The 50,245-nt window shown below is 72.0% G+C and carries 48 protein-coding genes (1 of these 48 only partly in view); 24 read left to right on the top strand and 24 right to left on the bottom strand.

Going from position 1 to position 50,245, the window contains the following annotated elements; genetic code table 11:
• Positions 1-488, bottom strand: the 5' portion of a protein-coding gene (locus ACLJN9_RS17455) for an inositol monophosphatase family protein (RefSeq protein WP_410812419.1). 334 nt of this gene lie to the left of the window's left edge; 488 of the gene's 822 nt are visible here — the first part of the coding sequence; its start codon is at positions 486-488; its stop codon lies off the left edge, out of view.
• Between the two features lie 290 nt (positions 489-778).
• Between ACLJN9_RS17455 and ACLJN9_RS17460 the strand changes: the two genes are divergently transcribed.
• Together ACLJN9_RS17460 and ACLJN9_RS17465 are read left to right on the top strand one after the other, a co-directional pair.
• The gene (locus ACLJN9_RS17460) at positions 779-2,377 is read left to right on the top strand and encodes an RNA polymerase sigma factor (RefSeq protein ID WP_410812420.1); all 1,599 of its coding nucleotides are present in this window, start codon (positions 779-781) and stop codon (positions 2,375-2,377) included.
• A 245-nt stretch (positions 2,378-2,622) separates the two neighbouring features.
• A complete protein-coding gene (locus ACLJN9_RS17465; protein WP_410812421.1) occupies positions 2,623-2,856 on the top strand; it encodes a hypothetical protein in 234 nt (77 codons plus the stop codon).
• A gap of 194 nt (positions 2,857-3,050) precedes the next feature.
• Here ACLJN9_RS17465 and ACLJN9_RS17470 read toward each other — a convergent pair whose 3' ends face one another.
• The 3 genes from ACLJN9_RS17470 to ACLJN9_RS17480 form a co-directional block, all read right to left on the bottom strand.
• A complete protein-coding gene (locus tag ACLJN9_RS17470; RefSeq protein WP_410812422.1) occupies positions 3,051-4,784 on the bottom strand; it encodes a DEAD/DEAH box helicase in 1,734 nt (577 codons plus the stop codon).
• Positions 4,785-4,983: 199 nt separating this feature from the next.
• Positions 4,984-5,646, bottom strand: coding sequence for a trimeric intracellular cation channel family protein (locus ACLJN9_RS17475; RefSeq protein WP_410812423.1), 663 nt, complete (start codon positions 5,644-5,646; stop codon positions 4,984-4,986).
• A 40-nt stretch (positions 5,647-5,686) separates the two neighbouring features.
• On the bottom strand, positions 5,687-5,905 hold the full coding sequence (locus ACLJN9_RS17480; protein WP_088946800.1) for a DUF3039 domain-containing protein: 219 nt from the start codon (positions 5,903-5,905) through the stop codon (positions 5,687-5,689).
• An 89-nt stretch (positions 5,906-5,994) separates the two neighbouring features.
• Between ACLJN9_RS17480 and ACLJN9_RS17485 the strand changes: the two genes are divergently transcribed.
• Together ACLJN9_RS17485 and ACLJN9_RS17490 are read left to right on the top strand one after the other, a co-directional pair.
• The gene (locus tag ACLJN9_RS17485) at positions 5,995-6,930 is read left to right on the top strand and encodes a pseudouridine-5'-phosphate glycosidase (protein WP_410812424.1); all 936 of its coding nucleotides are present in this window, start codon (positions 5,995-5,997) and stop codon (positions 6,928-6,930) included.
• Positions 6,927-7,826, top strand: a complete 900-nt coding sequence (locus ACLJN9_RS17490) for a carbohydrate kinase family protein (RefSeq protein ID WP_410812425.1) — start codon at positions 6,927-6,929, stop codon at positions 7,824-7,826. Before ACLJN9_RS17485 ends, ACLJN9_RS17490 begins: the two co-directional genes overlap by 4 nt.
• Positions 7,827-7,853: 27 nt before the next feature.
• Here the strand turns inward: ACLJN9_RS17490 and ACLJN9_RS17495 are convergent, their stop codons facing one another.
• Positions 7,854-8,213 carry a DUF3099 domain-containing protein gene (locus ACLJN9_RS17495; RefSeq protein WP_410812426.1) on the bottom strand — a complete coding sequence of 120 codons (360 nt, stop codon included), beginning with the start codon at positions 8,211-8,213 and terminating at the stop codon, positions 7,854-7,856.
• Between the two features lie 104 nt (positions 8,214-8,317).
• On the opposite strand from ACLJN9_RS17495, the gene ACLJN9_RS17500 reads away from it, so the two are divergent.
• Both ACLJN9_RS17500 and ACLJN9_RS17505 read left to right on the top strand, forming a co-directional pair.
• Entirely contained in the window at positions 8,318-8,605 is a 288-nt protein-coding gene (locus tag ACLJN9_RS17500) for a hypothetical protein (protein ID WP_410812427.1), read from the top strand.
• Between the two features lie 13 nt (positions 8,606-8,618).
• A complete protein-coding gene (locus tag ACLJN9_RS17505) occupies positions 8,619-8,930 on the top strand; it encodes a hypothetical protein (protein ID WP_410812495.1) in 312 nt (103 codons plus the stop codon).
• Positions 8,931-8,940: 10 nt separating this feature from the next.
• Here the strand turns inward: ACLJN9_RS17505 and ACLJN9_RS17510 are convergent, their stop codons facing one another.
• Complete coding sequence (locus tag ACLJN9_RS17510) at positions 8,941-9,525, bottom strand: HhH-GPD-type base excision DNA repair protein (protein WP_410812496.1); 585 nt, start codon at positions 9,523-9,525, stop codon at positions 8,941-8,943.
• Positions 9,526-9,673: 148 nt separating this feature from the next.
• Here ACLJN9_RS17510 and ACLJN9_RS17515 point away from each other — a divergent pair, with 148 nt between their 5' ends.
• Genes ACLJN9_RS17515 through dtd form a run of 3 tightly spaced genes read left to right on the top strand, consistent with a single transcriptional unit; the run spans position 9,674 to position 11,717 of the window.
• Positions 9,674-11,158 carry a methyltransferase gene (locus ACLJN9_RS17515; RefSeq protein WP_410812428.1) on the top strand — a complete coding sequence of 495 codons (1,485 nt, stop codon included), beginning with the start codon at positions 9,674-9,676 and terminating at the stop codon, positions 11,156-11,158.
• Entirely contained in the window at positions 11,155-11,295 is a 141-nt protein-coding gene (locus tag ACLJN9_RS17520) for a hypothetical protein (RefSeq protein WP_410812429.1), read from the top strand. Before ACLJN9_RS17515 ends, ACLJN9_RS17520 begins: the two co-directional genes overlap by 4 nt.
• Entirely contained in the window at positions 11,295-11,717 is a 423-nt protein-coding gene (dtd, locus tag ACLJN9_RS17525) for a D-aminoacyl-tRNA deacylase (RefSeq protein ID WP_410812430.1), read from the top strand. The genes ACLJN9_RS17520 and dtd overlap by 1 nt, the downstream gene beginning before the upstream one ends.
• A gap of 109 nt (positions 11,718-11,826) precedes the next feature.
• On the opposite strand, the gene ACLJN9_RS17530 is transcribed toward dtd, so the two are convergent.
• Positions 11,827-12,615 (bottom strand): sporulation protein, encoded by a 789-nt coding sequence (locus ACLJN9_RS17530; protein WP_410812497.1) that lies wholly within the window; start codon positions 12,613-12,615, stop codon positions 11,827-11,829.
• A gap of 229 nt (positions 12,616-12,844) precedes the next feature.
• Between ACLJN9_RS17530 and sigB the strand changes: the two genes are divergently transcribed.
• Positions 12,845-13,861 (top strand): RNA polymerase sigma factor SigB, encoded by a 1,017-nt coding sequence (gene sigB / locus ACLJN9_RS17535; RefSeq protein WP_410812431.1) that lies wholly within the window; start codon positions 12,845-12,847, stop codon positions 13,859-13,861.
• Positions 13,862-13,926: 65 nt separating this feature from the next.
• Here the strand turns inward: sigB and ACLJN9_RS17540 are convergent, their stop codons facing one another.
• The 3 genes from ACLJN9_RS17540 to ACLJN9_RS17550 are packed head-to-tail and all read right to left on the bottom strand — an operon-like array spanning position 13,927 to position 18,594.
• On the bottom strand, positions 13,927-16,482 hold the full coding sequence (locus tag ACLJN9_RS17540) for a GNAT family N-acetyltransferase (RefSeq protein WP_410812432.1): 2,556 nt from the start codon (positions 16,480-16,482) through the stop codon (positions 13,927-13,929).
• A gap of 21 nt (positions 16,483-16,503) precedes the next feature.
• Positions 16,504-17,685, bottom strand: a complete 1,182-nt coding sequence (locus ACLJN9_RS17545) for an acetoin utilization protein AcuC (RefSeq protein WP_410812433.1) — start codon at positions 17,683-17,685, stop codon at positions 16,504-16,506.
• 48 nt (positions 17,686-17,733) lie between these two features.
• The gene (locus ACLJN9_RS17550) at positions 17,734-18,594 is read right to left on the bottom strand and encodes a sulfurtransferase (RefSeq protein WP_410812434.1); all 861 of its coding nucleotides are present in this window, start codon (positions 18,592-18,594) and stop codon (positions 17,734-17,736) included.
• Positions 18,595-18,694: 100 nt separating this feature from the next.
• On the opposite strand from ACLJN9_RS17550, the gene ACLJN9_RS17555 reads away from it, so the two are divergent.
• Positions 18,695-19,384 (top strand): metal-dependent transcriptional regulator, encoded by a 690-nt coding sequence (locus tag ACLJN9_RS17555; protein WP_410812435.1) that lies wholly within the window; start codon positions 18,695-18,697, stop codon positions 19,382-19,384.
• A gap of 22 nt (positions 19,385-19,406) precedes the next feature.
• Here the strand turns inward: ACLJN9_RS17555 and ACLJN9_RS17560 are convergent, their stop codons facing one another.
• The 3 genes from ACLJN9_RS17560 to ACLJN9_RS17570 form a co-directional block, all read right to left on the bottom strand.
• Entirely contained in the window at positions 19,407-19,955 is a 549-nt protein-coding gene (locus ACLJN9_RS17560) for a hypothetical protein (protein ID WP_410812436.1), read from the bottom strand.
• 123 nt (positions 19,956-20,078) lie between these two features.
• Positions 20,079-20,333 (bottom strand): DUF5522 domain-containing protein, encoded by a 255-nt coding sequence (locus ACLJN9_RS17565; protein ID WP_410812437.1) that lies wholly within the window; start codon positions 20,331-20,333, stop codon positions 20,079-20,081.
• 42 nt (positions 20,334-20,375) lie between these two features.
• Positions 20,376-21,365, bottom strand: coding sequence for an asparaginase (locus ACLJN9_RS17570; RefSeq protein ID WP_410812438.1), 990 nt, complete (start codon positions 21,363-21,365; stop codon positions 20,376-20,378).
• A gap of 214 nt (positions 21,366-21,579) precedes the next feature.
• Between ACLJN9_RS17570 and ACLJN9_RS17575 the strand changes: the two genes are divergently transcribed.
• From ACLJN9_RS17575 to ACLJN9_RS17590, 4 genes are read left to right on the top strand one after another with little or no spacing between them, the layout of a single operon-like run.
• Positions 21,580-22,851: an MFS transporter gene (locus ACLJN9_RS17575; RefSeq protein ID WP_410812439.1), complete on the top strand. Its 1,272-nt coding sequence runs from the start codon at positions 21,580-21,582 to the stop codon at positions 22,849-22,851.
• Positions 22,852-22,903: 52 nt separating this feature from the next.
• Positions 22,904-23,467 carry a dihydrofolate reductase family protein gene (locus ACLJN9_RS17580; protein ID WP_410812440.1) on the top strand — a complete coding sequence of 188 codons (564 nt, stop codon included), beginning with the start codon at positions 22,904-22,906 and terminating at the stop codon, positions 23,465-23,467.
• Between the two features lie 49 nt (positions 23,468-23,516).
• Positions 23,517-24,380, top strand: coding sequence for an alpha/beta fold hydrolase (locus ACLJN9_RS17585; protein ID WP_410812441.1), 864 nt, complete (start codon positions 23,517-23,519; stop codon positions 24,378-24,380).
• A gap of 33 nt (positions 24,381-24,413) precedes the next feature.
• Positions 24,414-25,355 (top strand): MerR family transcriptional regulator, encoded by a 942-nt coding sequence (locus ACLJN9_RS17590; RefSeq protein ID WP_410812442.1) that lies wholly within the window; start codon positions 24,414-24,416, stop codon positions 25,353-25,355.
• Positions 25,356-25,369: 14 nt separating this feature from the next.
• Here ACLJN9_RS17590 and ACLJN9_RS17595 read toward each other — a convergent pair whose 3' ends face one another.
• Entirely contained in the window at positions 25,370-26,326 is a 957-nt protein-coding gene (locus ACLJN9_RS17595) for a DUF2332 domain-containing protein (protein WP_410812443.1), read from the bottom strand.
• 139 nt (positions 26,327-26,465) lie between these two features.
• Here ACLJN9_RS17595 and ACLJN9_RS17600 point away from each other — a divergent pair, with 139 nt between their 5' ends.
• Complete coding sequence (locus ACLJN9_RS17600; protein WP_410812444.1) at positions 26,466-27,578, top strand: FAD-dependent monooxygenase; 1,113 nt, start codon at positions 26,466-26,468, stop codon at positions 27,576-27,578.
• A 273-nt stretch (positions 27,579-27,851) separates the two neighbouring features.
• Here ACLJN9_RS17600 and ACLJN9_RS17605 read toward each other — a convergent pair whose 3' ends face one another.
• Together ACLJN9_RS17605 and nrdR are read right to left on the bottom strand one after the other, a co-directional pair.
• Positions 27,852-30,770, bottom strand: a complete 2,919-nt coding sequence (locus ACLJN9_RS17605) for a vitamin B12-dependent ribonucleotide reductase (RefSeq protein WP_410812445.1) — start codon at positions 30,768-30,770, stop codon at positions 27,852-27,854.
• 62 nt (positions 30,771-30,832) lie between these two features.
• A complete protein-coding gene (gene nrdR, locus ACLJN9_RS17610; RefSeq protein ID WP_410812446.1) occupies positions 30,833-31,336 on the bottom strand; it encodes a transcriptional regulator NrdR in 504 nt (167 codons plus the stop codon).
• 582 nt (positions 31,337-31,918) lie between these two features.
• Here nrdR and lexA point away from each other — a divergent pair.
• Entirely contained in the window at positions 31,919-32,704 is a 786-nt protein-coding gene (gene lexA / locus ACLJN9_RS17615; RefSeq protein WP_252416575.1) for a transcriptional repressor LexA, read from the top strand.
• A gap of 97 nt (positions 32,705-32,801) precedes the next feature.
• Here lexA and ACLJN9_RS17620 read toward each other — a convergent pair whose 3' ends face one another.
• Complete coding sequence (locus ACLJN9_RS17620; RefSeq protein ID WP_410812447.1) at positions 32,802-34,487, bottom strand: hypothetical protein; 1,686 nt, start codon at positions 34,485-34,487, stop codon at positions 32,802-32,804.
• Between the two features lie 50 nt (positions 34,488-34,537).
• Positions 34,538-35,992: a GTPase HflX gene (gene hflX, locus ACLJN9_RS17625; RefSeq protein ID WP_410812448.1), complete on the bottom strand. Its 1,455-nt coding sequence runs from the start codon at positions 35,990-35,992 to the stop codon at positions 34,538-34,540.
• A gap of 183 nt (positions 35,993-36,175) precedes the next feature.
• Between hflX and ACLJN9_RS17630 the strand changes: the two genes are divergently transcribed.
• Positions 36,176-37,642 carry an NAD-dependent malic enzyme gene (locus tag ACLJN9_RS17630; protein ID WP_410812449.1) on the top strand — a complete coding sequence of 489 codons (1,467 nt, stop codon included), beginning with the start codon at positions 36,176-36,178 and terminating at the stop codon, positions 37,640-37,642.
• A 157-nt stretch (positions 37,643-37,799) separates the two neighbouring features.
• Here ACLJN9_RS17630 and dapF read toward each other — a convergent pair whose 3' ends face one another.
• Genes dapF through ACLJN9_RS17645 form a run of 3 tightly spaced genes read right to left on the bottom strand, consistent with a single transcriptional unit; the run spans position 37,800 to position 40,337 of the window.
• Complete coding sequence (dapF, locus tag ACLJN9_RS17635; protein ID WP_410812450.1) at positions 37,800-38,636, bottom strand: diaminopimelate epimerase; 837 nt, start codon at positions 38,634-38,636, stop codon at positions 37,800-37,802.
• Between the two features lie 7 nt (positions 38,637-38,643).
• Positions 38,644-39,546, bottom strand: coding sequence for a tRNA (adenosine(37)-N6)-dimethylallyltransferase MiaA (gene miaA / locus ACLJN9_RS17640; RefSeq protein ID WP_410812498.1), 903 nt, complete (start codon positions 39,544-39,546; stop codon positions 38,644-38,646).
• A gap of 26 nt (positions 39,547-39,572) precedes the next feature.
• Positions 39,573-40,337: a class III extradiol dioxygenase subunit B-like domain-containing protein gene (locus ACLJN9_RS17645; protein WP_410812451.1), complete on the bottom strand. Its 765-nt coding sequence runs from the start codon at positions 40,335-40,337 to the stop codon at positions 39,573-39,575.
• A gap of 150 nt (positions 40,338-40,487) precedes the next feature.
• Here ACLJN9_RS17645 and ACLJN9_RS17650 point away from each other — a divergent pair, with 150 nt between their 5' ends.
• Positions 40,488-41,696 carry a DUF349 domain-containing protein gene (locus tag ACLJN9_RS17650; RefSeq protein WP_410812452.1) on the top strand — a complete coding sequence of 403 codons (1,209 nt, stop codon included), beginning with the start codon at positions 40,488-40,490 and terminating at the stop codon, positions 41,694-41,696.
• A 480-nt stretch (positions 41,697-42,176) separates the two neighbouring features.
• A complete protein-coding gene (locus ACLJN9_RS17655; RefSeq protein WP_410812453.1) occupies positions 42,177-43,766 on the top strand; it encodes a cellulase family glycosylhydrolase in 1,590 nt (529 codons plus the stop codon).
• 45 nt (positions 43,767-43,811) lie between these two features.
• On the opposite strand, the gene miaB is transcribed toward ACLJN9_RS17655, so the two are convergent.
• Positions 43,812-45,311, bottom strand: coding sequence for a tRNA (N6-isopentenyl adenosine(37)-C2)-methylthiotransferase MiaB (gene miaB, locus ACLJN9_RS17660; RefSeq protein WP_410812455.1), 1,500 nt, complete (start codon positions 45,309-45,311; stop codon positions 43,812-43,814).
• Between the two features lie 54 nt (positions 45,312-45,365).
• Between miaB and ACLJN9_RS17665 the strand changes: the two genes are divergently transcribed.
• Positions 45,366-45,620 (top strand): DUF2277 family protein, encoded by a 255-nt coding sequence (locus ACLJN9_RS17665; protein ID WP_410812456.1) that lies wholly within the window; start codon positions 45,366-45,368, stop codon positions 45,618-45,620.
• Between the two features lie 88 nt (positions 45,621-45,708).
• Here ACLJN9_RS17665 and ACLJN9_RS17670 read toward each other — a convergent pair whose 3' ends face one another.
• Positions 45,709-46,188 carry a hypothetical protein gene (locus ACLJN9_RS17670; protein WP_410812457.1) on the bottom strand — a complete coding sequence of 160 codons (480 nt, stop codon included), beginning with the start codon at positions 46,186-46,188 and terminating at the stop codon, positions 45,709-45,711.
• Between the two features lie 264 nt (positions 46,189-46,452).
• Entirely contained in the window at positions 46,453-47,442 is a 990-nt protein-coding gene (gene selD, locus ACLJN9_RS17675; RefSeq protein WP_410812458.1) for a selenide, water dikinase SelD, read from the bottom strand.
• A 195-nt stretch (positions 47,443-47,637) separates the two neighbouring features.
• Here selD and ACLJN9_RS17680 point away from each other — a divergent pair, with 195 nt between their 5' ends.
• From ACLJN9_RS17680 to ACLJN9_RS17690, 3 genes are all read left to right on the top strand, one after another.
• Entirely contained in the window at positions 47,638-48,393 is a 756-nt protein-coding gene (locus ACLJN9_RS17680; RefSeq protein WP_410812459.1) for an amino acid ABC transporter ATP-binding protein, read from the top strand.
• A 57-nt stretch (positions 48,394-48,450) separates the two neighbouring features.
• Positions 48,451-49,386 carry a glutamate ABC transporter substrate-binding protein gene (locus ACLJN9_RS17685; RefSeq protein ID WP_410812460.1) on the top strand — a complete coding sequence of 312 codons (936 nt, stop codon included), beginning with the start codon at positions 48,451-48,453 and terminating at the stop codon, positions 49,384-49,386.
• A gap of 79 nt (positions 49,387-49,465) precedes the next feature.
• Positions 49,466-50,122: an amino acid ABC transporter permease gene (locus ACLJN9_RS17690; RefSeq protein WP_410812461.1), complete on the top strand. Its 657-nt coding sequence runs from the start codon at positions 49,466-49,468 to the stop codon at positions 50,120-50,122.
• Positions 50,123-50,245: the final 123 nt, after the last annotated feature.

A 50,245-nucleotide genomic window follows, 5' to 3' on the forward strand; every position in this document is an offset into this window, starting at 1 on the left:
ACCAGCGCCTGCCCCAGGTCGGTCTCAGCGGAGCAGCGCAACCGGACACCGTCGCGCCAGGCGCCACCGCCGGCCGTGGCGGTCCACTCCTCGCCGGTGCTCAGATTGCGCACCACGCCGGCGACCGCCACCCCGTCCACCTCGGCGGCGAGCGACACCGCGCTGTACGGCAACCCGTACAGGTAGTTGACGGTGCCGTCGATCGGGTCGACGATCCACCGCACGCCGCCCGGCCCGACCGACCCGGTGTCCCCCGCGCCGTACTCCTCGCCGAGCACGGCGTCGCCGGGCCGCAGCCGGTGCAGCGCGTCGAGCACCTGCCGTTCGACCGCGCGGTCCGCGGCGGTGACCACGTCGGTCACCGTGCTCTTGGTCGCCGCCACCGAGACGCCCTCGACCCGCATCCGGTACGCCGTGGCCGCGGCGTCCCGCGCCACGTCCACCGCGATCGCCAACAGTTCGTGCGGTACCGGCACCGATCGGTCCATCCCAGGTCCCCTTCCCGCACGACCGGGGTGTTCCGGGCCACGCGCGAGTATCATCCTTACAAAGTCCACATCTGCGCCGAATTGGCGGCCCCCAACCGCCGTTCCGCCGTGCGGCGCAGGATGATCGCCGCAGACGGCGTTACAATTCACCCCTGCGCCCACGCGCCACGGACCGCCGACCACCGGCCGGCCCGGGACACGGGGGTCCCTCAACACATCGCCCGGCCTGTTGCCCCACGCTGTGCCGGACGACCCGGCCGTACCCGCTCTTCGCCTCCGGAAGGTCATTCGTGACAGAACCCCGCCAGACCGGCGCCGACGTTCGCTCGCTCACCGACACCCTGATCGCCCACGCGCAGAGCGCCGGTGGTCAGCTCACGTCGGCCCAGCTCGCGCGCACCGTCGAGTCCGCCGAGGTGACTCCGGCGCAGGCCAAGAAGATCCTGCGGGCACTCTCCGAGGCGGGAGTGACCGTGGTGGTGGACGGCTCGGCGAGCACCCGCCGCCGGGTCGCCGCGGCCCGCTCGACCACGCCGGCGTCCCGGGCCACCACCGCCAAGACCACCAAGAAGGCCGCCGCGCCGGCGCCGAAGCAGGCACCCGCCTCCGACGAGGGGCCGTCGACGCCGGCTCCCCGGAAGGTGGCAGCCCGCAAGGTCACCGGCAGCACCGCCGAGGTCGCCGCCGCGGCGGCGACGCCGCCGCCGGCGACCAGGTCTACCCGGGCCACCAAGGCGACGGTCGCCGCGGCCGCTGGTGCCAAGTCGGCCAAGGGCGCGGGCGCCGAGGGTGAGATCGACCCGGAGGAACTCGCCGCCACCATCGAGGACGTGGTGGTCGAGGAGCCGGCTGAGCTGGCCCAGGCCGCCGAGACCGACGCCGCCGCCTCGGCCACCGACAACGACTTCGAATGGGACGACGAGGAGTCCGAGGCGCTCAAGCAGGCGCGACGCGACGCCGAGCTGACCGCCTCCGCCGACTCGGTCCGGGCCTACCTGAAGCAGATCGGCAAGGTCCCGCTGCTCAACGCCGAGCAGGAGGTGGAGCTCGCCAAGCGGATCGAGGCCGGGCTCTACGCCGCCGAGCGGCTGCGCGCGGCCGACGAGGGCGAGGAGAAGCTGAGCCGGGAGATGGTCCGCGACCTGGGCTGGATCTCCCGTGACGGCGAGCGCGCCAAGAACCACCTACTGGAGGCGAACCTCCGTCTGGTGGTCTCGCTGGCCAAGCGGTACACGGGGCGCGGCATGGCCTTCCTCGACCTGATCCAGGAGGGCAATCTCGGCCTGATCCGCGCGGTGGAGAAGTTCGACTACACCAAGGGCTACAAGTTCTCCACATACGCCACCTGGTGGATCCGGCAGGCGATCACCCGCGCGATGGCCGACCAGGCCCGCACCATCCGCATCCCGGTGCACATGGTCGAGGTCATCAACAAGCTCGGTCGCATACAGCGCGAGCTGCTCCAGGACCTGGGCCGCGAGCCCACGCCGGAGGAGCTGGCCAAGGAGATGGACATCACACCCGAGAAGGTGCTGGAGATCCAGCAGTACGCCCGGGAGCCCATCTCGCTGGACCAGACCATCGGTGACGAGGGCGACAGCCAGCTCGGTGACTTCATCGAGGATTCCGAGGCCGTGGTCGCGGTCGACGCCGTCTCGTTCTCGCTCCTGCAGGACCAGCTCCAGCAGGTGCTGCAGACGCTCTCCGAGCGTGAGGCGGGCGTGGTACGCCTGCGCTTCGGCCTGACCGACGGCCAGCCGAGGACGCTGGACGAGATCGGCCAGGTCTACGGGGTGACCCGGGAGCGGATCCGGCAGATCGAGTCCAAGACGATGTCCAAGCTGCGTCACCCGTCCCGGTCGCAGGTCCTCCGGGATTACCTGGACTGAGCGGGTTTCGTCAACCGAACGTGTCGTTTTGACCACTTGGCGTGCAACGCCAGATGGTGATCGTCCGGATGCACGAATGTGATCGTTGACGTGGCACCCTGGGTGCACGGCACACTGTCCCTGCCATGTGTGACCTCGGTCCCCCGCGGGCACACAGGGAAGGCACTGCCCGGCAAGGGTGTTGCACGATAGGTGAGCAACGACCGAAGAGATTGTTCATCGGTGACGACCAGAGGAGGAAGGCGATGACCCCGACCCTCACGCCGCCGCCCGCAACGGTGGCGCCCCCAGCCGCCGATGAACGGTGCGACCGCTGCAATGCTGCCGGCAAGCTCCGGATCACTCTGGCGGGTGGGAGCGAGTTGGTGTTCTGTGGGCACCACGCGAACAAGTACGCGGAGGATCTCGTGAAGATCACCGTCCGGTTCGCAACGGACCCCGAGTTCAGCTGGCGTGGCGCCGAACTGATGGAGAACTGAATCCGCAACCCGACATAGCCGACCGGAGACACCTGAGGGTGTCTCCGGTCGGCTTTTCTCTAACCACCAGCCCTCGCCCGCGCCCCGAGCCCCACGGGGTAAGAAGCCAGGTGCCAGGCTGGCTCGGGGCGCAAAGGGCCGCACGGGCGCGGCCAAGCTGCATGGGACAGGCGGTGCGGGTGGTGGGGGTGGGGTTAGAGGGTCTGCACGGTGGCGATGCGTTCCTCTAACTGCTCGATGGTGGCCTGGGCACTGGGCGGTCCGCCGCAGAGGCGGCGGAGCTCCGCATGGATCTTGCCGTGGGGCTGGTTGGTGCGGTGATGCCTGGCGGCCACCAGGGCGTTCAGCTGGCGCCGGAGCGCCACGCGGCGCTGGGCGGCGCTCATGGGTGCCGGCGGCGCCGCCGCGGGCGCAGAAGCCGGCTGAGCGCCCCGCTCGGCGGTACGGCGGCGCTGGGCGGCGAGCTGCTCGGTCTGGCGCTTGGTCAGCAGCAGCGAGACCTGGTCCGCGGTGAGCAGACCGGGCAGGCCGAGGTATTCCTCCTCCTCGGGGGTGCCGGCCTGGGCGGCAGTGCCGAAGGACGCGCCGTCGAAGATCACCTGGTCCAGCTCGGCGGTGGCCGAGAGTGCGGCGAACCGCTTCTCCAGTTCCCCGCTGGCCTGGTCGTCGCGCTGGGCACGTTCCAGCAGATCGTCGTCTAGACCGTCGGATTCCTTGGGTTTGCCGAGCACGTGGTCCCGCTCGGTCTCCATCTCGCTGGCCAGCCCGAGCAGGTGCGGCACGCTGGGCAGGAAGACCGACGCGGTCTCCCCGGGCAGGCGTGCGCGGACGAACCGGCCGATCGCCTGGGCGAAGTAGAGCGGAGTGCTGGCGCTGGTGGCGTAGACCCCGACGGCGAGCCGTGGGATGTCGACGCCCTCGGACACCATCCGCACCGCGACCAGCCACCGCTGGTCGGACGCCGCGAACGTCGCGATCCGCGCGGAGGCACCCTGGTCGTCGGAGAGCACCACGGCGGCCTTCTCGCCGCTCACCTGCTCGATCAGCTTGGCGTACGAGCGGGCGGTCTGCTGGTCGGTCGCGATGATCAGCCCACCGGCGTCGGCCATTCCGGCGTTGCGCAGCACGGTGAGCCGGGCGTCGGCGGCCCGCAGCACCTGTGGCATCCAGTCGCCGGCCGGGTCCAGTGCGGTACGCCACGCCTGCGCCACCAGGTCCTGGGTCATCGGCTCGCCGAGCCGGGCCGCCAACTCCTCCCCCGCGTTGGTCCGCCAGCGGGTCTCACCGGAGTACGCCAGAAAGAGCACCGGCCGGACGACCCCGTCGCGCAGCGCGTCGGAGTAGCCGTACACCGAGTCGGCGCGGGACCGCAGCAGCCCGTCGCCGCCGCGCTCGTAGCTGACGAACGGGATCGGGTTGTCGTCGGAGCGGAACGGCGTGCCGGTGAGCATGAGTCGGCGTACGGCGGGCTCGAAGGATGCCTTCACCCCGTCGCCCCAGGACCGGGAGTCGCCGGCGTGGTGGATCTCGTCGAGGATGACCAGGGTGCGTCGGGTCATGGTGCGCCGCCGGTGCACCTGCGGGGCCATCCCCACCTGCGCGTAGGTGACCACCGCACCGTGGAAGTCGGCCGCCGAGTGCAGGTCGGCGTTGCGGAACGCGGCGTCCAGCTGGATACCCACCCGGGCTGCGGCGTCCGCCCACTGGTTCTTGAGGTGCTCGGTCGGGGCGACCACGGTGACCGCCTCGACGGTGCCGTCGCCGAGCAGCTCGGCCGCGATCCGCAGCGCGAAGGTGGTCTTTCCGGCGCCCGGCGTGGCGACGGCGGTGAAGTCGTCGGTGCGCCGGCGCAGGTACTCCACCAGGGCCTTGCGCTGCCAGGCACGTAGAGCCGGGAACGTCTCGAGCACCGGCGTCCGGGCTGCCACGCGAAGCTCCTCTCCGACCGCCCGAGGGCGGATCCGGGGCGAGGGCCACGAGTACCGCCGCCCATGAAAACGCCTCCGCGCAGAAACTGCCGCGAAGGCCGACTCAGCATAACCAGCGCGGGCCTCCCGGCCCAGGCGACGCCACGCTGGTCACATCCGCCACCTCCGCCAGCCCCGCCGGGCGGCCCGTCGCGACGCCTCACCACTCCCGGTCGGTACGCGGATCCGCCCCGCTGGTGCGCGGCGGGCGCAGCGTCGCGACAGGGGCGGACCAGCGCCGGCGCAGCGCGACCAGGCGCAGCCCGAAGACCAGTACGGCGGCGGCGGTGAGCGGGGCGGGCCCGGTCTGCCCGGTGATGTACAGCAGTGCCACCGTGACCGATCCGGCCAGCGCGGCCACGGCGTAGATCTCCCGGCGCAGCACCACCGGAATCTCGCCGGTGAGCAGGTCACGGCCGAGGCCGCCGCCGATCGCGGTGAGCATGCCGATCAGGCAGGCGCCGACGGCGGGCACCCGGGCGTCGAGCGCCTTGAGCGTGCCGGTCACGGTGAACAGGCCGAGGCCCGCCGCGTCCAGCACCAGCACCGTGGTGCGCAGCCGGGCCAGCTGCGGGTGCAGCCAGAAGACAGCGAGGGCGGTGATCGCGGCGGTGGTCGCGTACCGCCAGTCGGCGAAGGCCAGCGGTGGCACCTCGTCGATGACCAGGTCCCGGAAGATGCCGCCACCGAGGGCGGCCACGAAGCCGACGAACGCGACACCGAACAGGTCGAGCCGTTTGGCCACCGCCGCCGACGCCCCGGAGGCCGCGAACACCGCCACCCCGGTCAGGTCGGCGAGGAGCAGGGCGGTGGAGGTGGTCACCGCCGCAGGCTACGTCGCCGGCCGGGATGCCGGCCGCCGTTCACTCCCGGTACGAGTCGTAGATCTCCTTGCACTTGGGGCAGACCGGCGAACCCGGCTTTGCCGCCTTGGTGACCGGGAAGGTCTCTCCGCAGAGCGCGACGACGTAGGTGCCCATGACGGCACTCTCGGCGATCTTCTCCTTGCGGACGTAGTGGAACATCTCGGGACCGGTGTCGGCGTCCTTCAGCTCTGGACGCTCGAGAACCTCTGTGCTCACGTCTGCACCTCCAACCGTCAAGTTTGGCAGGTCATCACGGCCGGGTCCACTTGAGGCCGGCCGGAGCACGACCCCGTACCGTGCCCGGTGTGACTGACTTTCGCATCAGCTACGGCACCGAGGTGGCCGACGCCCTGCACGGCGGCCGGCCCGTCGTCGCCCTGGAGAGCACCATCGTCTCGCACGGTCTGCCCCGCCCGGAGAACTTGCGCGTGGCCCGGGAGATCGAACAGACGGTCCGGGACGCCGGGGCGGTGCCGGCGACCATCGGCATGATCGGCGGCGAGCTGGTGGTCGGCCTGGACGACGCGCAGCTGACCCGGTTGGCCACCGTCGATGGTGTGACAAAGCTCTCCGTACGCGACCTGGCGGTAGCAGCGGCGACCGGCGCGGACGGCGCCACGACCGTGGCCGCGACCAGCGCGGTGGCCGCGGCAGCCGGCATCGGCGTGTTCGCCACCGGCGGTCTGGGCGGGGTGCACCGGGAGGCCGTGCACACCTTCGACGAGTCAGCCGACCTCGTCACCCTGGCCCGGACCCCGATCGCGGTGGTCTGCGCCGGGGTCAAGTCGATCCTCGACGTGGGCGCGACCCTGGAGCGGCTGGAGACCCTGGGGGTCGCCGTGGTCGGCTACCGCACCCGCCGCTTCCCCGGCTTCTATCTCACCGACGGCGGCTTCGACCTGGACTGGTCGCTGGATTCGCCGGAGCAGGTGGCCGCCGTGCTCGACGCCCGTGACCAGCAGGCCGTGCACGCCGGCGGCCTGATCGTCGCCAACCCGTTGCCGATCGACGAGCAGCTCGATCCGGAGCTGCACGACCGGACCCTCGCCGAGGGCCTGGCCCGACTGGACCGGGACGGGGTGACCGGGAAGGCCGTGACCCCGTACCTGTTGGCGCACTTCCACTCGGCCACCGAGGGCGCGAGCCTGACGGTGAATGTCCGGATCATCCTGCGCAACGCCACGCTGGCCGCGCAGATCGCGGTGGCCGCGGCCGCCCGCTCCACCGCCGTCCCGGCATGACCCGTCCGGCCCGTGTGGTCGTGGTCGGAGACGTGATCACCGACGTGGTCGCCGTGCTGTCCGGGCCGCTCGCGGTGGGTTCGGACACCTCGGCCGGTATCACTGTCGGGGGCGGTGGGCAGGCGGCCAACACCGCCGCCTGGGTGGCCGCACAGGGGGTGGACGTCACGTTGGTCGCTGCGGTCGGCGACGACGACGCGGGGCGGGACCGGGTGACCGAGCTCGAACGGGCGGGCGTCGAGTGCGCGATCGACCGGATCGAGGGCGCCGCGACCGGCACGGTGATCGTGCTGGCCACGAACGCCGAGCGCACCATGGTCAGCCAGCGGGGTGCGAACCTGCGGCTGAGCGCCGAGCACGTCGACCGGGCCCTCGCGGCGGTGCCCGACGCTGGGCATCTGCATCTGTCCGCGTACACCCTGTTGGACGCCGGGTCGCGCGGCGCCGGGCTGCGGGCGCTGGCCGCCGCCCGCGAGCGCGGGCTCACCACCAGCGTCGACGCGGCCTCCGCGGCGCCGCTGCGGCGGGTCGGGGCGGCGGTCTTCCTGAGCTGGGTACGCGACATCGACCTGCTGCTGGTCAACGCGGACGAGGCCACGGCGCTGGCCGGCGGCCTGGACCCGGCGGCACAGGGGCGGGTGCTGTCGGCGTCCGCCCGGCGGGTGGTGGTGAAGAACGGTGCGGCCGGCGCGGTCTGGGTGGATCGGACGGCCGCGGTCAGCGTGGCACCGGCCCGGCGGGTGGCGGTGGTGGACGTCACCGGGGCGGGTGACGCCTTCGCGGCCGGTCTGCTCACCGCCTGGCTCGCCGGTGCCACCCCGACAGCGGCGCTCGACCGCGCCAGCGACCTGGGGGCGCTCGCCGTCTGCTCGGTCGGCGGACGGCCACAGCCGTGACCGCTCGAACCCTGGCCCGGGCGGGGGTCAGGGTTCGAGGTCGATGACCTTGTGCGGGCGCTCCTCGGCCGTGAGGCTCATCGGCGGGGTGTCGTCCTGGTGGCGGGGGCGGAACCGGTTGGCCAGCCGGTGCTCCTCCTTGGGCGGCCGGTCGTTGGCCAGCAGCACGGCCAGCCAGGGGATGAGCACCATGCCCAGACCACAGAGCGGCAGCCACAGCCAGAGCAGCGGCGCGTTCACGCTGAACAGGATCGCGCCGGCGATGATGCAGAGCACCCGGACGCCCATCATCAGGACGTAGCGGCGCTGTCGGCTGGTGAGCTGGTCGTTCTGGCTGCGCGAGGCGTCGGTGATCAGAATCGGCTGGTAGGCCTGACGCTTCACCATGAACCTCCTCAAGGGGATTACGCCCCATCCTGTCACCGCGGAACCCTGATCAGCGAAAATCGACTCATCTCAGCCGCGTGTTACGGGCGTGGTACGCTCTGTCCGTGGGCACCAGGTTCAGCTTCACCGACGAGGCGTTGGCCAACCTGAGGGTCTACGACGTCACGCCCGGGGAAGTCTGGGAGGCGCTGCACAGCGCCCGACGGGTGATCCGCCACCTGGGCGACGACGTGATGGTGGTCTACGCCGTCGCCCGGCGGGGACGCCGACTGGCGGTGCTGCTCGCCGAGGCCGACGGCACCGACAACGACTGGGACATCCTGTCCGCTCGCGAGCTGAGCGACGTCGAGTCCAAGCGCTACGACGAGGCCGTACGGAGATCTCGCCGATGAGGAGGCCGTGACGATGCACCGTAACGACGCGACCAAGCAGTTCCACAGCGGCGACGACCGGATCGCCGAGTTGATCGACGAGAGCCCGGCGGGAGATCTGCCCACCCCCGACACCGACGTGCCCATGGTGAGCCGGTCGGTCCGGCTGCCACTGGAGACCTACGAGCGGGTGCGGGCCGCCGCCGACGCCCGGGGCATCGGGGTCACCACGCTGATGCGCCAGTGGATCGAGGCTGGCCTGGCCGACCTGGACGACTCCGCCACCGTCTCGCTCGCCGACGTCCGACGCGCGCTGGCCTCGCTGGCCCACCCCACGGCTGCCTGAGCGACCCTGCTCAGCCCCTGACGGCCTTCGCCGCCGCCTTCATCTGCTGCTTGTACTCCCGCACCTTGCGCAACGAGTCGGCGTCGGTGACGTCCGCCACCGACCGGTACGCGCCCGGGTCCCCGTACCCGCCGGCCGCCTCCCGCCAGTTCTGCGGGGTCACCCCGAACCGCTTACCGAGCAGGGCGACGAAGATCTGCGCCTTCTGCCTGCCGAAGCCGGGCAGCGCCGAGACCCGACGCAGCAGCTCCTCGCCGTCGGTGACATCGGACCAGAGCAGAGCGGCTTCGGCGTCGTAGCGGTCCACCAGGACCCGGCACACCTCCTGCACCCGGGCCGCCATCGCCTTCGGAAAGCGGTGCAGCGCGGGCGGGGTGGCAAAGAGTGCGACCAGGGCCTCCGGGTCGTACGCGGCCAGCTCCGCGGCGTCCAGTTCGTGGCCGAGGCGCTGCTGGAGTACGTACGGCGAGGAGAACGCCTTCTCCATCGGCACCTGTTGGTCGAGAACCATGCCGACGAGCCGCGCCAGTGGGCTGCGTTCCAGCAGTCGGTTGGCCTCCGGGTCGATCGGGAGCACGAGCGTCATGCACACCATCCTGCCCCGCTCGCCGTCCCCGGCGGTCACCGACGCTCCGTAACCGCACCTGGCCGGAGCCTCCCCGACTCGGCCGCGATGGATGTGCTGGCGTCGAATTCTCGCGGGTGGTGACGGCTCGTTGCCCGACGGCAGGCAGGATGTCGGGGTGGACGGACACGACATGCTGCTCTCCCCCGCCGGCGTCGACGCGCTGCGGACCGCCCTGAGGAGGGCCGGCTTCACCAGTAACGGCATCGCGGAACGGCTGGGCGCGCAGGCCACCGGCGCGGTCGCGCGCAACGATTACCGGGCTGCGCTGCGGGCCACCGAGGACCGTGATCTGCTCGGCATCCTGATCCGGGTGTTCATCTGTGACCAGACCGAGTCGGAGGCAGATGTCGCCGCCGCCCTGGCGCCGCTGACCCTGGACGAGGCGGTGGCCGGCGGGCTCGTCGAGCGGCACGGTGACGGCCTGCGCGCGGGCGTCGACCTGGAACCGTACGGCGACGACTGGTGGGTGCTCGCCGACGTGCCGGCCAGCGCCCGGCCGGGCCGACCGCTGCACGCCGAGCACGTGCTCGGCATCGGTGGTGCCACCCAGACGCTGATCGGTGCGACCGTCCGTCGGCCGGTCGACACCGCGCTGGACCTGGGCACCGGCTCCGGCGTGCAGGCCCTGCACCTGGCCACCCACGCCCGCTCGGTGACCGCCACCGACCTCTCGGAGCGGGCCCTGCGCTTCGCCGCCACCACCGCCGCCCTGAACGGCCAGGACTGGGAACTGCTGCGCGGCGACCTGGTCGCGCCGGTCGCCGGTCGGCGCTTCGACCTGGTGGTGAGCAACCCGCCGTTCGTGGTGGGCCCAGGCACCACCACGCACGTCTACCGCGACTCCGGCCGGGTGGGCGACGCGATCGGCGCCGAACTCGCAGCCGCCGCGCCGGGCCTGCTCACCGAGGGCGGCACCATGCAGTACCTGGCCAACTGGGTGCACGTCGCCGGCGAGGAGTGGGACGAGCGGGTGGCCGGCTGGTTCGCCGGGACCGGCCTGGACGCCTGGGTGATCCAGCGCGAGGTGGCCGACCCGATGGCGTACGTCGACCTGTGGCTCACCGACGTCGGCGAGAGCGCCGACGCGCAGCGGATGGCCGCCTGGCTGGACTGGTTCGACGCGCACAAGGTGGAGGCCGTCGGCTTCGGCATCGTGTCGCTGCGTCGGGGTGGCCACACCGAACCGGTGGTCCGGGTGGAGGACCTGCGTCAGCGGGTGCAGCCGCCGCTGGGCGACCAGGTCGCCGCCTGGTTCGACCGCCAGGACTTCCTGGGGGTACGCGACACCGAGGCGCTGCTCGCCGAGCGCTACCGGGCCGCCGACGGCCTGCAACTGCGCCAGGAGGCCACCATGGGCGACGAGGGCTGGGGGGTGGATCGACAGGTCCTCGCGATGCCGCACGCCCTGCGGTGGACCGAGGAGGTCGACCCGCTGGTGCTGGCGCTGGTCGGCGGCGCCGATGGCCGGTTGCCGCTGCGCGACCAGCTCGCGCTGCTGGCCGCGGCGCACGACGTCGAGCCCGACGAGCTGGCCGAGGCGGCCGGCCCGATCGTGGCGCACCTGGTGGAGCGCGGCATCATCGAGCCGGTGCCGGCGTGACGCCGGTGGTTGGCACACCCGACCTGCCGGTGGCCGGTGTGCCCGACATCCCGGTGGTCGGTGTGCCTGTGACGCCGGTGGTCGGCGCGCCCGACATGCCGGTGGTTGGTGTGCCCGACATGCCGGTGGTGCCCTGATGCGGGCGGTGGTGCAGACGGTCAGCCGGGCCAGCGTGACGGTCGACGGCGAGGTGGTCGGCGCGATCGAGAACGGCCTGCTCGTGCTGCTCGGGGTGACCCACACCGACGATCCGCGGGTCGCGGCCACCATGGCCCGCAAAATTCACGAGTTGCGCATCCTCGACGACGAGCGCAGCGCCGCCGACGTTGGCGCCCCGATCCTCGTGGTCAGCCAGTTCACCCTCTACGGCGACGCCCGCAAGGGCCGCCGCCCCACCTGGACGGCCGCCGCCCCGGCCGAGGTGGCCGAGCCGCTGGTGACCACGGTCGTCGAGGCGCTCCGCGAGCGCGGGGCCACGGTGGAGACCGGCCGCTTCCGCGCCCACATGTTGGTCGACAGCGTCAACGCAGGCCCCCGCACCATCCTCCTGGACCTGTAACCCACCCCCCGCACCCACCCCGTTGATCATGAAGTTGTTGCCACGACACGCCGCGCTGGAGGGCGATAACTTCATGATCCCGGTGGGCAGGCAGGGCCCGGGATAACAGTCAGGAGAAGAGGCCTCGGCGGGTCAGGGACTGGCTCAGCCAGTTGTCGAGTTCGGTGGTCCAGTCGGTGCGGTCGGCGGTGGCGTGGTCGACGGTGAACCGGCCGAAGGCGTCCCGGCCCTCGGTGAAGACGCCGCCGCGCTTGTCGACCTCCAGCACCACCTGCATCTGCCGCGCGTCGGCGATGAAGGTGACCTCCAACTGGTTGATCGAGCGGGCGTACTGCGGTGCCGGGGCGAACTCGATCTCCTGGTAGAACGGCAGCGTCTGCCGTACGCCGTAGATGTGGCCGCGCTCCACATCGGCACGGGCGAACCGGAAACCCAGCCGCAGTAGCGCGTCCAGCAGTCGCTCCTGCGCCGGCAGCGGGTGCACCGACACCGCGTCCAGGTCGCCCTTGTCGACGGCCCGGGCCACCTCCAGCTCGGTACGCAGCCCCATCGTCATGCCGTGCAGGTGCTGCCCGTACAGCTCGGTGACCGGCGTCTCCCACGGCACGTCGAAGCGGAACGGGATGTCGTGGCGCTGCCCCGGCTCCAGTCGGAACGCCCCGGTCACCTGCTGGCGGTGGAACTCCTGGGTGGTGTCGTAGTCGTTGTCGCCGCTCTCCACCTCGACCCGGGTGACCAGGCCGAGCGCCACATGGTCGATGTCGACCTGGTGGTCGCCGCCGACCACCTGGACGCGGCCCTCCAGCTGGCCGCCGGGTCGGCAGTTCGGGTTGGCGAGCACCGTGTCCACGGAAGGCCCACCGACCCCCATCGCCTTCATGAGCCGCTTGAAGACCACACCGTCCCCCATCCTGTCGCCGCCGACCCGGGGTGGCCGACCCGTCGGCACGGTATCCGGGGCGGGCAAGGACACACCGGGACGACACACCACTCCGCCGATCCGACCGGATTCCTGTCGGGTGCCCGATCGCCTCACTCCCGTTTCACGTCCCGCCCGCCAAGCTGTGTTTCACACCGGCACCACCGGGCCGGAGGCACGGCACAGACGTGGACACGGGGAGACAGAGATGGTCCTGCAGATGACGGAACACCGGATGCGCCCGGCGGCCAGCACCGACACCGACGGGACCATCGAGGTCCTCGCCGATCTGGACGCCACCGACGAACGCGGCATCTCCACCGACCTGGTTCGGGCGTACCTCAACGGGATCGGTCGGACGAAGCTGCTGACCGCGGCCCAGGAGGTCGACCTGGCCCGGCGGATCGAGGCCGGCCTGTTCGCCGACGAGAAGCTCGCCACCTGCACCCCGGTGTCGCCGGAGCTGCGGGCCGATCTGGAGCTGATCATCGCGGAGGGCCGGGCCGCCAAGGACCACCTGCTGGAGGCGAACCTGCGACTGGTGGTCAGCATCGCCAAGCGCTACACCGGCCGCGGCATGGCCTTCCTCGACCTGATCCAGGAGGGCAACCTCGGTCTGATCCGGGCGGTGGAGAAGTTCGACTACGCGAAGGGCTACAAGTTCTCCACGTACGCCACCTGGTGGATCCGGCAGGCGATCACCCGCGCGATGGCCGACCAGGCCCGCACCATCCGCATTCCGGTGCACATGGTCGAGCAGGTCAACCGGATGGTCCGGGCCCGTCGCGAGCTGGCGGTCACGCTGGGCCGCGAGCCCACGGTCGCCGAGGTGGCCCGAGCTCTGGACATCGCAGAGTTCCAGGTCATCGAGCTGATCTCGTACGACCGCGAGCCGGTCAGCCTGGACCAGGCCGTCGGCGACGACGGCGAGAGCGCGCTCGGTGACTTCGTGGCGGCGGCGGACCCGCGCGGCGCGACGGGCGACGCGGCCTCGCAGGGCGAGCTGCGCAACGAGGTGAGCATCGTGCTGGCCACCCTGTCCCAGCGGGAGCAGGCGGTCATCCGCCTCCGGTTCGGGCTGGACGACGGCCGGCAGCGCACCCTGGACGAGGTCGGACGGGAGTTCGGCCTGTCCCGGGAGCGGATCCGGCAGATCGAGAAGGTGACGCTGCTGAAGCTGCGCGACCCGGAGCGGGCCCAGCGCCTGGAGGCGTACGCCTGCTGACACACCGATCGCACGGAGGCCTCGGCGGTTCGCCGGGGCCTTCCGTGTGCCCACCGCCCGCCGGGTCAGAGGCGGCGGGGGCCGGTGTCCGGTCGGGCGGCCACGCCGCCGACCCGTACCTGGGCGTGCAGGACCGCGATGCCGTCCGGGCGGGCGAGCACCGGATTGAGGGTCAGCGAACGCACCCGGGGCTGCTCGTCGGCGAGCTGGCCAACCCGCAGCAGCAGGTCGGCCAGGGCGGCCCGGTCGACCGGTGCGGCGCCCCGATGCCCCCGCAGCAGCGGCGCCGCCCGGGGTTCGTCGACCAGCTCGGCGGCGTCGGAGTCGGTCAGTGGCACCGCCCGCCAGGCCCGATCGCCGAGCAGCTCGGTGGCGACACCGCCGAGCCCGAAGCCCACCACCGGGCCGAACGCCGGATCTTCCACCAGCTCCACCACGCAGGCCACCCCGGGCGGCACCATCGGCTGGACCAGTACGTCCACGCCGAAGGTCGTCACCAGTTCGGCGTACGCCCGGCGGACCGTCGAGGAGTCGGGCAGGTCGAGCCGCACCGCGCCGAGGTCGAGCCGGTGTCGCAACCCGGGGGCGGCTGCCTTGAGCGCGACCGGAAAACCCAGGTGTGCCGCCGCGTCGGCCGCCGCGTCGACCGTGTCGACGGGCATCGACGCGACCACGTCGATGCCGTACGCGGCCAGCAGCGCGATCGGGTCGGGAGGGTCGGAGCGCAGCGCCGCGGCGCCCCGGAGTCGCGTACCGGAGACCAACTCGGGTGCCACGCCGGTTGGGCGGCGCAGCCACTCGGCGTACCGGTGCACGCGGGCGAGGGCACGCACCGCCTCCTCCACACCTCCGTACGCCGGCACTCCCGCCGGCAGGCGCCCCACCAGGAACGTCGCCACGGTCGGTTTGCCCAGTGCGAGCGCGGCGGGCAGCGCCGCGGTGACGTCGGTGTCCACATTGGTGCGTTGACCGGGCAGCGGTGGGGCGAAGACCACCACCAGCGCGTCCACCCGCTCGTCTCCCGCCGTCTCGGCCAGCGCGGTCGCGAACTCGGCGGCACCGGCCCGTGGCCCCACGTCGCGCGGGTAGCCGTCGACGACGGTGAGGCCCTGCCCGGCGCAGGCGGTGGCGGCCAGGCCGGTCAGCGCCGGGGAGTTGCCGACCACGCCGACCCGGCCGCCGACCGGCAACGGTTGGTTGGCCAGCAGCACGCCGACGTCGAGCAGCTCCGGCACGGTGTCCACCCGGATCACCCCGGACTGGGCGAACAGCGCGGCAACGGCCACCTCGTCCGGCCCGGCGGTGTCGCCCACCCCGACCGGACGGGCCGGCGAGGCGAGCGCGACGATCGGCTTGGCTCGGCCGATCCGGCGGGCCAGGCGGGCGAACTTGCGCGGATTGCCGAAGGTCTCCAGGTAGAGCATGATCACATCGGTGTCCGGGTCATCCTGCCAGTATTGAAGAAGGTCGTTGCCGGAGACGTCAGCCCGGTTGCCGGCCGAGACGAAACTGGACAATCCGAGGCCACGCCGGTCGGCCTCGGCGAGCAGCGCCACCCCGAACGCACCGGACTGGCTGAAGATGCCGACCCGGCCGGCCGGCGGCAGCGCCGGGGCGAGGGTGGCGTTGAGGCGTACCGCCGGGTTGGTGTTGGCCACGCCCAGGCAGTTCGGGCCGACGACCCGCATCCCGGCGGCGTGCGCCGCGCGGACCAGCGCCCGTTGCGTGACCGCGCCCTCCGCGCCGGCCTCGGCGAAGCCGGCCGAGATGACCACCAGGCCGTGCACCCCCGCGGCGGCCGCGTCGGCGACCACCGCGGTCGCCGCCTCCGGTGGGACCGCCACCAGCGCCAGGTCCACCGGAACGGCTGCGTCGACCGCCGAGGGGTACGCGCGCAGGCCCGCCACGGTCGACGCGCTCGGATGCACCGGCACCACCACACCAGAAAAACCGCCGTCGCGCAGGTGCCCGAGCACCGCCGCGCCGATGCCCTGGCCGGTGGCGCTGACACCGTAGACGGCGATGCCACGCGGAGCCAGCAGCCGGGCGATCGAGCGGGCCTCGGTACGGTGCTCCCGCCCCCGCTGCACCGCCAACGTGGCCTCGGTGGGCGCGATCGGGAAGCTCAGGTGCACCACGCCGTCGGCGTACTCGCGCTGGACCTGGTAGCCGAAGTCGGCGAAGACCCGCAGCATCGTCCCGTTGGCCGGCAGCACCTCGGCGACGAAGCTCATGATGCCGTTGCGCCGGGCCGCGTCGACCAGGTGCTCCATCAGCACCGGGCCGATGCCCCGGCCCTGGTGGGCGTCCTCCACGACGAAGGCGACCTCCGCATCCGGTGCCTGCGGGCCGAGCCGCTCGTAGCGGCCGACCGCCACGATCTGGTCGCCGGCCAGCACGACGAACGCCTCGCGGTCACGGTGGTCCACGGTGACGAAGCGGATCAGATCCCGCTCGGGAATGCGCGGGTACGGCGAGAAGTAGCGCAGGTAGCGGGTGCGCTCGGAGAACCGGCCGTGCATCGCCACGATGTCCGGTGCGTCGCCGGGGCTGATCGGTCGTAGTTGGACGGTGCTGCCGTCACTGAGCAGCACGTCCACCGGCTGGTCCGTGGTCGTCACGGGCGCGTCCCGCGGCCCGGCTCAGTCGCGCGGATCGAACGGGTCGAGCCCGAGCAGCGGGAACACCGTCTTGCGGGTGGCCGCGATCGCCCGGTCCACCGCGTTCGGCTCGCCGGTCGGCTGCCACGGCTCGTACGACGGGTCCGCGTCGTCGGTCATCCGCAGCGGCACCTCCCGGCCCGGCACCCGGGCGGCCGCCAACGCACGCCACGCCGGCGGAGTGAGCGTGGCCGGGTCGATCGGGGCACCGGCGGCCACGGCCAGCAGGTGGGTCCAGGCGCGGGGCACCACCTCCACCAGCGCGTACCCACCGCCACCGGTGGCGACCCAGCGGCCCTCGCACAGCTCGTCGGCCAGCGCCCGCAGTGCCAGGTAGGTGGCCCGCTGCCCGTCCACGGTGAGGTTGAGGTCGGCGAGCGGGTCCAGTCGGTGCCCGTCGGCGCCGCACTGGCTCACCAGCACCTGCGGCCGGAACGCGCGCAGTACCGACGGCACGATCGCGTGGAACGCCCGCTGCCAGCCGGTGTCGTCGACCCCCGGCGGCAGGGGCATGTTCACCGCGGTGCCCTGCGCGCCCGGGCCACCGGTCTCGTCGGGAAAGCCGGTGCCGGGAAAGAGCGCGAGCGGGGTCTCGTGCAGGCTGACCGTGAGCACCCGAGGGTCGTCCCAGAAGATCTCCTGCACGCCGTCGCCGTGGTGCACGTCGACGTCGACGTACGCGACCCGCTCGGCACCCAGGTCGAGCAGACGGGCGATGGCGACGGCCGGGTCGTTGTAGACACAGAAACCGGAGGCCCGAGCCGGCATCGCGTGGTGCAGACCGCCGGCCACGTTCACCGCCCGCCGGGCGTCACCCCGCCAGACGGCCTCGGCGGCGGCCACGGTGGCGCCGGCGATCAGCGCGCTGGACTCGTGCATGCCGTCGAAGACCGGGTTGTCGGAGGTGCCCAGCCCGAAGCCTGCGAACAGCGGGTCGCGCGGCGCGGCGCGCACAGCGGCCAGGTACGCCGGTTGGTGCACCCGGGTGAGCAGGGCGTCGTCGGCGGGCTCCGGCTTGACGAGGCGTACCCCCGGGCGGTTGAGGATGCCCAGCTCGCGGGCCAGCGCGACGGTCAGCTCCACCCGGACCGGGTCGAGTGGGTGCTCGCCCATGTCGTAGGCGAGCAGCGAGTCGTCCCACACCACCACCGTGTCATCGGACATGAGCCCATCGTCGCACGAGGACCGTCACCGGCCGACCGCACGCGCTGCTCAGCGACCCTGTGTCGGCGCGGTGGCGACCGGTCGGGCCGGGTCGGCCACCCAGTTGCTCCACGATCCGACGTAGAGCGCCGCGTCCGGGCGGCCGGCCAGGTGCAGCGCGAGCACCGCCTGGGCGGCGGTCACCCCGGAGCCGCAGTACGCCCCCACGGACCGCGCGCCGGCCACCCCGGCGGCGGCGAACCGCTCGCGCAGCACGTCGGCGGCCGGAAAACGCCCGTCCGGGCCCACGTACTCCCCGGCGGGCAGGTTCACCGCACCCGGGACGTGCCCGGCGACCGGGTCGATCGGCTCGACCTCGCCCCGGTAACGGGGCGCGGCCCGCACGTCGAGCAGCACGGTGTCGCCCGAGGCCGCCAGGGCGGCGGCCTGCCCGGCGTCGAGCACCGGCAGATCACCCGGACGCACCTCGACGTCGCCGGCGGTCGCCTCGGCAGCCGAGGCGGAGACGGGCCGGCCGGCGGCCACCCAGGCCGGGTAGCCGCCGTGCAGCAGGCGGACCGGACGGTGCCCGGCCCAGCGCAGCGTCCACCAGGCCCGGGCGGCGGCCAGGCCGTCACCGCCGTCGTACACCACCACGGGGTGACCGGCGCGAACGCCCGCGGCCCGCAGTGCGGCCTGCAACGCGGCCGGGTCGGGCAGCGGATGCCGGCCGCCGGCGCCGGGCGGCCCGCAGAGCGCGCTGTCCAGGTCGACGAAGACCGCGCCGGGCAGGTGACCGGCCAGGTAGTCGTCGCGACCAGGCGGGCCGGTGAGCCGCCAGCGGACGTCGAGCAGGGTGGGCGGGTCCGCGTGATCGAGCTCGGCGGCGAGCCGATCGACCTCGACCAGCGGCTCCTGGGTACCGGACATGGCGACCATCCAACACCATCGCGGCCGTCGGCCCACGGCTCGGCGGCAGTCGATCGTCGTTCTCCGAGGTAGCATCGTGCACCGGAGGGCCGCTGACGTCATGAAGTCTCACGACCTGGTCGACACGACCGAAATGTACCTGCGCACCATCCTCGAGTTGGAGGAGGAGGGTGTGCCGCCGCTGCGCGCCCGCATCGCCGAGCGGCTGAGGCAGAGCGGTCCCACGGTCAGCCAGACCGTCGCCCGGATGGAGCGCGACGGCCTGCTCACCGTCGAGGGCGACCGGCACCTGATGCTCACCGCGGAGGGCCGCGGCAGCGCCGTGTCCGTGATGCGCAAGCACCGCCTCGCCGAGTTGCTGCTGGTCAACGTCATCGGGATGCCCTACGAGGAGGCCCACGAGGAGGCCTGCCGCTGGGAGCACGTGATGAGCGACGCCGTGGAGAAGCGGGTGTACGACCTGCTGAACCGGCCGACGCGCTCCCCGTACGGCAACCCGATCCCCGGGCTGGAGGAGCTGGGCTCACCGGAACCGGAGTCCCCCGCTGCCGGCGAGGGGGAGCGCAACCTGGCCTTCCCGGGCCTCTCCGGGCCGGTCGTGGTGCGCCGGATCTGCGAGAGCGTGCAGACCAACGCCGACGTGCTGCGTCAACTGCACGCCGCCGGTGTCGACCCGGGCGCCACGGTGACCGTGGCCCAGGAGCGTGACGGGGTGTCGATCGACCGTTCCGGAGACCGCGTCCGGCTGCCCCGCGAGGTCGCCTCCCGGGTCTTCGTCGCCGCCAACTGACACCACCTGCGGCCCTGGCGTTTCACAGCGCCCGGGTGTCCACCTTCTTGGCCAGTGCGATCAGGTCGGCGGTCCGTTTCTCGGCCGCCGACCGCTCGCTGCCGGGGGCGCCGGTCCAGCTCAGCTCCGCCAGCCGGCCCTCGGAGGCCAGCCAGCCCACCTCGGCGACCGGCCCGCTCCCGCCCTTCGCGGCCACGGTCCGCCGGTATGCCTGCTGACCCAGCCCGGTGACCTTCGCCGCCTTGTCGGGCACCACGTCCGCACCGAAGGTGGTCTTGTCGATCTTGGTGTCGGTCACCGTCAACGTCAGCTCCGGCAACGCCTCGCGCTCGGCCCGGAGCACGCACGTGTGGGTGTCACCGCGCTGGTCGGCAGCCGCCACGTCGAACCGCACCTTCGCCACCTGCTCGATCACCGCGAAGTCCAACAGTCGGCACGCCCCACCCGATGAGGCCGCCGCCACGTCCACGGCGATCGGCGCCGGAGGCGGCACCGCCACCGGCTCGGCCTCGGCAGCACAGCCGCTCACCAACAGCCCCGCCAGACCGGCGACCACGATCCGCCCGCGCACGCCCCACCCTCTCGCCGACCGACGGCGGATAGCGCCCGCCAGATGTCCGTCGGACACCGTACGGGGTGTCCGGGTCGGGCGGAAGCCCTCGTTCGGTGGGCCCTTGGGCAACCCGGCCGGCGCTCACCCCGTAGGCGGATCCTGCACGTACGGGCAGTGTCGGCAGCCGCGCCCACAGCAGGTGCCGCGCCGGGCCAGGAAGCCGGCCGTGAGCACGAACAGCCCCGTCGCCGGATCGAGGTAGCCGGCCTCCCCGGCTGCCAGGGCGGCGGCGTGCACGGCGAGGACGTGTGCCCGGTCGGGATGCTCGGGCGGAAGCCGGGACGGGTGCGGCTCGGTGAACGGCCGATCCGCCAACGGTCGTCGCTCCCCGGTCACCGCAGCAGTCTAGGGACGCCGTCGCTGGGGGTGACCCACCGGTCAACCATGCCGGGCCAGGGCGGCGGTCACCTCGTCCCGGTCGGCGTCGGCGGCCAGCAGCAGCCGGAGCAGCACCCGCGCCTTGTACGGGTCGAGCAGCCCGCCGTTGAGCAGTCCCCGTCGTTGCAGGTCGGTTTCCGAGCCGACCGCCCCGTAGGTCTGCCGCAGCACCGACCCGGCCCCGGATCGGGAGGTGAGGACGACCGGCATCCGGCCGGCGAGGTCGCCGAGCACCGGGGCCAACGTGGCGGGCACGTGGCCCACCCCGAAGCCAGCCACCACCAGACCCTGGTGGGTGCCGGCCAGGCCGTTCAGCAGCAGCCCGTCGTCGTCCATCGTCGTCACGTACAGCGCGACCCGCGTCGCGTCGAGTCGGGCGGGGTCGACCGGTGGCAGGGGTTCGTGCCGCTGCGGCCGGGTGAGCATCCGCACCTCCCCCTCGATCACCTGCCCTATCGGGCCGGCGTTGGGCGCGGCGAAGGTGGCGGTGCTGGTGCTGTGCGTCTTGCGCAGCCAGCGGGCGGCGTGCACCTCGTCGTTGACGACGACCAGAACGCCCAGGTCACGGGCTGCCGGTGCGGCGGCAACCCGTACCGCCGCGAGCAGGTTCGCCGGCCCGTCGGCGCCGGCCAGAGTGGGGTTGCGCATCGCGCCGGTGAAGACCAGCGGGGCGGCGTGCGGCCAGACCAGGTCGGCCAGGAACGCCGTCTCCTCCAGCGTGTCGGTGCCCTGGGTGACCACCACGCCGGTCGCACCGCCGGCCACCGCCCGGGAGGCCTCCACGACCACGTCGAGCAGGTGGCGGCCGGTGAGGTTGGCGCTGGGCACCGCGTGGGCGTCCCGCAGTTCGACGGGTACGCCCAGCTCGGCGAGGCCCGGCACAGCGGCCGTGAGGTCCGCGCCGGTGAGTCGGGTGACCACGCCTGGACGGCCGGCGTCGACGCCGCCCATCGCGATGGTGCCGCCGAGGGTGATCAGGGCGATGGACACGGCTGGAGCCTCCGTTCCGCCGCCCGAACGTCGGGCGGCCCGACGACCGTACCCATGCCCCCCGGTCCAGGCCGGCCGGTGGTGACCCGGCCCTATGTGCCTGCTGGGCACCGCGGTCGGGGCCGCGGAATTGCCGTGCCGGGCGGGGCGACGCGCCGGTAGAGTCCGCGAGCCGCCGATCGGCGGCGCAGACCCGCACAGACAGGCAGCGCCCGTGAGTCAGCAGGTGGAGCAGCCCTCGGTCGAGGTGGGGACGGCACCATCGCTGTGGCGCAGCCGGAACTTCCTGCTGCTCTGGGGTGGGCAGACGGTCAGCGAGCTGGGCACCCGGATCACCGGCGTGGCAGTGCCGCTGCTCGCCGCCGACACCCTGAACGCCAGCGTGTTCCAGGTCTCCCTGCTGACCGTCCTGGCCTGGCTGCCGTACCTGCTCTTCTCGCTGCCAGCGGGCATTCTCGTCGACCGTTTCGACCAGCGGCGGATGATGATCGCCTGCGACCTGGGTCGGGCCACGCTTCTGCTGTCGCTCCCGCTGGCCGCCCTGGTCGGCCAGCTCACCCTGGCCTTCCTGTACGCGGTGGTGGGGCTCGGTGGGGTGCTCACCGTGCTGTTCACCGTGGCGTACAAGAGCATGCTGCCCCGACTGGTGCCGGCGGACCTGCTGGTCGAGGGCAACGCCAAGATCACCATCAGCCAGGACGCCGCCGAACTCGTCGGCCCGACGGTCAGCGGCGCGTTGATCGGGCTGGTCGGCGCCGCCCGGACGTTCCTGGCGAACGGGTTCGCCTTCCTGGTCAGCGCGCTGACGTTGATCCTGATCCGGGAGGAGCCGGTACGCCGCGAGCCGGCCCCGCGGGTGCCGCTGCGGGTGGAGCTGACCGACGGGCTGGGCTTCATCCGGCGGCAACCGATCCTGGTCAGCATCCTGGCCTGCACCACCTGGTCGAACTTCTGGGTGATGGCGTCCGGCTCGATCGAGGTGACCTTCCTGGTGCGTGAGCTGCACGCCACCCCCGTGCAGGTCGGGCTGGTCTTCTCGGTCAGTGCCGTCGGCGGGCTGGTGGTGGGGGTGCTGGCCGCCCGGCTGTCGGCCTGGCTCGGCTCGGCCCGGGTGATCTGGGTGGCGATGACCGTGCCGGGTCCGTTCTACCTGCTCATGCCGCTGGCGCGGCCGGGCTGGGGTCTGCTGCTCTACGGGGCTGGCCTGGCCGCCTTCTCGGCCAACGTGGTGCTGTACAACGTGGCGGCGATGACGTACCGGCAGCGGATCACCCCGGCGGCGATCCTCGGCCGGGTCAACGCGGCGTTCCTCTGGATCTGCTTCGGAGTGGTCCCGCTCGGCGCGCTGGCCGGCGGCACCCTCGGCACCGTGCTGGGGCTGCGCGGCGCGCTCTGGGTGTGCGTGCTGGGCACCTGGGCCGCGTGCCTGTTCGTCCTCTGCTCGCCGCTGCGGCGGATGCGCGACATGCCGCCAGTTTCGTCGTAGGGTCCGACCATGCTCGCTTCCGGCGTAACCGGACGAGCACGGAGGGAACGCGATGCGGAAGATCGTCGTGCACATGAGCCTGTCGTTGGACGGCTTCTTCGAGGGCCCGGACGGCGACCTCGGCTGGCACCAGGTCGACGACGAGCTGCACGAACACTTCAACGAGGTCATCGCCCCGATGGGCGGGTTCCTCAACGGCCGGGTCAGCTACCAGTTGATGGCCGAGTTCTGGCCGACCGCAGACCAGGATCCGGCCGCCAGCGCCCCGATGCGCGAGTACGCCCGTATCTGGCGCGACATGCCGAAGATCGTCTACTCGCGCACGCTGGAGCACGCCGACTGGAACGCCACGATCGTGCGCGAGGTCGACGTCGAACAGGTCCGAAAGCTCACCGCCGAGCCCGGCGGCGACCTGGGGCTCGGCGGGGCCGACCTTGCCGCCACGTTCGCCCGGCACGACCTGATCGACGAGTACCGCATCTACGTCCACCCGGTGCTGCTCGGCCGGGGCCGCCGCCTGTTCCCCGACGCCGACGCCCCGACCGGCCTGCGGCTGATGGAGAGCCGGACGTTCGGCAACGGCGTCGTCCTGCTCCACCACGAGCGGGCCCGCTGAAGGGCGCGACGGGTCGCGGCGCCCGGCCCGGTGCTGGCAGGCTGCCCTGATGCCGACCTTCGCGGCGCCCGACGGGACCACGCTCGCCTACCGGATCTTCGGTGACGGCTCCCCGCTGGTCTGCCTAGCGGGTGGACCGATGCGCGACTCGGCGTACCTGGGCGATCTCGGCGGCCTGTCCGCGCACCGCATGGTGATCGTTCCGGACCTGCGGGGCACCGGCCGTTCGGCGGTTCCCTCGGACGTCACCTCGTACCGGTGCGACCGCCTCGTCGGTGACGTCGAGGCGCTGCGCCAGCACCTCGGGCTGACCCGGATGGACCTGCTCGGGCACTCCGCCGGCGCCAACCTCGCAATCCTGCACGCGACGCGGCACCCGGAGCGGGTCGGCCGTCTCGTGCTGGTCACGCCCAGCACGAGGGCCGTCGGGCTGGAGGCGACGGCCACGCTGCGGGAGGAGGTAACCCGGATCCGCGCGGCTGAGCCGTGGTACCCGGCGGCGGCCGAGGCCCTGGAATCCATGGTGGCGGGCTGGGTCAGCCCGGAAGCCTGGCAGGCAATCGCGCCGTTCTTCTACGGCCGCTGGGACACGGCGGCCCAGGAGCACCAGGCGGCCGAGGCCTGCCAGCGCAACGAGGAGGCCGTGCAGACTTTCGGCGCCGAAGGTGCCTTCGATCCGTCGGCCACGCGGGCCGCGCTCGTCAGTCATCCGGGGCCGGTGCTGCTGCTGGCCGGTGAGGTCGACCTCGCCGCGCCCCCGGGCCTGGTGGCCCAGCTCGGCGAGCTGGTGCCGCACGCCGAGCTGGTCGTTCAGCCACGCGCGGGGCACTACCCGTGGCTCGACGACGCCGAGGCGTTCAGCGCCACTGTCGCGGCGTTTCTCGCCGACCCGCAGCCATCAGGAGAGGCTTGAGTCTCCACCGGGGGGAGAGGCGAGGGTCACGGAATGAGCGAGAAGACGCAGTACACGATCGGTGACCTGGCCCGGCGGACCGGCCTGAGCGTCAAGACCATCCGGTACTACGCCGACCGCGGGATCGTGCCGCCGACCGACCGGAGCCCGGCCGGCTACCGCCGGTACGGCCCGGAGGCCGTCGCCCGGTTGGAGCTGGTCCGGACGTTGCGCGCCCTGGGTGTGGACCTGGCCACCGTCCGGCGGGTGGTGGCCCGCGAGGTGCCGTTGGCGGAGGTGGCCGCCGCGCATGCCGAGGCGCTGGCGGTGCAGATCCGTGTGCTGGGGCTGCGGCGGGCGGTGCTCACGGTGGCGGCGAGGCGTGGGGCAGGCCCGGCGGAAATGCAGGTTCTGCACCGGCTGGCGCAGCTCACCGCACACGAACGGCAGGACCTGGTCGGCGACTTCCTGGACGCCGTCTTCGTCGACCCGAGCGACCGACCTACGTACCCCGGCGTTCTCGTCTCGATGACGCCGGACCTGCCCGACGAGCCCACCACCGAGCAGGTCGAGGCGTGGTTGGAGCTGGCCGAGCTGTGCCAGGACCCCACCTTCCGCGCGAGCATGCGGCGGTTGGCCCGCCAGCACGCCGCCGACCACGATGTCCCGGGGCTGCCCCGCCCGGACGCCGTCGCGGTGGTTCGGGACGCGGTGGCCCCCGCCCTCGCCGCCGGTGTCGATCCGACCGGGCCCGACGCCGATCCGGTGGTCGCGGCCGTCACCGCCCGGTACGCGAGCCTCCGCGACCGCCCCGACGACGCCGACCTGCGCCAGCGGCTGGTCGAACGGCTGAGCGTGGCGAACGATCCCCGCCGGGACCGGTACCTCGACCTGCTGTCGGTGGTCAACGGCTGGTCGAGGGGCGGTGCGGTGACGCCGGCGGTGGACTGGTTCCTCCAGGCCCTACGCGCCCGGATGCCCGAACCGGCCCGCTGAGCCGACTCCCGGTGTCAGCCGAACCAGGTCACCGCCTGGCCGTGGCCCCGAGCCCAGGCCAGCGGCGTGCCGTCCAGCGCGAGGACGTTGTGCAGCCCCTCCTCAGGCGGCTCCGGCAGCCCCTCGTACGGCAGCACCTCCGGTGCCTCGTTGGCGACCCAGTGCCCGGGCAACCCACGGACCAGCCGGACGAATGCCTCCCGGCGCGGCGCGGGCACCTGGTAGAGCACGGAGGTGTGGAACACCACGAGCGTCGCACCGGCCGGCGCCTGCGCGGCCAGCGCCGGCAGGTCGTCAACCAGGTCGCCGCGGACCAGCAGCGGCGGGTCGGCCGCGGCGACCGCCGCGGCGGCGCGCAGCCGGGCCCGCCGGTGCGCGTGCTCCGGCCAGATCAGCGCGTCCAACCAGGACACGTCGTCGGGGTCGGTCACGTCGAGCGGGTTGAGGTCAAGGCCGGCCCGCCACACCACCTCCGGTACGCGTGCCGGCGGCACCAACCCGTCGGCCGCGCACTCCAGGACCGGCTCGCCGGAGCCGACCTGATGCTCGCCGTAGCGGTACGCGTACCGGTCGGGGTAGAGGCAGAGGCCGGCGGACGCGCCGACCTCCAGCAGGGCGAGGGGCTGCGGCAGCGCGGCGAGCACCGGCAGCAGGACCGCGCAGCGGCCGGCCTCGTTCGTCTGGGTGGCCCGAACGCGCAGCTGCGCCTCGATGGCCGGCCAGTTCGCCACCGTGTAGTCATAAAACGCGGCCGGGTCCTCGACCGGGCCGCCGAGCCACCGCACGACGCCGAACAGCAGGTTCGGTTGCCGCTTCGCCGGCGGAAGCCCGTCGAGCAGGGCGATCAGCTCGTCGTCGTCGGCGACGGCGGCTGACAGACGCTCGTACGTGGGCGACACCCCGCGCGCCTCACGGCTGCCGAACTCGACGTACGCCTCAGTGGTCTTGAAGCCCTCATCCTCGGTCGACATGCCCTCATCGTCGCAGCCGTTCCCCGGCAGTTCAGCCCCCGTTCTCGTGCGCTGACTCACCCGCCTCGTAGAGTGCTACGGCGGCCGGAACGGTGAGCAGCAGCTCATACGGCCGGCAGGGGCAACGGGGGATCGTGTCATGCGGGGTGCGGGTGTCCGGGTACTGATCGTCGGCGGGGGTGTCGCCGGACTGGCGACGGTGGCCGCTCTGCGGGGTTGGGGCGCGACGATCGATGTGGTCGAGCGGTTACCGGGGCCGACCGACTCCGGCACCGGCATCTACCTCACCGGCAACGCGACCCGCGTGCTCGACGTCCTCGGCCTGCGGGAGCCGGTCGCGGACGTCGCCGTGGAGATCACGCGGCAGCGCAGCGCCAACCAGCGCGGGCGTCGACTCTTCGACATCGACGTGGCGGCGCTGTGGCGGGGCGTCGGGCCGTGTGTGTCGCTGCCCCGGGCGCAGCTGCACCGGGCCCTGCTCGCCGGCGTCGGCGACACCCCGATCCGCTGGGGCCGCCAGCCGGTCGCGCTCGTGCGGGAGGGCGACCTGGTCGCGGTCGAGTTCGACGACGACAGCACCGAGCGGTACGACCTGGTGATCGGCGCCGACGGGGTGAACTCGACCGTACGCCGGCTCGCCTTCGACGGTCAGGCGGCCCGCAACCTCGGCCAGTACGCGTACCGGTGGCTCGCTCCCCGCATCGACGACGAGCCGGTCTGGTCGGTGCAGCTGGGGCGCGGCAGGCAGTTCCTGACGATCCCGATCAGCGCCGAGCAGACGTACTGCTACTACAACGACGGCCCGGTGGCCGACCGGCCGGGCTGGCGTGAGGAGCTGGGCGCGACGTACCCCGAGCCGGCCGCCACCATGCTGAAGGCGCTCGACGCCGACCCCGACACCCTGCACGCCGGGCCGAACCAGGAGGTCGTGCTCGACTCCTGGTCCCGGGGGCCGGTGCTGCTGATCGGCGACGCCGCTCACGCCACGTCGCCGAACATGGCCCAGGGTGCGGCGATGGCCCTGGAGGACGCGTACGTGCTCGCCGCGTCGTTGGCCACCGCCGGTTCCGTCGCCGACGCGTTGCGTGGGTACGAGGCGCGGCGACGCCCGCGTACCGACTGGGTGCTGAGCCAGACCCATCGCCGGGACAAGGCCACCGGGCTTCCGCCCGCGCTGCGCGACGTGGTGCTGCGCCGCCTCGGCGAGCAGATGTTCCGGTCGAACTACGGGCCGTTGTTCGCCCAGCCCTGACCCGGCCACCTCGCGCGGCCTGCGCCGCCGGGACATCTCATCAAGGTGCTGAACTGGTGCTGGCGGACCATCTCCCCGACCTCCGCTGACCCTTCGGCGGCGGCCCCGGAGGGCCATGCCCTGACGAGCGTGATGCCTGTGAGTCATCACAATGCCTCACAGGCATCACGGCCGATAGCAAGATGCCCGCCACGCGGGCCAGCATGGATCCGGAAACGGCGCTGCCCCGACCTCCGATGAGGGAGGCCGGGGCAGCGCCGCGTTTCGCGTACGTCAGCTGCAGCCGCTGGTGGAGCCGCAGCCCTCGCAGACGTAGCAGCTACCGGCGGGGCGCATCTTCGTACCGCAGGTGAAGCAGAGCGGTGCGTCGGCGGCCTTGCCGATGACGGCCTCGAGCAGTTCGGTGCTGGAACCCACGTTCGGGGCCGGCTTGGCGGCGGCCACGTCGGCCATCTCCTGGGCCGGCTGGGCGACGGCTTCCGGCCTGGCCGGCGCCGGCGCGGCGGAGGTCTCCACCGGCGCCGAGGACGCCATCGCGGTGAGCTCCGCGCCGGTGACCGCGGCGGTTTCCGCGTCGGCCTCGGCCCGCAGCTGGGCGGCCCGCTCGCTGGCGGTGAAGATGCCCAGCTCGGCGCGACCCTCGTAGGGCAGGAAGTCCAGTGCCAGGCGACGGAAGATGTAGTCCATCACCGAGGCCGCCATCCGCACGTCCGGGTCGTCGGTCATGCCGGCCGGCTCGAAGCGCATGTTGGTGAACTTGCTGACGAACGTCTCCAGCGGCACGCCGTACTGCAGGCCGATGCTGATGGCCACCGAGAAGGCGTCCATCACCCCGGCCAGGGTCGAGCCCTGCTTGGACATCTTGAGGAAGACCTCGCCGAGGCCGTCGTCCGGGTAGGACGACGCGGTGAGGTAGCCCTCGGCGCCGCCGACGGAGAAGCTGACCGTCTCGGACGGGCGCTTCTTCGGCAGGCGCTTACGCACCGGCCGGTACTCGATGACCTTCTCCACCGCGGCCACTGCGGCCGGCGCGGCCGGTGCGGTCTCGACGGCGGCCGGTTCGGTGGCCTTGTTGGACTTGGCCACGGACAGCGGCTGGCCGACCTTGCAGTTGTCCCGGTAGATCGCCAGCGCCTTGAGGCCGAGCTTCCAGCCCTCGAAGTAGATCTTCTCGACGTCCTCGACGGTGGCCGCCTCCGGCATGTTGACCGTCTTGGAGATCGCGCCGGAGACGAACGGCTGGATGGCCGCCATCATCCGCACGTGACCCATCGGGGCGATCGTCCGCTCCCCCATGGCGCAGTCGAAGACCGGGTAGTGCTCCGGCTTGAGGCCGGGGGCGTCCACCACGTGGCCGTGGTCGGCGATGTGCTCGATGATCGCCTCGACCTGCTCCTCGGGGTAGCCGAGGCTGCGCAGGGCGCGCGGCACCGTCTGGTTGACGATCTGCATCGAGCCGCCGCCGACCAGCTTCTTGAACTTGACCAGCGCCAGGTCCGGCTCCACGCCGGTCGTGTCGCAGTCCATCATGAAGCCGATCGTGCCGGTCGGGGCGAGGACGCTGGCCTGCGCGTTGCGCCAGCCGTTCCGGTCGCCGATCTTGTTGCCCAGGGTCCACTGCTTCGTCGCCTCGCGGACGATCGCGGTGGCCACCGTGCTGGTCGGCTTGATCTCGTCGTTGGCGGCGGCGTGCTTGCGCATGACCCGCTTGTGCGGCTCGGCGTTGCGGGCGTAGCCGTCGTACGCGCCGACGACACCGGCCAGCTCGGCGGAGCGCCGGTACGCGGTGCCGTTCATCAGCGAGGTGATCGACGCGGCGACCGATCGGCCCTGCTCCGAGTCGTACGGCAGGCCGGTCGCCATCAGCAGGGCGCCCAGGTTGGCGTAGCCGATGCCGAGCTGACGGTAGGCGCGGGTCGTCTCACCGATCTTCTCGGTCGGGAAGTCGGCGAAGCAGATCGAGATGTCCATCGCGGTGATGACGAACTCGACAGACTTGACGAACTTCTCCACCTCGAAGCCACCGTCGGCGCGGAGGAACTTCATCAGGTTCAGCGAGGCCAGGTTGCACGAGGAGTTGTCCAGGTGCAGGTACTCCGAGCACGGGTTCGACGCGGTGATCCGGCCGGTCTCCGGGCAGGTGTGCCAGTCGTTGATGGTGTCGTCGTACTGCAGGCCGGGGTCGGCGCACTCCCAGGCGGCCTGGGCGATCGTGCGGAACAGCTTCTTGGCGTCCACGGTGTCGATCACCGCACCGTCCAGCCGGCCGCGCAGGTCGAAGCTGCCGCCGTTCTGCACGGCCGACATGAACTCGTCGGAGACCCGGACCGAGTTGTTGGCGTTCTGGTACTGCACGCTGACGATGTCGGAGCCGCCGAGGTCCATGTCGAACCCGGCGTCGCGCAGGGCGCGAATCTTGTTCTCCTCGCGCGCCTTGGTGACCACGAACTCCTCGATGTCCGGGTGGTCCACGTCGAGGATGACCATCTTGGCCGCCCGCCGGGTCGCGCCGCCGGACTTGATGGTGCCGGCCGAGGCGTCCGCGCCTCGCATGAAGCTGACCGGCCCGGAGGCGGTGCCACCGGAGGACAGCAGCTCCCTGGACGAGCGGATCCGCGACAGGTTGACCCCGGAGCCGGAGCCGCCCTTGAAGATCAGCCCCTCCTCCTTGTACCAGTCGAGGATCGAGTCCATCGAGTCGTCGACCGCCAGGATGAAGCAGGCGCTGACCTGCTGCGGCGACGGCGTGCCCACGTTGAACCAGACCGGCGAGTTGAAGCTGAACACCTGGTTCAGCAGCATCCAGGTCAGCTCGTGCCCGAAGATCTCGGCGTCGGCGGGGCTGGCGAAGTAGCCGTACTCCTCACCCGCCGTGCGGTAGGTGCTGACCACCCGGTCGATCAGCTGCCTGAGCGACCACTCCCGCTCCGGGGTCCCCACCGCTCCCCGGAAGTACTTGGTGGTCACGATGTTGGCCGCGTTGACACTCCACGACTGCGGGAACTCCACCCCGCGCTGCTCGAAGTTGATCGAGCCGTCCCGCCAGTTCGTCATCACGACGTCGCGGCGCTCCCAGGCGAGCTCGTCGTACGGGTGGACCCCCTCGGTCGTCCACACACGCTCGATCTTCAACCCGGCGCTCGCGCTTGCCTTGCTCCGTGACCTGCTTGTCGTCACACCATCCCCCGACATCTCATCCGCCCCCTCGTCCACGCGGTCACCCGCCGCGCGTCCACCTGTCAACAACACAAACCTCAGTTGGTACGGCCGGCGGTCCCCGCCGCCCCGGCCTCCGCCGCGCCCTCCCGGGCGCGGGCGGCGGCCCGCAGTGTCTCAATCTCCTGCTCGAAGTCGGCGAGCGAGTCGAAGGACCGGTAGACGCTGGCGAACCGGAGGTACGCCACCTCGTCCAGGTCCCGTAGAGGGCCCAGGATGGCCAGCCCCACATCGTGGCTGGGCAGCTCGGCCGCTCCCTTGGCCCGGACCGTCTCCTCGACCTTCTGGGCCAGCAGCGCGATCGAGTCCTCGTCGACCGGCCGGCCCTGGCACGCCTTGCGCACCCCGCCGATGATCTTCGTACGGCTGAACGGCTCGGTCACCCCGCTGCGCTTGACGACCGCGAGGACCGCCTCCTCGACGGTGGTGAACCGCTTGCCGCACTCCGGGCAGGACCGCCGCCGTCGGATGAGCTGGCCGTCGTCGGCCTCCCGCGAGTCGACCACCCGGGAGTCGGCGTGTCGGCAGTACGGACACCGCATCGCCCACCTCCAAATAATGATCAACTCGGGTGTACCGGGCACGTCCGGACACGGCCCACCTCGGCGACGCCGCCCTCGGATGGCGCTCGCCGTGATCAACCTTACGGGTGTGCGGTCGGTAGCTGGACCCAACCTGTAGGCAACTTACGCCCGTGTCACTACTACATCTAGGGGTCGACCGTATGTCGCTGACGAACCCCGGTCAAGTTGCCGGCGTGTCCGGCGCGTCACGGACCCCTCCGGTCATCCGCCCCCCAACGCTCCGCCGGGTGCCCAACGCCGGCAGGCCCTCGGAGTTACCGGCCGACCGGCCGAAGCGGCCCGGAAAACGGTCGAGGATCGAACACACGTGCTATCCGACGTACCATTTATCAGAACATCCGTACGACAGGTGCGGTTTTTCACCCCGACACGCCGGTGAGAGGTCGTACAGATGTTTGAAAATGACCGATCTCACCTATACGGTCAGGAACAACCGGGCGTGATGGATCTTCAGCACCCCCGGCGACGCAGCACCGTCGTGGCACCGCCGCACGCACCACGAGCCGACGAGGCACCCAGCGCCGACCAGGGAGGACGGACGTGACCGAAGACCGGGCCAGCCGGCCGAAGAGCCCGCAGCAGATCACCGAGGCGGGCCCGCCGGCCACCCGACGCCGCAGTGCCGCGCGCAGCCGGACGGGTCAGCCCGCCGTGCGCCCGGTCACCCCGGTGGTCAGCGCCTTCCCCGACCCGGCGACGGTCGACCTGACCGCCCGCCAGCGACGCATCCTGGAGTTCATCCGCACCTGGGTGGAGCGGCACGGCTACCCGCCGAGCGTCCGGGAGATCGGCGAGGCGGTCGGCCTGGTGTCGCCGTCCAGCGTCGCCTACCAGCTCAAGGAGCTGGAGAAGAAGGGCTTCCTGCGCCGCGACCCCAACCGGCCGCGTGCGGTGGACGTCCGCGCCCCCAGCGAGGCCATCGACGACGAGCTGACCCGCGCGCAGCGGCCGACACCGGCGTACGTGCCGATGCTCGGGCGGATCGCCGCCGGTGGGCCGATCCTCGCCGAGCAGGCGGTGGAGGACATCTTCCCGCTTCCCCGCGAGTTGGTGGGTGAGGGCGAGGTCTTCATGCTCCAGGTCAAGGGCGACTCGATGCTCGACGCGGCGATCTGCGACGGCGACTGGGTGGTCGTCCGGCAGCAGCCGACCGCCGACTCGGGCGAGATCGTGGCCGCCATGCTCGACGGCGAGGCGACCGTGAAGACCTACCGACGGCGCGACGGGCACGTCTGGCTGATGCCACAGAACCCGGCCTTCGACCCGATCCCCGGTGACGACGCCACCATCATGGGCCGGGTCGTGGCGGTGCTGCGCCGCATCTGACCGGTTCGCGGGTGAGTGCCGACGGCGCTCACCCGCACCGATCCGGTGACAGGCAGGTCAGTCGGCCACTGCGCGCCACGGCCCTGGGTCCAGGGCGTCAGTAGCGGTCACCCCGGTGGCCGCGACCGCCCCCGGGATACTGTCCGTACGGATCACCGGGCGCGTCCTCGTCACGCCGGCGACCGGGCCGCTGGCCCCGGTAGTCGGGCTCCTGCCCACCACGCCGAGGCGGCTCCGCACGACCGGTGCCCGGCTGACCACCGCCGCCGTACACGCCAGCGCCGGGACCACCGCCACCACCCGGGGGGCGACCACCGCCACCACCCGGCGCGCGACCGCCACCACCACCCGCCTGCCGGCCACCGCCACCTGCCGGGGGACGACCGCCGCCGTAGACACCGCTACCGGCCCCGCCGCCGCCCGGCCGAGCGGCACCGTAGCCCCCGTCGGCGCCTGCCGGACGGCCACCGCCGTACACCCCACCGCCCGCCGGGGCGGGACCACCACGGCCCCCACCGCCGTAGACGCCTCCGCCGGCCGGTGCGCCACCGCCGTACACCCCACCAGGGCGGTCACCGGGCGCTGGGCGACCCTCGTCACCACGTCCGCTGCGCGGGCCGACGGGCCCGTCGTCCGGATCGGATCTGTCCGACGCGTCGCCAGCCGGCGGTCGGCGGCGGGCCCGCACGATGCCGAAGATGCCGGCACCGACCAGCAGCACACCGATCAACCCGACCGCGCCGACCAGGTAGGTGATGTCGTCGAGGCTCAAGCCATCGGTCCAGGATTTCGAGGCGGCCGCATTGGCGACACCTGCGGCAGCCAGCGGCGCCACGGTCGACGTGGACGGCGTGTAGCTGAGAATGTCGATCGTCTCGTCCTCGGTGAACTGCTGGCCGTCGGAGACGGTGAGAAAGGTCTTGCCGTCCGAGGTGTAGCTGATGGCCTCGCCGAACGGGTCGGCGAGCGGCGTCACCCGGGGCTTTCCGGTGGTGAGCGCGCCCACGATGTCACCGCCGGCCACGTCGAACTCGAAGGCGTCCGCGTAGGTGCGCAGGACAACCCGTGCGCCGTCCGGCGATCGCGCCGCGCCCGTGATCGCGACCCGACCGAACGTGTTGAGCGGGTTCTCGGTCTGCGTCCGGGGCAGCGCGACGTCGCCGACCTTGCGCATCGGCACCGGTTCGGTATCGCCGTTCTTCAACTCGGCTGCCGGCGTGTAGATCTCGGCCTTGCCGCTGGTCACCTTCGTTATGATCAACGGCTTGCCGTCGTCACCGATGATCAGCGCCTCGGCGTCGCGCGGCTTGCCGTCGGGGTAGGAGAGCCGGTGCAGCACCGGCTGCTTCGCGCCGCTGCTCGGCATCGACCAGAGCGCGACCCGGGTACGGCGCACCTTCGAGGTGGCGTTGTCGCCGGTGTCGGCGATCCAGAGGGTGCCGCCGTCCTTCGAGACGGCGAGATCCTCGGTGTCGGCCGGACCCTGCCCGGGGTACCGGACCGGCTCCTTCGAGATCTTGCACTTGCTGTCCAGGAAGAAGACCCGCTTGCGTGCCGCGTTCTCGGTGCCGTCGTTGATGACGATGAAGCCACTCTTGGTGACCACGAGCCCGGACAGCTCCCGGAGCCGCTCGTCCACGATCGTGCAGCGCTTCTTACCGGGCGTGGCGGCTGGCTGCTCGGATGATCCGGGAGCGGGGGCCGCAACGGCGACTCCGGCGAGCGCCACGGTTGCCCCGAGCAGGCCGAGGGCAACCGTGACCGAGGAAACGACGCGGCGCATTCGGCCAGTGTCGCATGCCACGCGTTTCTGGTGGATGACGCCGTGGGCGGTCAGGGCCGGACGCCAGCCGCCTGACCCTGCCGCTCGACGTCGAACGGGGCCAGCTCGGCGGCGAGCGCCGCACCGACCCGGACGTGCAGCAGGGTGCCCTCCGGCAGGTGCGCCGTGCTGAGCACCTCGCCCGTGCGGTGCACCCGCGCCACCAGGTCACCCCGGTCGTACGGCAACACGGCACGAACCTCGACCGCCGGGCGCGGCAACCGCTCCTCGATCGCCTCGCGCAACCCGTCGATGCCCCGCCCGGAGTGCGCGGAGACGAAGATCGCGTCCGGCCAGAGGCGCTTGAGCCGGAGCAGCGTGTCCTCGTCGGCCGCGTCGGTCTTGTTGACCACCAGCAACTCGGGAAGGCGGTCCGCGCCGACCTCGGCGAGCACCTCGTGGACCGCTCGGACCTGCTCCTCCGGATCCGGGTGGGTGCCGTCGACGACGTGCACCACCAGATCCGCCTCGGCGACCTCCTCCAGCGTCGAGCGGAACGCCTCGACGATCTGATGCGGCAGGTGCCGGACGAAGCCGACCGTGTCCGAGAGGGTGTAGAGCCGCCCGTCGGGAGCGGTGGCCTTACGGGTGGTCGGGTCCAGGGTGGCGAACAGCGCGTTCTCCACCAGCACGCCCGCACCGGTCAGCCGGTTGAGCAGGCTGGACTTGCCGGCGTTGGTGTAGCCGGCGATGGCCACCGCGGGGACGGAGTTGCGGGAGCGACGGGCGCGCTTGGTCACGCGTACCGTCTTCATGCTCTTGATCTCACGACGCAGCCGGGAGATGCGGTGGCGGATGCGCCGCCGGTCGGTCTCCAGCTTGGTCTCACCAGGGCCACGTGTGCCCACGCCGCCGCCGGCGCCACCGCCGCGACCGCTACCACCGCTCTGCCGGGACAGCGTCTCGCCCCAACCGCGCAGCCGTGGCAGCAGATATTCGAGTTGGGCCAGCTCGACCTGCGCCTTGCCTTCCTTGCTCTTGGCGTGCTGCGCGAAGATGTCGAGGATCAGCGCGGTCCGGTCGACGACCTTGACCTTGGTGCGCTCCTCCAGGTTGCGCAGCTGGGACGGGGACAGCTCCCCGTCGCAGATCACCGTGTCGGCACCGGTGGAGAGCACCACCGCACCGAGATCCTCGACCTTGCCGCGACCGATGTAGGTGGCCGGGTCAGGTCGGGTGCGCCGCTGGATCAGCCCTTCGAGGACCTGCGAACCGGCGGTCTCGGCCAGGGCGGCCAACTCGGTGAGCGAATTTTCCGCGTCGGTCGCGGTGCCCTCGGTCCAGACACCCACCAGGACGACCCGCTCCAGCCGCAGCTGCCGGTATTCCACCTCGGTGACGTCGGTGAGCTCGGTGGAGAGGCCCGGTACGCGTCGAAGCGACTGCCGCTCCGACAGCTCCATCTCGCCAGTGGTGACGTCGTCGAACTCGCCCTCGACTCCGACGAAGCTCTCCTGGTCTCGCAAGCGGTTCTCCTGTCCGTTTTGATAAGTACAAAGTAATCCTGACAGAACGCAACGCTCAGCGCACCCGCTATATGCCCGTGCCGAGCGTCGCCAAAAGTGGGGCCGAATGCCGGCCGACCTCGACAACCCGGTAGAAATGCGGGCGGCGGCCGACCGGCCGCACAGCCGTGACGGAGGGACCCCGTGGCCATCACCCGACTGCCGAGCGCCGGATTCTCGATCACCATTCGGATCGCCGTGACCGCGGACGCCTCCTCGATCGGCCGACTGACCACCTCGGTCGGCGAGGCCGGGGCGATCGTCACGGCGCTCGACGTGGTCGACTCGGACCCGACCCACGTGATCGTCGACCTGACCTGCGACACCGCCGACACGGGCCACGCCGACCAGGTGGTCGACGCGCTGACCGCGCTGGACGGCGTGGACGTGCGCAAGGTGTCGGACCGGACCTTCCTGCTCCACCTTGGCGGCAAGATCGAGGTGACCTCGAAGGTCGCACTGCGCAACCGTGACGAGCTGTCCCGCGCGTACACCCCGGGGGTGGCCCGGGTCTGCATGGCGATCGCCGAGAACCCGGCGGACGCCCGCCGGCTGACCATCAAGCGCAACACCGTCGCGGTGGTCAGTGACGGCTCGGCGGTGCTCGGCCTGGGCAACCTCGGGCCGGCCGCGTCGCTGCCGGTGATGGAGGGCAAGGCGGCGCTGTTCAAGCGCTTCGGTGGGGTGGACGCCTGGCCGGTGGTGCTGGACACCCAGGACACCGACGAGATCGTGGCGATCGTCAAGGCGATCGCGCCGGCGTACGGCGGGATCAACCTGGAGGACATCGCCGCGCCGCGCTGCTTCGAGATCGAGGCCCGGCTGCGGGAGCTGCTGGACATCCCGGTCTTCCACGACGACCAGCACGGCACCGCGATCTGCGTGCTGGCCGCCCTGACCAACGCGCTGCGGGTGGTGGGCAAGCAGCTCGCGGACGTCCGGGTCGTGGTCTCCGGGGCCGGCGCGGCCGGCACCGCGATCATGAAGCTGCTGCTGCGCCAGGGCGTCGGCGACATCATCGCGTACGACCGGGAGGGCGCCCTGCACCGCGGCCAGACCGGGCTCAACTCGGCCTGGCAGTGGCTGGCGGACAACACCAACAGGGAGAACTACTCCGGCGACCTGCCCGGGGCGATCCGGGGCGCCGACGTGTTCATCGGTGTCAGCGCGCCGAACCTGCTCACCGGCGACGACATCGCTCAGATGGCCAAGGACTCGATCGTCTTCGCGCTGGCCAACCCGGACCCGGAGGTCGACCCGCGGGAGGCGCGCAAGCACGCCGCCGTGGTCGCCACCGGCCGCTCGGACCAGCCGAACCAGATCAACAACGTGCTCGCGTTTCCGGGTGTCTTCCGCGGCATGCTCGACGCGCACGCCGAGGAGTTCACCGAGGAGATGGCGATCGCCGCCGCCCGGGCCATCGCCGACGTCGTCGGTGAAGACAAGATCAACCCGACGGTGATCGTGCCGAGCGTCTTCGACTCCCGGGTCGCCCCGGCGGTCGCCGCCGCCGTCCGCGCGGCCGCGAACAGCCCCAGCCCGCTGCCCGCCGCCGACCCGGGGCCCGCCGACCTGCCCGAGATCGCCGCCAACGCCAGCGCCACCCCGTAACCCCGCGCCCCCGACCCGCGCCCGTCTCCCGCGTCCCCCCGTCCCGCGTCACTGCCGTCCCGCGCACCCCGCCGATCACGAGGTTGGTGGGCGATTATGCACGCTTTGTCCCCCGGCAACCTCATGATCGACGCCACGGCGGGGGGTGAGGGTGGGGTCAGGGGTTGGGGTGGGTCTTGCCGGTGGCGATGAGCACGGCTGGGCCGGAGAGCCAGCAGGAGTCGGCGGTGACGGTGACCGTGAGGCGGCCACCGGGGACGTCGACGGCGACCGTGCCGGTGTTCCGGCCGGCGTCGCGTAGGGCCACGGCGGCCACCGCGCAGGCGCCGGTGCCGCAGGACAGGGTTTCGGCACTTCCGCGCTCGTACACCCGCATGAGGGTGTGCTCGTCGGTGCCGTCCACCGCGTCGCCCGCCACGACGAACTCCACGTTCACGCCGGCCGGAAAGACCTTCCGGTCGAACCCGGGCGCGGCGCCGAGGTCCAGCGCGTCCAGATCGATGCCCGCCGGCAGGACGCACACCAGGTGCGGGTTGCCGACGTCGACGGCGGTGCCGGGCAGGGTCAGCCCGCCGAGGGTGGCGGTGGAGCCGTCGTACACCCGGGGTCGGCGCATCTCGACGGCGATGGTCGCCCCGTCGATGCGGGCGCGCACGACGCCGGCCCGGGTGGCCACCGGCAGCGCCGCGCCTACCGGCGTGGCCAGCCCGGTGTCGATCAGGTAGCGGACGAAGACCCGGGCGCCGTTGCCGCACATCTCGGCGAACGATCCGTCGGCGTTCCAGTAGTCCATGAACCACTCGGCGTCACCGGCCAGCCCGGCGCCCTCGGGATGCTTGGCCGCGCGGACCACCCGCAGCACCCCGTCCGCGCCGATGCCCCGCCGCCGGTCGCAGAGCGCCGCGACCAGCTCCGGGGTCAGGTCGAGCTGACCGTCCGGGTCGGGAAGGAGAACGAAGTCGTTGCCGGTGCCGTGGCCCTTGGTGAACTCCACGCCTCCATCATCGCGCAGCGGTGGGCACCAGGCGCAGGGCGGCCTCGATCAGGCTCGGCGTCGCCGAATCCAACCAGTGGATCCGCTGGTCGCGCCGGAACCAGGACCGCTGCCGGCGGACGAACCGCCGGGTGGCCCGGACCGTCTCCTCGTGCGCCTGCGTCTCGGTCAACTCCCCGGCGAACAGGCGCAACACCTGCTGGTAGCCGAGCGCCCGGCTGGCCGTCCGCCCCTCGGGCAGACCCCGACCGACCAGCTCACGGGTCTCGGCCACCAGGCCGTCGGCCCACATCCGGTCGACCCGCGACGCGATCCGCTCGTCCAGCAGCCCGGTGTCCAGGTCGACCCCGAGCTGCACCGACGGGTAGTACGGCGTCGGCTCGGGCAGCGATGCGGCGAACGGCGCACCGGTGAGCTCGATCACCTCCAGTGCCCGGACGATCCGTCGACCGTTGCCGGGCAGGATGCCCTCGGCGGCGGCCGGGTCGGCGGCGCGCAGCCGCGCGTACAGCGGCGCCGCGCCGACCTCGGCCAGTTCGCGTTCCAGCCGCTCGCGCAGCGCCGGGTCGGTGCCCGGGAAGTCGAAGTGCTCCAGCACCGCCCGCACGTACAGCCCCGAGCCGCCGACCAGCAGCGGCACCCGCCCCCGGGACAGGATGTCGTCCACCGCCGCGCGGGCCAGCCGCTGGTATTCCGCGACGCTGGCCGGCTCGGTGACCTCCCAGACGTCCAGCAGGTGGTGCGGCACCCCGTCCCGCTCCGCGGGGGTCAGCTTGGCGGTGCCGATGTCCATGCCCCGGTAGAGCTGCATCGAGTCGGCGTTGACCACCTCCCCGTCGAGGGCGTGCGCCAACGCGACGCTCAGTGCCGACTTGCCGGCGGCGGTCGGGCCGACCACCGCGACGACCATGCCGACCGGACGGTCGCCGTCGCGGGTCACGCAGGCTTCCAGGACGCCACGAAGTACGCGACGCCGTAGGGCGCCGCGTCGTATCGCAGCTCGCCGCGCCACGCGCCGGCCGACCGGGCCGCGCCGGCGAGCACCTGCCAGGGCGCCCGGCCGGCGGCCTTCAGCTGGGCCGACAGACCCGGGTCGAGGTCGAGCAGGACGTCCACGTCCGCCCCGGCCAGGGCCACGGCAACCCGCTGGTCGTACGGGAAGGCACGCGGGTCGTCGTACCCGGGGGACTTCTCCCCCCGGCAGGCCGACCCGTCCCCCAGCGTCAGCAGCGCCACCCGGGCGCCGACGGCGTTGACCTCGTCGGCGAGCGCGGCCAGCTCGGCCGGGCCGGCGTCGGCGGCCACCTGCACGGCCCGCACCGGCGGGCGCACGCCGTGCCGGGCCAGCAGCCACGCGCCGATGGTCAGGCTCAACGGCAGCACCGCGCCCCGGTCGGGCTGGCCGGGGGTCAGTGGCACGTCCAGGTCGACGCCCCAGGGCTGCAGCGAACCGGTCGCCGGAGGCAGGATCGGGCCGGTCAGCGGACCGGCGCCAAGCAGCACCACGACGTCCGGGTCGGCGGCCAACAGCCCGTCGACGGCGGTGTCGCAGGCCGCCCGCAGGTCGTCCAGCTCCGGCGCGGCGGCGCCGGCCACCTCGGGCACGAGCAGGGGCGGATGCGGGCAGACGGCGGCGGCGACCAGTGGCACCCGTCCACCGTAGCGGGAATGCCCGGAGCGTCTCCGCGCCGATCCGGTCATTCGCGCCCTAGGACACCGTATGGTCACGGTCGGCGATAGGCGCTCGACGCGGACCGGGTCGGACCTGTGACAATGCCGGAAGCAACTTGACTGCGCCGTGGCGGCGACGGGGGCCAGTTCCCTCGAGGCCGGGAGAACGAGGATGGGCACATGAGCGACTGGACTGCCTTCGGACGGGTGGACGCGGACGGCACCGTGTACGTCAAGACCACCGAGGGCGAGCGGGTGGTCGGATCCTGGCAGGCGGGAGCACCGGAGGAGGGCCTCGCGCACTTCGCACGCCGCTTCGCCGACCTGGTGACCGAAGTGGACCTGACCGAAGCGCGGCTCAACTCGGGCGCGGCGGATGCGGGGCACTCGCTGAGCACGGTCAAGCGAATCCGTGCCACGCTGCCCGAGGCCCACGTGGTCGGCGACATCGACGCCCTGGCCGCGAGGCTGGACAAGCTGGCCACCCTCGCCGAGGAGAAGGCCGGCGAGGCTCGCGCCGCTCGGGACGCCGCTCGGAGCGAGGCTCTGGCCCGCAAGACCGCGCTGGTCGAGGAGGCCGAGAAGCTAGCCGCCGAGTCGACCGGGTGGAAGACCGCCGGAGACCGACTCAAGGAGATCCTCGACGAGTGGAAGACCATCCGTGGGGTGGACAAGAAGGCCGACGGTGAGTTGTGGAAGCGGTTCGCCGCCGCCCGCGACGGCTTCACCCGACGCCGGGGCGCCCACTTCGCCTCCCTGGACTCGCAGCGCAAGTCGGCGCAGACCGCCAAGGAAGAGCTGGTCGCCGAGGCCGAGAAGATCAGTGACTCCACCGAGTGGGCGGCCACCGCCAACCAGCTCAAGGAGCTGATGACCCAGTGGAAGGCCGCGCCCCGCGCCTCCAAGGAGGCCGAGCAGAAACTCTGGGAGAAGTTCCGGGCCGCCCAGGACGCCTTCTTCACCCGGCGTAGCGAGGTCTTCTCAGCACGGGACAACGAGCAGCGCGGCAACCTCGATCGCAAGCAGGCTCTGCTGGCCGAGGCCGAGGCGCTGGACATCGACGCCGACCCGAAGGGCGCCCAGGCCAAGCTGCGGGACATCCAGGCCCAGTGGCACGAGGCCGGCCGGGTCCCCCGGGAGGCCGCCGCCGGGCTGGAGCGCCGGCTGCGCGTCATCGACGACAAGGTCCGCGAGGTGATGGACTCGGCGTGGCGCCGCACCACCAAGGAGGACAACCCGCTGCTCGTCCAGATGCGGGCGCAGGTGGCCGAGGCCGAGGATCGGCTGGCCCGGGCGCAGAGCGCCGGGGACGCCCGCCGGATCAAGGATGCCGAACAGGCCCTCGCCTCCAAGCGGCAGTTCCTCCAACTCGCCGAGCAGGCCGGCTGACCGACGCGTTCCGCGAGCCCCCGATCCCCGTGTGGGACCGGGGGCTCGCGCGCATCCGCCCGCGCCCCATCCCCGAAGGTGCTGCCAGACGCGCCGCAATCGTCATGGTCATGCTCGATCCCGGATGTAGTGGTCTCGAGACGTTTCGGATACCACTACATCCTGGATCGAGCGCGATCTTGCGGGGCGGGCGTCGGGAGCCGGGCGGGGGCGGGCGTCGGGCGTACCGGTTGACGCATCGACGTGTGCTGATCAGAATGGGCGGCAGAGCCAGGCCAGGACGCCGGCGTTAGGGCGCTGACGGCGGAACGCCGCTGTCGGGGGACGCCGGTGTGCAGTGCGCGAGTGACCACGTCCGCGTGACATCGGCCGTTCTGCACTGTCCGCGTACTCCTTGGGGAGCGTGACGGGCGGACGGCCGGCCCCGGTCCTGCGCCCGCGCCGCGATGAGCGGCGGCGGGCATCCGAAGTGGAGCTCGCATGCACCGTCCCACGTCCCTCGGCGGCGCGCTGACCGCGCTCGCCACCGCCGCGGCCGGCGTGCTCGTCGCCGCCGCCGTCAGCACCGGACCGGCCGCCGCCGCGCCGGGCGGCACCGGCACCGGCTACCTGCACACCAGCGGCAACAAGATCGTCGACAGCACCGGAGCCACGGTCCGGCTCACCGGCATCAACTGGTTCGGCATGGAGACCGACAACAAGACGTTCCACGGCCTCTGGTCGAGCAACCCGTGGCGCGGGCAGATCGACACGATGGCGAGGTTGGGCTACAACACCCTGCGGGTGCCCTACTCGAACGACGCGCTGAAGCCGGGTGCCACGGCCAGCGGGGTCAACGACTATGTCAACCCGGACCTGGTGGGGCTGTCCCCGTTGCAGATCCTGGACAGGGTGGTCGGCTACGCCGGCAGCAAGGGGATGCGGGTCATCCTGGACCGGCACCGGCCGACCTCGGCCGGGCAGTCCCCGCTCTGGTACACGCCGACCGTCTCCGAGGCGACCTGGATCAACGACTGGAAGGCGCTCGCCCAGCGGTACGCCGGCAACACCACGGTGATCGGCGCGGACCTGCACAACGAGCCGCACGCCGAGGGCACCAACCCGGCGGCGACCGGCGCGTGCTGGGGCTGCGGCGACACCGCGCGGGACTGGCGGCTGGCCGCCGAGCGGGCCGGCAACGCCATCCTCGGCGTCCAGCCCAACTGGTTGATCTTCGTGGAGGGGGTGAGCTGCCCCAGCGGGGGTCTCTCCAACGTCTGGGACAACGACCCGAGCAACGACGAGGACTGTGGCTGGTGGGGTGGGAACCTCTCCAAGGCCGGCCAGTTCCCGGTCCGGCTGAGCGTGGCCAACCGGCTGGTCTACTCGCCGCACGAGTACGCCACCTCGGTCTACCGGCAGACCTGGTTCGACGCCCCGGACTACCCGGCGAACCTGCCGGGCATCTGGGACAGGTACTGGGGCTACCTGTACAAGCAGAACATCGCGCCGATCATGATGGGCGAGTTCGGCAGCACCCTGGCCGACCCGAAGGACAGGGTCTGGCTGGAGAGGCTGATGGCCTACACCGGCACCGGGGTCAACGGCATGTCCTTCACCTACTGGTCGTGGAACCCGAACTCCGGGGACACCGGCGGCATCGCGCTGGACGACTGGACCAGCATCAACACCACCAAGCAGGCCATCCTCCAGCCGTACCTGATCGCACCCGTCGGCGGCGGTGGCGGCGGCCCCACGCCGGGCCCGACCACGCCGGCGCCGACCGGCCGCTGCACCGCGACCTACCGGCAGACCAACGCCTGGCAGGGTGGCTTCCAGGGTGAGTTGACCGTCACCAACGCCGGCACCGGGGCGCTCAATCCGTGGTCGGCCACCTGGACCTGGCCGGCCGGGGTGAGCCTGGCCAGCGGATGGAACGCCACCGTGACGCAGTCGGGCAGCACGGTGACCGCCGCCGCGCCGGGGTGGGCACCGTCGCTGGCGCCGGGCGCATCGGTGACCGTCGGCTTCACCGCCAACGGCACCGCCGCCGCACCGGGCGCGGTCAGGCTCAACGGCGCCGCCTGCTGAACGCCACGGTCGGGGCCTCCGTAAGGAGGTCCCGGCCGGGGGCGGTCAGTGCGCGGCGCAGCCGGTGGTCGGCGCGGGCGCCGCGGCGGGAGCGCCGATGGTGGGCAGGCCGAGCAACACACCGGGGGTACGCGGGGAGCGGCCGGCCTCGGCGGCGTCGCCGGCCCGGGTCCGGCGGTGCGTCAGCGGCGCTCCGTCGGCGTTGAGGTGGTGCGGTGCGGCATAGGTGACGGTGGTGTGCACGATGTCGCCGGGACGGATCTGCCCAGCCAGCTCGGCAGCGTCGAAGTGGACCAGGCGGCCGTCGCGGGCCCGGCCGGACATCCGGCCGGTGCGCCCGTCCTTGCGGCCCTCGCCGACCGCGACGAGCACCTCCACGGTCTCCCCCACCAGGCGCTTGTTCTCCGCCCAGCTGATCTCCTCCACCGAGGCGATCAGCCGCTCGTAGCGCTCCTGCACGACCTGCTTGGGCAGTTGGGCGTCCATGGAGGCGGCAGGGGTGCCGGGGCGCTTGGAGTATTGGAAGGTGAACGCCGACGAGAACCGGGCCTCGCGGACCACGTCCAGGGTGCGCTGGAAGTCCGCCTCGGTCTCGCCGGGGAAGCCGACGATGATGTCGGTGGTGATCGCCGCATCCGGCATCGCCGCCCGGACCTTCTCGATGATCCCCAGGTAGCGGTCGGAGCGGTAGGACCGCCGCATCGCCCGGAGCACGTCGTCGGAGCCGGACTGCAACGGCATGTGCAGCGAGTGGCAGACGTTCGGCGTCTCGGCCATCGCGGCGATCACGTCGTCGGTGAAGTCCTTCGGGTGCGGGCTGGTGAACCGCACGCGCTCCAGGCCGTCGATGTCACCGCAGGCGCGCAGCAGCTTGCCGAAGGCGTACCGATCCCCGAACTCGACGCCGTAGGAGTTGACGTTCTGCCCGAGCAGGGTCACCTCCAGCACACCCTCGTCGACAAGGGCACGCACCTCGGAGAGGACATCGCCGGGGCGGCGGTCCTTCTCCTTGCCGCGCAGAGCGGGCACGATGCAGAACGTGCAGGTGTTGTTGCAGCCCACCGAGATCGACACCCAGCCGGCGTACGTGGACTCGCGCCGGGTGGGCAGCGTGGACGGGAAGACGTCCAACGACTCCAGGATCTCCACCTCGGCGGCGGCGTTGTGCCGGGCCCGCTCCAGCAGCACCGGCAGCGCACCGATGTTGTGGGTGCCGAAGACGACGTCCACCCAGGGGGCCCTGCGGACGATGTCGCCGCGGTCCTTCTGGGCCAGGCAGCCGCCCACCGCGATCTGCATCCCCGGGTGGCTGTCCTTCACGGGGCGCAGATGACCGAGGTTGCCGTAGAGGCGGTTGTCCGCGTTCTCCCGCACCGCACAGGTGTTGAAGACCACGACGTCCGGGGTGTCGTCGGCCTGGGGCGCGCGCACGTAACCGGCCTCTTCGAGCAGGCCGGAAATGCGCTCGGAGTCGTGCACGTTCATCTGGCAGCCGTAGGTGCGCACCTGGTAGGTGCGCGCGCTGCCCGCCGCTGCGGTAGTCATGACCAGGACAGCGTATCCGGGTCGGCCGGATCGCCCCGAACCGAGGAGCACGACATGTGCCGGAGCATCAAGACCCTGCGTGAGCCGTTCACCCCGCAGGTGACCGACGACGACATGGAGGCGGCGGCGTTGCAGTACGTACGGAAGATCTCCGGCTTCCGGGCACCCGCCGCACACAACGCCGCCGCGTTCGACGCCGCCGTGGCCGCCGTCACCGAGGCCACCCGTACCCTGCTCGACCAGCTCGTGGTGCGGGGCACCGGGGCGGTCGCCGCGGACCGGCCGCCCGCCGCCGCGAACCGCGCCTGACCGCCGACACGGCACCCGGCGCCGACCCGGCCCCGACCCGGGGGTCGGGCCGCGGCGAGCGCCGGCGCGACGGCGGTGCCGGCCGGGGTCAGGCCGCGGCGAGCGCCGGCACGACGGTGTCCGGTGCCCAACGCGAGCGGTGGCACTGCGACCAGCCCCGACAGCCCGGGTCACCCAGCGTGCAGAGCCGCTGCCTGCTCAGCACCTCACCGTCGTCGGTGTCCCGAACGTCGAAGTGCACCGGGCGGACCGTGCCGTCCGGGGCCACGAGCAGGTGCCGACCGGCGTCGAGCGTGTCGTCGCGCAGCAGGCAGTCGCGGCCCAGCAAACGGGCCAGAGCGGCGATGCTGGCGTGCTCGGAAAGCCGGTCGGGCACCCCGTAGCAGTCCACGACCGTCGCGAACTCGCCCGGCGCCTGCCAGACGTCACAGACCACCGCGTACGCCGGCAGCCGCGCCGGATCGGCCACGGCCAGCGGCATCACCACCCGACCGAGCGCCTCGGCCAGCGCCGGGTAGACCTCCACGGGTCGTACCCGGTCGATTCTCCAGTTCCACAGCTCGGTCATTCCGCCTCCTCGCTGCGTTCGTCCCACCGGCCTCCGGATCGGGCCTTACTGACGATGGTGGGGGGCATTTGACCTCAGCCGGGGGCAAGTTACCGGTCTGTGACCATTCCGGGCAAAATTTCCCAGAGCGGCATTGCTCCGAGTAGCGGGAAGGTGACAGTTTATCGGGTATCGTGCGCCGTCCGCACCACCGGCACCGTGTGTCGCCAGAGCGTGTTGCAGGTCCCCGGCGGGGCTGGGGGCGGGCGGGGCTGGGGCGGGCGGTCAGCGCAGGACGACCAGGTGCTCGCCGCGGGGCAGCAACTCACCGACCACGGGCGCGCCCGGCACCTCACCGGCGACCAGTAGCCCACCCGAGGTCTGCGCGTCGGCCAGGAGAAGCCGCTCGTCCTCGTCCGTCGCGCCGACGTCGGTCCACGGGGTGACCCAGTCCAGGTTGCGCCGGGTGCCGCCGCTGACGTAGCCGTCACGCAGCGCCTCCCGCGCACCCGCCAGGTAGGGCACCCGGGCGGTGTCGATGGCCACCGTGAGCCTGCTGGCGCGGGCGAGCTTCGAGGCGTGCCCGAGCAGACCGAAGCCGGTCACGTCGGTGCCGCAGCGGATGCCGGCGGCGACCGCCGCGTGAGCGGCATCCCGGTTGAGTGCGCTCATCGTGGCCACCGCCTCCGGAAAGCTCTCGCCGGTGGCCTTGTGCCGGGTGTTCAGTACGCCCACACCGAGCGGCTTGGTCAGTGACAGCGGCACCCCGGCCCGGCCGGCGTCGAGGGTGATCAACTCCTCCGGCCGGACCGTGCCGGTGACCGCGAGGCCGTACTTCGGGCCGTCGTCGTCCACGCTGTGGCCACCGGCCAGGTGGCAGCCGGCCTCCCGGGCCACGTCCTGACCGCCGCGCAGCACCTCGCGCGCCAACTCCAGCGGCAGCACGTCGCGCGGCCAACAGAGCAGGTTGAGCGCGACCAGCGGGATGCCGCCCATCGCGTACACATCGGAGAGCGCGTTGGCGGCGGCGATGCGCCCCCAGTCGTACGCGTCGTCGACCACCGGGGTGAAGAAGTCGGCGGTGCTGACCAGACCGGTCCGTTCGTCGAGCCGGACCACCGCCGCGTCGTCGCCGTGATCCAGACCGACCAGCAACTCGGCGGTGCCGGAAGCCGGCCCGAGACCGGCCACCATGATTTCCAGCTCGCCCGGTGGGATCTTGCAGGCGCAGCCACCGCCGCGGGCGTAGCGAGTCAGCCGTACCGGTTCGGTCATCGGTCCATGATCTCGGCAACACGCCACGATCGCCACCGTTGCGACCCACGCGCTGACCCGAGTCCGACCCTCGATGACGATCGTGACCGGTGTTACCGCTCCGTGACCCGCTGGGTTGCATTCCGCCACATCAGGCCGCCTACAGTGGCCGCACCGGGGGTCAACCGACCCCGATCCGGGAGACGACAGGGGACGGTGGACGACGTGACGACGGGCGAACCGCTCATCGTGCTGGACGCGGTCAACAAGTGGTTCGGGCCGCTGCACGTGCTGGACGACGTCTCGCTGTCGGTGGGTCGGGGCGAGGTGGTCGTGGTCATCGGCCCGTCCGGCTCCGGCAAGTCGACGTTGTGCCGCGCCATCAACCGACTGGAGCCGATCAACTCCGGCACCATCACCTTCGACGGTCAGCCGCTGCCGGCCGAGGGCAAGCCCCTCGCGAAGCTGCGCAGCGAGGTGGGCATGGTGTTCCAGTCCTTCAACCTCTTCGCCCACAAGACCATCCTGGACAACGTCACCCTCGGCCCGATCAAGGTTCGCAGGGAGAAGCCGACGGCCGCCCGCGAGCGCGGCCTGGCCCTGCTCGACCGGGTCGGCATCGCCAACCAGGCGGACAAGTTCCCGGCCCAGCTCTCCGGCGGTCAGCAGCAACGGGCAGCCATCGCCCGAGCCCTGGCCATGCAGCCCAAGGCGATGCTCTTCGACGAGCCGACCAGCGCACTGGACCCGGAGATGGTCGGCGAGGTGCTGGACGTGATGACCTCCCTGGCCCGCGACGGCATGACGATGGTCGTGGTCACCCACGAGATGGGCTTCGCGCGGCACGCCGCGAACCGGGTCATCTTCATGGCCGACGGCAGGCTCGTCGAGGACGCGCCCCCGGCTGAGTTCTTCGAGAACCCACGCAGCGAGCGGGCCAAGGACTTCCTCTCCAAAATCCTCACGCACTAGGCGTCCGTAGTGGAGCGTGCCGCATCCCGGTGGGCTCCGTCGAAGAAGGAGAAGAGTATGCGTATGAAGCGCGTGGCGGCGGTCGCCATGATGGCCTCCCTCGCCCTGTCGGCGGCAGCGTGCGGCAAGGAGGGCGAGCCGACCCCGAGCGCGGGCGGGAGCGCCTCCGGTGCGGCGCAGTCCGACACCTGCAAGACCTCCGGTGCCACCTTCACCCCGAAGACGGACGCCGCCGTCGCCGGCAGCCCGACCTTCGAGAAGATCAAGACGGCCGGCAAGGTCTCCGTCGGGGTCAAGTTCGACCAGCCGAACCTCGGCTACAAGGACGCCCAGGGCAAGCGGTGCGGCTTCGACATCGAGATCGCCCAGTACGTGGCCAGCACGCTCGGCATCGACCCGGCGAAGATCGAGTACAAGGAGATCGCGTCGGCCAACCGGGAGACCGCGATCAAGGGTGGTGAGGTCGACTACTACGTCGGCACCTACTCGATCACCGACAAGCGTAAGAACGACATCTCCTTCGCCGGCCCGTACTTCGTCGCCGGCCAGGACCTGCTGGTCCGCAAGGACGAGACGTCGATCACCGGCAAGGACAGCATCAAGGGCAAGAAGGTCTGCTCGGCCACCGGCTCGACCCCGATCCAGCGGGTTCGGGACGAGGGCCTGACCGAGGCGGGCAACATCGTCGAGTTCAAGACCTACTCGGAGTGCGTTTCGCAGCTGCTCGACAAGAAGGTCGACGCCGTCACCACCGACGACGCGATCCTCAAGGGCTACGCGGCGCAGAGCCCGACCGAGCTCAAGGTGGTCGGCAAGCCGTTCAGCACCGAGAAGTACGGCATCGGCCTGCCGAAGGACGACAAGGCGCTGCGCGACTACGTCAACAACCAGATCGAGGCGTCGTTCTCCAACGGCACCTGGCAGAAGATCTACGACGGCACGCTCGGCCTCTCCGGCTCGGCGGGCACCCCGCCCGCGCTCGAGCGGTACTGACCGACCGGTTCGACACGAGTTGCGGCGCCGGGTGGGGCTCGTCCCCGCCCGGCGCCCGTCCGAGGACTGAGAGCGAGGCATGGGCGAGTTCTTCCGCGTACTGACCGACAACGGGCAACTGTTCGTGGACGGCTTCACCAACACCGTCCAACTCTTCCTGATCGCCGCGGTCGGCAGCCTCGTCCTCGGCACCCTGCTCGGCGCGATGCGGGTCTCTCCCGTGCCGGCACTGCGCGCGTTCGGCGCCACGTACGTCAACCTGGTGCGCAACACCCCTCTGACGCTGGTCTTCGCGTTCCTCGTGTTCGCGGTGCCGAAGCTGGACGTCAACATCGACTACTTCTCCAGCGCTGCCATCGCGCTGACCGTCTACACCAGCGCCTTCGTCTGCGAGGTGATCCGCTCCGGCGTGAACACGGTCGCCGCGGGTCAGGCCGAGGCGGCCCGCGCGTTGGGCATGACCTTCGGTCAGGTGCTCACGCTGATAGTCCTGCCGCAGGCGCTGCGGGCGATGGTCCCGCCGATGATGAGCGTGTTCATCGCGATGCTGAAGAACACCACCATCGCCGCTGGTTTCTCGGTGCTGGAGGCCGGCGCGATCCCCGCGTACATGGCCGAGCGGGGCGAGCCGCAGTTCGCCGTCCTGCTCTGGATCACCATCGGCTTCCTGATCCTGATCCTGCCGCTGGTGTTCCTGCAACGGTTCCTGGAACGCAAATGGAGGGTGGCACGGTGAGCGCGAGGAGTGAGCTTGCGAGCCCCGCAGTCGCGAACGAGAACGGCACCGTGAGCGCGAGGAGTGAGCTTGCGAGCCCCGCAGTCGCGAACGAGAACGGCACCGTGAGCGCGAGGAGTGAGC

This window comes from Micromonospora sp. 067-2 (assembly GCF_046549295.1).
In the GTDB taxonomy this organism is placed as follows: domain Bacteria; phylum Actinomycetota; class Actinomycetes; order Mycobacteriales; family Micromonosporaceae; genus Micromonospora.

Bases quoted from the DNA above. Each gene is read 5' to 3' on its own strand.
- ACLJN9_RS17465 (WP_410812421.1), top strand. From the start codon at position 2,623: ATGACCCCGACCCTCACGCCGCCGCCCGCAACGGTGGCGCCCCCAGCC.
- ACLJN9_RS17490 (WP_410812425.1), top strand. From the start codon at position 6,927: ATGACCCGTCCGGCCCGTGTGGTCGTGGTCGGAGACGTGATCACCGAC.
- ACLJN9_RS17495 (WP_410812426.1), bottom strand. From the start codon at position 8,213: ATGGTGAAGCGTCAGGCCTACCAGCCGATTCTGATCACCGACGCCTCG.
- ACLJN9_RS17505 (WP_410812495.1), top strand. From the start codon at position 8,619: ATGCACCGTAACGACGCGACCAAGCAGTTCCACAGCGGCGACGACCGG.
- ACLJN9_RS17510 (WP_410812496.1), bottom strand. From the start codon at position 9,525: ATGGTGTGCATGACGCTCGTGCTCCCGATCGACCCGGAGGCCAACCGA.
- dtd (WP_410812430.1), top strand. From the start codon at position 11,295: ATGCGGGCGGTGGTGCAGACGGTCAGCCGGGCCAGCGTGACGGTCGAC.
- sigB (WP_410812431.1), top strand. From the start codon at position 12,845: ATGGTCCTGCAGATGACGGAACACCGGATGCGCCCGGCGGCCAGCACC.
- ACLJN9_RS17545 (WP_410812433.1), bottom strand. From the start codon at position 17,685: ATGTCCGATGACACGGTGGTGGTGTGGGACGACTCGCTGCTCGCCTAC.
- ACLJN9_RS17550 (WP_410812434.1), bottom strand. From the start codon at position 18,594: ATGTCCGGTACCCAGGAGCCGCTGGTCGAGGTCGATCGGCTCGCCGCC.
- ACLJN9_RS17555 (WP_410812435.1), top strand. From the start codon at position 18,695: ATGAAGTCTCACGACCTGGTCGACACGACCGAAATGTACCTGCGCACC.
- ACLJN9_RS17580 (WP_410812440.1), top strand. From the start codon at position 22,904: ATGCGGAAGATCGTCGTGCACATGAGCCTGTCGTTGGACGGCTTCTTC.
- ACLJN9_RS17585 (WP_410812441.1), top strand. From the start codon at position 23,517: ATGCCGACCTTCGCGGCGCCCGACGGGACCACGCTCGCCTACCGGATC.
- ACLJN9_RS17590 (WP_410812442.1), top strand. From the start codon at position 24,414: ATGAGCGAGAAGACGCAGTACACGATCGGTGACCTGGCCCGGCGGACC.
- ACLJN9_RS17595 (WP_410812443.1), bottom strand. From the start codon at position 26,326: ATGTCGACCGAGGATGAGGGCTTCAAGACCACTGAGGCGTACGTCGAG.
- ACLJN9_RS17600 (WP_410812444.1), top strand. From the start codon at position 26,466: ATGCGGGGTGCGGGTGTCCGGGTACTGATCGTCGGCGGGGGTGTCGCC.
- ACLJN9_RS17605 (WP_410812445.1), bottom strand. From the start codon at position 30,770: ATGTCGGGGGATGGTGTGACGACAAGCAGGTCACGGAGCAAGGCAAGC.
- nrdR (WP_410812446.1), bottom strand. From the start codon at position 31,336: ATGCGGTGTCCGTACTGCCGACACGCCGACTCCCGGGTGGTCGACTCG.
- ACLJN9_RS17620 (WP_410812447.1), bottom strand. From the start codon at position 34,487: ATGCGCCGCGTCGTTTCCTCGGTCACGGTTGCCCTCGGCCTGCTCGGG.
- miaA (WP_410812498.1), bottom strand. From the start codon at position 39,546: ATGGTCGTCGCGGTGGTCGGCCCGACCGCCGCCGGCAAGTCGGCACTG.
- ACLJN9_RS17645 (WP_410812451.1), bottom strand. From the start codon at position 40,337: ATGACCGGATCGGCGCGGAGACGCTCCGGGCATTCCCGCTACGGTGGA.
- ACLJN9_RS17650 (WP_410812452.1), top strand. From the start codon at position 40,488: ATGAGCGACTGGACTGCCTTCGGACGGGTGGACGCGGACGGCACCGTG.
- ACLJN9_RS17655 (WP_410812453.1), top strand. From the start codon at position 42,177: ATGCACCGTCCCACGTCCCTCGGCGGCGCGCTGACCGCGCTCGCCACC.
- miaB (WP_410812455.1), bottom strand. From the start codon at position 45,311: ATGACTACCGCAGCGGCGGGCAGCGCGCGCACCTACCAGGTGCGCACC.
- ACLJN9_RS17665 (WP_410812456.1), top strand. From the start codon at position 45,366: ATGTGCCGGAGCATCAAGACCCTGCGTGAGCCGTTCACCCCGCAGGTG.
- ACLJN9_RS17670 (WP_410812457.1), bottom strand. From the start codon at position 46,188: ATGACCGAGCTGTGGAACTGGAGAATCGACCGGGTACGACCCGTGGAG.
- selD (WP_410812458.1), bottom strand. From the start codon at position 47,442: ATGACCGAACCGGTACGGCTGACTCGCTACGCCCGCGGCGGTGGCTGC.
- ACLJN9_RS17685 (WP_410812460.1), top strand. From the start codon at position 48,451: ATGCGTATGAAGCGCGTGGCGGCGGTCGCCATGATGGCCTCCCTCGCC.
- ACLJN9_RS17690 (WP_410812461.1), top strand. From the start codon at position 49,466: ATGGGCGAGTTCTTCCGCGTACTGACCGACAACGGGCAACTGTTCGTG.